The following is a 57,671-nucleotide window of genomic DNA, read 5'->3' as shown; positions in this document are numbered from 1 at the left end:
CGTCAGCAGAAGACCTCGGTCAGAAGCTTCTGCAAGGCGTCGCCGGGGTTGCCCGCCGTCGGCGCGCTGGTGGCGCTGAGCTCCAGGCGCTTCTTGGTGTCCGTCGTGGTCATCATCTCCGACGAGTAGCCGGGGATGCCGCCGCCATGGCCCAGGACCTTGGTGCCGCAGGGCAGGGTCCGCACCTGCAGGCCGAGGCCGTATTCGGGACTGACGGCGGTCGTCTTGCTCATTTCCTGCTGCTGCGCGGGCTTGAGCAGCTTGCCGTCGGCCAGCGCGTCGACGAACGTGTCGAGGTCGCGGGTCGTGGAGATCATCTCGCCGGCGGACCACGCCACCGACGGGTTGATGCGGGTGATGTCGGACGGTTTGCCGTTCACCGTGACGTAGCCGTGCGCGTGCGGGCCCCTGATGTTCGGGTTGTCGCCGGGCACCTCGGTGTCGTTGAGGTGCAACGGCTTCAGGATCCGCTGCTCGACGGCCCTCTCGTACGGCTTGCCGGTCAGCTTCTCCACCAGCAGGCCGACGACGATGTAGTTCGTGTTGGAGTAGTTCCACTTCGTGCCGGGCTCGAAGTCCAGCGGCTTGCTCGTCGAGATCGCGAGCAGCTCCTGCGGCGACCAGTGCTTGTAGCGGATCTGCTCGAACTCGTCGGGGTTGAGCGGAAGCGCGTCGGTGTAGTTGTACAGGCCGCTGGTGTGCTGCATGACCTGGCGGACGGTGATGCGCTGGTCGATCAGGCCGGGCAGGTAGCGGACGACCGGGGCGTCCAGGTCGACCTTGCCCTCGCCCGCGAGCTGCAGCATCACCGTCGACACGAACGTCTTGGTGATGCTGCCGACGCGGAACCTGCCGTTCTCGGGTACGGGCTGGTTGCTGTTCAGCTCGGCCTTGCCGGAACGGGCGGTGAAGCGCTGCCGCCCGTCCGTCACTCTGGCCTGCACGCCGAGCGCTGCCCCGCTCTGCGCGATCTGGTCCAACGCCTGCTGGACGACGGTGCGGTCGACGCTCCGCTCGTCGGCGAGAGCGGTTCCCGCGGTGGTCAGTGCCAGCAGGCTCGCTGCGGTAACTGTTGCTACCAATCGAATCCCCATGTCCCCACCTTGGCGAGAACGACGATTCGCCGCATCAGCCTTCAGTCTTACCCAGGGCCCTAGGGGTGTCCCTGAGGCCGGTCAGCAGAACACCTCGTTGAGGATCGCGTAGTAGCCGGTGGTCGGGTCGCCCGTGCCGAGGCCCGCGGTGGCGGACACCTCCGCGCGGCGCTTGAGGTCCGGGCTGTAGAAGGCGTAACTGCCGTAACCCGGCACACTGCCTGTGTGGCCGACAATCGTTGTGCCGCAAGGGGTTGACTGGATGAACAGGCCGAGGCCGTACTGCGGGCTGACCGGCGTGGTCTTCATCAGCTCGGCCTGCTGGGCGGGCTTGAGCAGCTTGCCGCTGATCAGCGCGGTGTAGAAGGTCTCGAGGTCGCGAGTGGTCGTGACGACGTCGCCCACCGCCCAGAACACGGATGGGTTGTAGCGGGTGGTGTCGGTCGCCTTGCCATTCACCAGGCCGTACGAGTGGGCGTGCGGGCCGCGGATGTCCGGGTCGTCGCCGGGGAACGTGGTGTCGCTGAGGTGCAACGGCCTGAGGACGCGTTGCTGGACCGTGCGCTCGTAAGGCTGCCTGGTGACCTTCTCGATGAGCTGGCCCAGGATCACGAAACCGGTGTTGTTGTACTCCCACTTGGTGCCCGGCTCGAACTGGAGCGGCCTGCTCGTCGAGATCGCGATGATCTCCTCGGGCGTCCAGTGCTTGTAGCGGATCGGCTCGAAGTCCTGCGGGCTGAATCCGATGGCGTTGGTGTAGTTGAAGAGGCCGCTGGTGTGCTGCAGCAGCTGGCGGACGGTGATGCGAGAGTCGACCAGGCCGGGCAGATAGCGGACGACCGGGGCGTCCAGGTCGACCTTGCCCTCGCCAGCGAGCTGGAGCACGACCGTCGAGGTGAAGGCCTTGGTGATGCTGCCCGCGCGGAACCGGCCGTTGACCGGCACTGGACGCTCACTCCCGAGCTCCGCGGTGCCGGAGCGGGCGGTGAAGCTGTGGCGGCCTTCCGCGACGCGCAGCTGGACGCCCTGGGCCGCGGTGCTGGTGATCTGGTCCAGCGCCTGCTGGATGACCTTTCGGTCGATCTGCTGGTCGTCGGCGACCGCGGTGCCGGTGAAGAGCAGGCTTGTTGCGGCGAGTGTTGCCAATAAGCGAATCCCCATGGCATCCAAGATGCCGTCAGTAGGGCTTGGGCGCCGCTTTCATGGCCGAAACGAGCATGGAACGCACTTTCGGCCAATGCGTGCCCTCCTGGCACGAGTACGGCGGGAAGAACCCGCCGCAGGCACCTGAGCTCGTGCCGATCTCCCACACGAAGCTCGGCACGCCCAGGTCCTCGTACACCCAGTCGTCAGTGGCGCCGGACGCGTTGTAGAGCACCTCACCGGGCTGGCCTGCCGTGAACCCCGACAGCGACGCCATGTCCTGCGCCATCTTGCGCAGCGCGGCGTCGTTGCCGGTCTTCTGCGTGCTCCAGCCCCACGGGAAGAGCACGTAGTTGCCGTAGCTGTGCATGGAGATGACGGCGCCGGTGGTGTCGGCGCTGGCCGCCGCGGTGTCGCCGGGCGCGCGGGTGTCGCGGTAGAGCTTGCGCCACAACGACTCCAGAGCCTGGGTCTCGACCTCGGAGTCGGCGCGAGGGCCGCGGTAGATCTCGCTGCACTTGCTCGCGGACGTGCCGACTTCACCCCAGTGCGAGCCGGCGTTGCGGTTCAGGTCGACGCCGCGCTGGCCGGACGAGCAGGTGCCGTTCGCGTTCTTGCGCTGCAGCACCGGGGAGTCGCCACCGGACTCGACGATCTCGACGCCGTCCGGGTTGGCGATCGGGACGACCCAGACCTCGACGCCGCCCAGCATCGCGGTGAGGTCGGAGCCGACCAGATCGTCGATAAAGCGCCACGCCATGTCGCCGGTGGTGATTTCCCGCGCGTGGAGCTGGCCCATCACGAACAGGCGCGGTTTCGGCGCGGTGGGCGTCAATGCGCAGTCACCTGGGCTTTTCCGCGTTATGCAGATGGCTTTCAGGTCATATCCGCCGGTGCCCTGCGTCTTGCGCCAGGAGTCGCCGTAGTCGACGACCGTGGCGAGATCGGGATGAGCTCGCGCGACCTCGTCGAGATGGGCGATTTGAGCAGTGACCGTTCGATAGCCGCCGTAGTAAGTCGTATCTCCGAGAGAGCGTGGCGCCCATTGGGACGGAGGCGTCACCGTCTCGACAGTGGACTGGAAACCATCCGATCGGAGTTCATCGGCGGTATGCGCGTCGCCGACGACGAACAGATCGGTCCCGTCGCGCTGCTCCAGGACGTCGTAGCCGCGGCCGAGCAGTCGTTGGGCCTCCGAACCCACAGGCGCGGGCACACGCAGCACGAACGTCGCTTGTGGACCTTCGGCCGGAGCCGGTGAAGGGCTGAGCAGAAGGCCGAGACAGGCGAGCAGGGCCAGGGCGGTGCGCATGATCGACGATCATGGTCTGTGCGGCTGAGTCACGCCAGTTCGTTCGACCGACCGGATGATTACCGTCCGGTGCTTGGGATCGGGAAACCGGACACTTGGCGCACCGTGACGGAAATCAATAGCATTTCACCCAGCATCGCAGCGGTTATTGTGCTGTAAGGCCGAAACCGACTCGACCAAGCGAGGTCCGCACAAAACCCTTGGGAAGTCGACAGGAGCGCGAACGATGGATCATCTCTACAACGACGGTGTCGCTGAGATCTCCTACGACTTCCCCTGGCGCGGTTCTCTCACGGACGACGACGAGGGGTTGGAGCCGACCATCGTCCGCAGCATGGATTGACCTATCGGGGGTTCGGAATGTCCGGCCTGTCCACAGTCGTCAAGGGCACCGGCCCTGCCCTGCTGCTCGTGCACGGCGCGGGCGGCAGCGTCCAAGCCAACTACGGCCCGATCCTGGGGACTCTGACCCAGTACTTCACCGTCATCGCACCGGATCTGCCCGGCTCTGGCAGCTCGCCGAGGGCCACGGGTGCGCTCGACCTGGAGAAGCTCGCCGACGACCTCGTCGACGTCGCGGTGAAGGCCGGGCACGAGTCGTTCTTCGTCTGCGGCTACTCGATGGGCTGTGCGGTCGCCGTCACGGCTGCCGTGCGGCATCCGGAGCGGGTGCGCGGGCTCGTGCTGAGCACGCCGTTCACCAAGATCGACGCCGCGACCAAGGCGAAGATCGACCACTGGAAGTCGTTGCTGGACGGGTCACGCGCGGTGCTGTCGCGGTTCATCCTGTCGGTCATGTGCAGCAGGGAGTACCTGGCCCGGCTCACGCCCGCGCAGGCGGAGGGCTTCGCCGAGCTGATCGGGGCGAGCGTGCCGACGGGGTCTCCCGCGCACGTCGACCTGATCCTGAAGATCGACCTCACCGAACTGCTGCCGCGGGTGTCGCAGCCGACGCTGGTGATCGGCGCGTCCGGGGACCAACTGCTGTCGCGCGACCTCGGCAAGGAGGTCTCGGACCTGATCCCGGGGTCGAAGTACACCGACCTCGCGTGCGGGCACGCGATCGCGTTGGAGTCCGCGATGCCGTGGGCGCGGCTGATCACCGACTATCTGACGTCGGTGTAGTTCTCAGGCGGTGGGCCAATGCCGTGTGGCGGCGGCCCGCCCCGACTGTTCGCACGGCCTGGCCGATGGCTTTCTTGCTGCCAACGAGAACCACGAGCTTCTTCGCGCGGGTGACCGCGGTGTAGAGCAGGTTGCGCTGCAGCATCATCCACGCGCTGGTCGTGACCGGGATGACCACGCACGGGTACTCGCTGCCCTGCGACCGGTGGATGGTCATGGCGTACGCGTGGCTGAGCTCGTCGAGTTCCGAGAACTCGTAGTCGACCTCTTCGTCCTCGTCGGTGCGGATGGTCAGCTTCTGCTCGACCGGGTCGAGCGCGATGACGTTGCCCAGGGTGCCGTTGAAGACACCGTTCTTGCCCTTGTCGTAGTTGTTGCGGATCTGGGTGACCTTGTCGCCGACCTTGAACACCCTGCCGCCGAAGCGTTTCTCGGGCAGGCCGTCACGTGACGGCGTGAGGGCTTCCTGGAGCACCGTGTTGAGGGCACCCGCGCCGGCCGGGCCGCGGTGCATCGGGGCGAGCACCTGGATGTCCTTGCGCGGGTCGAGCCGGAACTTGCGCGGGATGCGGTTCGCGACGACGTCGACGGTCATCGCGGCGGCCTCCTCGGCCTCGTCGGTGCTGAAGAGGAAGAAGTCCGGAAGTCCTTGCACCAACGGGTAGTCGCCGCTGTTGATGCGGTGGGCGTTCGTGACGACACCGGACTCCTGGGCCTGGCGGAAGATGTGCGTCAGCCGCACGTTCGGGATCGGGCTTCCCTGCGCCAGCACGTCTCTGAGCACCTCACCGGCGCCGACCGACGGCAGCTGGTCGACGTCGCCCACGAGCAGCAGGTGGGCGCCGGGCGGCACGGCTTTGACGAGTTTGTTGGCCAGCAACAGGTCCAGCATCGAGGCCTCGTCGACGACCACGAGGTCGGCGTCGAGCGGGTGATCGCGGTCGTACGCCGCGTCGCCGCCGGGCCTCAGCTCCAGCAGGCGGTGGACCGTGCGGGCCTCGTGGCCGGTCAGCTCGGTGAGGCGCTTGGCGGCACGGCCGGTGGGCGCGGCCAGGACGATCTTGGCCTTCTTGGCCTGCGCCAGGCGGACGATCGAGCGGACGGTGAAGCTCTTGCCGCAGCCCGGTCCGCCGGTGAGCACGGCGACCTTCTCGGTCAGGGCGAGCTTGACCGCTTCCGCCTGGTGCTGTTCGAGCTCGGTGCCGAGCCAGGCGAAAGCCTTGTCCCAGTCGACGCCCGCGAAACTGGGCATGCGGTCCGTGTCGCTGTGCAGCAGGCGTTTGAGCTGCGCGGCCATCGAGATCTCCGCGCGGTGGAACGGGACCAGGTAGACCGCGATCTCCTCGTCCGGGAACTCCTCGCGGACGACGCCTTCCTCCGCGACGAGCTCGGCGAGGCAGTCGATGACCAGGCCCGCGTCGACCTGGAGGATCTTGATGGCGTCCGCGATGAGGGACTGTTCGGGCAGGTAGCAGTTGCCGTCGGTGGTGGCCTCGGAGAGCGTGAACTGCAGGCCCGCCTTGACGCGCTGAGGGCTGTCGTGCGGGATTCCGACGGCCTTCGCGATGACGTCGGCGGTCTTGAAGCCGATGCCCCAGACGTCGTTCGCCAGGCGGTACGGCTCCTGCTTGACGATCTCGATGGACTTGTCCGTGTACTGCTTGTAGATCCGTACGGCGAGGCTCGTCGAGACTCCGACGCCCTGCAGGAAGATCATCACTTCCTTGATGGCCTTCTGCTCTTCCCAGGCCGCCGCGATGGCCTTGGTGCGCTTCGGGCCGAGCTTCGGGACCTCGATGAGGCGCTCCGGCTCGTTCTCGATGACGTCCAGCGCGCCAACGCCGAAATGCGTGACGATCTTGTCCGCGAGCACCGGGCCGATGCCCTTGATCAGGCCGGAGCCGAGGTAGCGGCGGATGCCCTGGATCGTCGCGGGCAGGATCGTCGTGTAGTCGTCGACGTGGAACTGCTTGCCGTACTGCGGATGTGAGCCCCAGTGGCCGCGCATCCGGATCGACTCGCCGGGCTGGGCGCCGAGCAGCGCGCCGACGACCGTGACCAGGTCGCCGCGGCCGGTGTCGACCTTGGCGACGGTGTAACCGTTGTCCTCGTTGGCATAGGTGATCCTTTCCAGGACCGCGTCGAGGACGTTCATGACTGGAACTTACAGAACGCCTCCACCAGGGCGCGGCGGGCGTCGCGCGGGTCGTTGAAGGAAGCGCAGGTCGTTTCGGCGATCATCGTGACGTGCGCGGGGCCCGTGACCAGGGTGATCCTGGGGACGACGCTCTCGGCGAACGCGTGCAGCAGCGCGCCGCCGTGGACCTCCCCGCCGGGCTGAGGTGAGCCGGCGATGGCGATGATCGGGATGCCGAACGCGTCGCACAGGCGCACGAACCGCGCACCCTGCTCCGCGGCGGTGGCGTCGAGCGGGCCGGACTCCTCCACAACGCCGACCGTGCGGCCGCCGAGCCTGCCCAGACTTGCCTTGAGGGAGTGGCTGTCGCCGAGCAGCAGCGGGGCGGCGTCGAGGAGCTGCGAGGTGAGCCCGTCCATGTTCGGAGCCTAATTAAATGGTTCGCTTTGTTAACAGTGCGCGCGTTCCTGGTTTCGGTAACTGAGCGGTAACTGATGGATCTCTGCACACGATCTTCACAACTTGTCCCGGCGTCCTCCACGACGTGCCCATAAAGTCGCCGTCATGACAGGTCAGCGCCGGGTGCTCGTCGTCGAGGACGACATCACGATCGCCGAGTCCGTGGCCGTGCGGCTGCGGGCCGAGGGGTTCGTGGTGGCGGTGGCGCACGACGGGCCGTCCGGGGTTGCTCAGGCGGCTGCGTTCGTGCCTGACCTGGTGGTTCTGGACGTGATGCTGCCGGGGTTCGACGGGCTCGAGGTGTGCCGGCGGATCCAGGCGTCGCGTTCGGTGCCGGTGCTGATGCTGACCGCGCGGGGGGACGAGACCGATCTGCTGGTCGGGCTCGCCGTGGGGGCGGACGACTACCTGACCAAGCCGTTCTCGATGCGTGAGCTGGCGGCGCGGGTGCACGTGCTGCTCCGGCGCGTGTCGCGGGCGGTCAGTTCCACGTCGCTGGAGCTCGGGGACCTGGTGATCGACCTGGCGGGGCGGCGGGTGCGCAGGGCCGGCGTGGAGGCTCACCTGACGCCCACCGAGTACGACCTGCTGCTGTTCCTGGCTGAGCGGCCTTCCGCCGTGCAGGCCAGGGAGCGGTTGCTCGCGGAGGCGTGCGGGTGGCACGAGGGGGCTTCGTCGCGGACGGTCGACAGTCACGTGAAGGCGCTGCGGCGCAAGCTCGGGGCCGACCTGATCCGGACCGTTCACGGGGTGGGGTACGCGCTGGAGGTGCCCCGATGAACTGGGTTTTGAGCTTGCTGGACAAGCTGCCGCGGCCGTTGGACTCGGTGCGGTCGATCAAGCTCAAGCTCGGGATCGTCATCGTGGTGTCGGGGTGCGTGGCGTTCGCCTACTTCCGGTACTCGACGGGGTGGTTGCCGCCGCGGACGACTCTCATCGCTCTGGTGCTGGGGTTGCTGACCTCGCAGTTGCTCGCGCACGGCATGACTTCTCCGTTGCGGGAGATGACTTCGGCGGCTCGGTCGATGGCTTCCGGGGACTACTCGCGGTCGGTGCGGGCGACGTCTTCGGATGAGGTCGGGCAGCTGGCGGAGGCGTTCACGGTGATGGCTTCGGATCTGGCCGCCGCCGACCAGCAGCGGCGGGAGCTGATCGCGAACGTGTCGCACGAGCTGCGGACTCCGATCTCGGCCCTGCAGGCCGTGCTGGAGAACGTGGTCGACGGGGTGGCGGTGGCCGACGCGGCGACCATGAAGACCGCTCTCGCGCAGACCGAACGGCTGGGACGGCTGGTCACCGAACTGCTGGACCTGTCGAAGATCGACGCCGGGGTGCTGTCCCTGAACCGCGAGGTCCTGTCGGTGTCGTCGTTGGTCGCGGATGTGGTGGCCGAGGCCGCCGTGGCCGCGCCCGCCGCGTCGTTCTCGATCGACGTGCCCGGTGATCTGACGGTGCTGGCCGACGGGGAACGGCTGCACCAGGTGCTGGTGAACCTGGTGGACAACGCTGCCCGGCACGGACCCACCGGGGGGTTGGTGTCCGTGTCGGGGTGTTCCTCCGGTTCTTCTGTGGTTCTGGAGGTCCGGGACGAGGGGCCGGGGATCGCTCCGGCCGACAGGTCCCGGATCTTCGAGAGGTTCACCCGAGGGGAGAGGGCGGGCGGTGGTGGGACCGGGCTCGGTCTCGCCATCGCCCGGTGGGTGGTGGACCTGCACGGCGGGACGATCGCCGTGGTGGATCCCGGGTCGTGCATCCGGGTGACCTTGCCTCGCTGACTTCTGGTTCTTGGTTCTTGCTCGCACCGCTGGGCGGTGTGACGGTGAAGCGCGCCCGTTTTCGGGCTTGGGAGAGAGACATGACTGATTCTGACGCTGACTCTGATTCGACTGGTTCGGCCGGCTCAGCTGGCCCGGCTGGTTCCGCTGGTTCGGCCAGCTCGTCTGGTTCGGCTGGTTCCGCTGGTTCGGAGGGCTCGGCTGGTTCGGAGGGCTCGGCTGGTTCCGCTGAGTCGTCTGGTGATCGGGCTGCTGCTCGGCGGCGGTATCGGAACTTCCGGAAGGTCGGGTATCGGCCGGTTTCCGAGGAGCCGGCGGGCGCTGGGGGCTCGCCGGAACTCGGCGAGGTCGAGGATGCCGAGGGTTTGAAGGCTGCCGAGGACGCTGGCGGCTTGAAAGCTGCTGCCGCCGAGGCCTCGAAGACCGCTGAGGTCGGTGAGGGCTCGAAAGCTGCCCAGGCCGCCAAGGCCACCGAGGGCGCTGAGGACGGCGTGGTCTCGAAGGCTGCTCAGGCCGCCAAGGGCTCGAAGGCTGCCGAGGCCGCTGACCAGGTCAAAGCCGGGGACGACGAGACCGCCAAGGCTGCCGCGGCAGGCTCGCGCAGGGGTACCCCCGAGCCGGGAACCCCTACATCTCAACGTACTCAGGGGGTCCGACAAGATCAGCCGGCTCAGGTTGCCGCCGCCACCCTGCCCCCGCCGTCGCCCTGGCAGGGCCCGCCTCGCTACCCCACCGTCGGGCCGGTCGTCGTCCCGGCTCCTGGCGTCCCGTTCATGCCGTGGTGGACGCCGCCCGCTAACCCCGCCCCGGCCAAGGTCATGGTCGTCGGCCTCGTCACGGGCCTGGCCGCAGCCTTCCTGGTTCCCGCGAACAACGGCATCGGCTGGTTCCTGGCCGGGTTGTTCGGCGTCGGCGCGGTTCTGTACTACGCCGGCAAGCCGTCGATCGAACGTGCGCTGTGGCTGGCCGGGGCGCTCGCGTTCCTGGCGATGGGCTTCCTGAGGGCCGCCGAGTGGATCTTCCCGTTGTGCGTCATGGCCTCGTTCCTGTGCGGTTCGATCGCCATGGCGGGCGGCAAGACCGTGCGCGGGCTCGTTTTCGGTGCGCTCGGGGTCGGGCTCGGCGGGCTGCGGTCGATTCCGTGGGTGGCCAAGGGGCTCAGCAGGCGCGGGCCGATCGGCATCCGGCCGTTCGTGTCGGTCGGTGTGGCGCTGGCGTTGCTGCTGGTCTTCGGGTCGCTGCTGGCCGGGGCGGACCAGGCGTTCGGCAAGTTCCTCGAGGGGCTGGTGCCCGACCTCGAGATCGGCGTGTACGTGCGGATGGGCTTCTTCGGGGTCGTCGCGGCGCTCGGGGCGTTGGGTGCGTGCTACCTCGTGGCGGCGCCCGCGCGCATCAACGAGGACGCCGCGAGCAAGCCGGGGTCGTTGCGGGTCAAGGACTACGCGCTGCCCGTCGGTGTGCTTGTGTTGCTGTTCGCCGGGTTCGTCGGCACGCAGCTCGCGGTTCTGTTCGGTGGCGAGAAGTACGTGATGGAGACGGCGGGCGTGACGTTCGCCGAGTACGCGCGGTCCGGGTTCTGGCAGCTGCTGTGGGTCGCGATCCTGACGCTGGCCGTCATCGCCGGCGTGGCGCACTTCGCGGCGAAGGAGACGGCGCGGGAGCAGTTGTGGCTGCGGGTGTTGCTCGGGTCACTTGCGGTGCTGACACTCGTGATCGTGGCCAGTGCGCTGAGCCGGATGTGGTTCTACCAGCAGGCTTACGGGTGGACGGTGTTGCGGCTTCTCGTTTCGTCGTGCGAGGTCTGGCTCGCCGTCGTGTACCTGATGGTGATCGCGGGCGGGATCTCGTTGCGCGCCAACTGGTTGCCCAAGGCCATCGTCGGGACCGGAACGGCGTTCTTGCTCGCGGTGATGGTGATGAACCCCGAACGGGTGGTTGCCGACTACAACGTGTCGCGGTTCGAGGCCACGCAGAAGATCGACACCGTCTACCTGGCCACGTTGTCGGAGGACGCGGTGCCGGCGCTCGTCAGGTTGCCTGAGCCGCAACGCTTCTGTTCGTTGCGGTGGTTGAGGAATCGCAACGTGGAGCAGGACTGGCGCGACTTCAACCTGGCGCGGCACAACGCGAAGACGTCACTCGAAAGTGTTGCGGTGACTGAGAGCACTTGTGAGTCGTCTTACTCGGGTGAGAGGTAGTTCGTTAACTCGCGGTAAAGTGGCTGGTCCACAAGTTTGCCGAGAGGGTGAGAAGTGACGCTGTCGTGACGATTGCGGCTGAACCCGTTGTTCTTCGATCGATGTTCACGGCAGGGGATGCGCCCTCACCGCGCACACTCCTGGACATCGTGCGCGCGAGTGCCGAACAGCACCCGAACGCGCTGGCCGTCGACGACGGCACCACCGCGCTGACGTACCGCGCGCTCATCTCGGAAGTGTTCGAACTCAAGGAAAAGCTCGCCGCCGAGGGTGTCGGGGTCGGCGACCGCGTCGGCATTCGCGTGCCGTCGGGAACGGTCGACCTCTACGTCTCGATCCTGGCCACCCTCGCGGCGGGCGCCGCGTACGTGCCGGTCGACTTCGAGGACCCGGACGAGCGAGCGGAGCTCGTGTTCGGCGAGGCACAGGTGAGTGCCGTGCTCGGCGAGGGCCGATCCCTCGTGCTGCACGGCACTACGCTCGGCGTTCCCGGCGAGCCCGGCCTCGACAACGACGCGTGGATCATCTTCACGTCCGGCTCCACCGGCAAGCCCAAGGGCGTTGCCGTGACGCACCGCAACGCCGCCGCTTTCGTCGACGCCGAGGCGCGGCTCTTCCTGCAGGACGAGCCGATCGGCCCGGAAGACCGCGTGCTGGCGGGACTTTCCGTCGCGTTCGACGCCTCCTGCGAGGAGATGTGGCTCGCGTGGCGCTACGGCGCCTGCCTCGTGCCCGCGCCGCGTTCGTTGGTGCGCACGGGAATGGACCTCGGCCCGTGGCTGGTCGAGCAGGAGATCACGGTCGTCTCCACGGTTCCGACGCTGGCCGCGCTGTGGCCGGTCGAGGCACTGGACGACATCCGGCTGCTGATCTTCGGCGGCGAGGCCTGCCCTCCGGAGCTGGCCGAGCGGCTCGCCGTGGAGGGCCGCGAGGTCTGGAACACTTACGGCCCAACCGAAGCGACCGTTGTCGCCACCGCCGCTCAGCTGACCGGTACCGGTCCTGTGCGCATCGGTCTGCCGTTGGACGGCTGGGAGCTCGCCGTGGTGGACGCGGCCGGCGAGGTCGTGCCGATGGGCGAGTCCGGCGAACTGGTGATCGGTGGCGTCGGTCTGGCGCGCTACCTGGATCCCGCGAAGGACGCCGAGAAGTACGCGCCGCTGCCCTCGATGGGCTGGGACCGCGCGTACCGCAGTGGTGACATGGTCCGCGCCGAGCCGGAGGGCCTGGTGTTCCTCGGTCGCGCGGACGAGCAGATCAAGCTGGGCGGCCGCCGCATCGAGCTGGGCGAGGTCGACGCGGCCCTGCAGGCGCTCGACGGCGTGGCCGGTGCCGCTGCCGCCGTGCGCACGACGCGGGGCGGCAACCAGATCCTCGTCGGCTACGTGGTGGTCGACGGCGAGTTCGACCAGGTCGCGGCCGTGGACACGCTGCGCTCCGAACTGCCTGCCGCTCTGGTTCCGTTGATCGCTGTCGTCGACACGATGCCGACGCGCACGTCCGGCAAGGTCGACCGCGCCGCGCTGCCGTGGCCGCTCGAGTCCATGGACACCGCCGGTGTGGTGTTCTCGGGTCTCGAGGGCTGGCTGGCCGAGCAGTGGGCGGCCGTGCTGGGTTCCGCTCCGGCCTCAGAGGACGCGGACTTCTTCTCGTCCGGCGGCAGTTCGCTGTCCGCGGCGCAGCTCGTCTCCCTGATCCGCACGCGCTACCCGAGCACGTCCGTTCAGGACGTCTACCAGAACACGACGCTGCACAAGCTCGCGCGGCGCCTGGAGTCGTACGGTCAGACGGCCGAGGTGCGCGAGGTCGTGCCCACGCCGCGCTGGACCGGTGTCCTGCAGACGCTGCTGATGATCCCGCTGCTGACCATCTCCGGTGCGCGCTGGGTCGTCGGGCTGACGGCACTGTCGAACGTGCTGGGCTGGACTTCCGTTTCCTGGTGGTGGGTCGTCGCGGGGTGGGCGGTGTTCATCTCCCCCGCCGGTCGCCTCGCGGTCTCGGCCGGTGGCGCACGGCTTCTGCTGCGCGGTGTGAAGCCCGGCGAGTACCCGCGCGGTGGTTCAGTCCACATGCGACTGTGGACCGCCGAGATACTGGCGCAGATGTCGCGCGCCATCGAGCTTTCCGGCTCGTGGGTGACGCACTACGCGCGTGCGCTGGGCGCGAAGATCGGCCCCGGTGTCGACCTGCACTCACTGCCGCCTGTCACCGGCATGCTGAAGGTGGGCCGCGGCGCCGCCGTCGAGCCCGAGGTGGACCTGTCCGGCTGGTGGCTGGACGGCGACCGCCTGATGCTGGGCCGCATCCGGATCGGCGCGGGCGCGACGATCGGTGCCCGCAGCACGCTGTTCCCCGGTGCCCGCGTCGGCAAGCGCGCCGAGGTGGCGCCCGGTTCGGGTGTCGTCGGTTCCGTTCCGACGGGCCAGCGCTGGGCCGGTGTGCCCGCGATCCGCGAGGGCAAGTCGGCGCGCTCGTTCCCGTCGCGTCGTCCTTCCCGGTCGTACTTCTGGAACCTCATGTACGGCGTGTCCTCGGGCCTGCTGGGCGCGCTGCCGTTGCTGGCGGCCGCTCCTGCCCTGCTTTACGTGCTGCGTCAGCCGGTGACGCTCGTGTCGACTTTGTGGGATGTTCCTGTCGCTTCCGCGATCTGGTTCGGCTCCTACGCGTTGCTGGTGCTGGTTTCCGTGCGGCTGCTCGGAATCGGCATGCGCGAGGGCTACTACCCCGTGCACAGCCGCGGCGCGTGGGCGGCGTGGACGACCGAGCGGTTGATGAACAACGCGCGCACGGCCCTGTTCCCGCTGTACGCCTCGCTGTTCACGCCGGTGTGGCTGCGCCTGCTCGGCATGAAGGTCGGCCGCCACGTCGAAGCGTCCACGGTGGTCGCGTTGCCGAAGATGACCCGAGTGGGCGACGGCGCGTTCCTGGCCGACGACACGATGGTCGCGACCTACGAGCTCGGCGGCGGCTGGCTCCGCATCGCCACGGCCCGCGTGGGCAAGCGCGCGTTCCTGGGCAACTCGGGCATGACCGCGCCGGGCCGCAACGTCCCCAAGGGCGGGCTCGTCGGCGTGCTGTCGGCGGCTCCGAAGCGCGCCAAGGCCGGTTCGTCCTACCTGGGCATGCCGCCGATGAAGCTGCCGCGTGCGGCCGAGGTGTCCGACCAGTCGCGCACCTTCAACCCGCCCAAGAGGCTGATGTGGGCGCGGGCGCTGGTCGAGCTCTGCCGGTTCGTCCCGGTGATGCTGAACGTCGCGTTGGTCGTGCTCGTGCTCTTCGCGCTGAAGGAGTTCGGGCTGTGGTGGTCCGGCGTCGTGCTGCTGGGCGCCGGTGTCGCCGCCTGCCTGGTGGCCGTGATCGCCAAGTGGGTGCTCGTGGGCCGCTTCAAGGTGCGTGAGTACCCGCTGTGGTCGGCGTTCGTGTGGCGCAACGAGCTGGCGGACACGTTCGTCGAGGTGCTCGCCGTGCCGTGGCTCGTCGGCTTCTCCGGTGGCACGCCTCTGATGAACCTGTGGCTGCGTTCGCTGGGCGCGTCCGTCGGCCGTGGCGTGTGGTGCGAGTCGTACTGGCTGCCCGAGGCCGACCTGGTGACGCTGGGCGCCGGCGCGTCGGTCAACCGCGGCTGCGTCGTCCAAACGCACCTGTTCCACGACCGGATCCTGCGCATGGACCGCGTGACTTTGGGCGCCGGCGCCACTTTGGGCCCGCACGGAATCGTCCTGCCGGGAGCGTCCATCGGCTCCGACACCACGATCGGACCCGCCTCGCTGGTCATGCGCGGAGAGGATGTACCGTCGGGAACCCGTTGGCTGGGCAACCCGATCTCCGCGTGGACATGAGCTTCTCCGTACACCATTACGCGTTAGAGCTTGACTACAAGCCGCACTCCGCACGTCTCTCTGGGCGTGCGGTGCTGCAGGCTTCCTGCACGTCGCTGTCGTCGTTCGCACTTTCTTTTGGACCCCTGCGGGTCTCGAAGGTGCTCGTGAACGGCAAGCCCGCGCGCTACTCCCACGCGGGCGGCGTCCTGAACATCCGCGCGGCCGTGCGCGGCGCGTTCTCGGTCGAGATCCGCTACTCGGGGATGCCGGTACCGGTGCACACGCCGGAGTGGGGCGACCTCGGCTGGGACCAGCTGACCGACGGCTCTCTGGTGGCCTCACAGCCCATCGGCGCCCCGTCGTGGTTCCCGTGCCTGGACGTGCCTTCCTCGAAAGCGTCGTACCACCTGGAGGTCACCGCGCCCTCGCCGTACACGGTGGTGTGCAACGGCGTGCTCGTGGACGGCAAGGTCTCCGGCAGCACCACGCGCTGGACGTACTCGATGGCCGCGCCGATGGCCACGTACCTCGCGACCGTCCAGATCGGCCAGTACGTCGAGGCTCTGCCCGGCATGTGGGCACCCGCGCGGCTGCGAAGGCTCGTGGCACACGACTTCGGCCGTCAGAACCAGATGATCTCGCTGTTCTCGTCGCTGTTCGGACCGTATCCGTTCGCCACGTACTCGGTCGTGGTGACCGACGACGAGCTGGACGTTCCCGTTGAGGCGCAGGGGTTGTCGACGTTCGGCTCCAATCATGTGGACGGACGGCGCGGCTCCGAGCGGCTGGTGGCGCATGAGCTGGCGCACCAGTGGTTCGGCAACTCCGTCGGGATCGCCGCCTGGGAGCACATCTGGCTCAACGAAGGCTTCGCCTGCTACTCGGAGTGGCTGTGGTCCGAGGCTTCCGGTGGTCGCACGGCGGATGCCTGCGCGGCTGGGGCCCGGGATCTGTTGCGGCGGTTGCCGCAGGACCTGGTGATCGGGCGGCCTGACCGGGCCGACTGGTTCGACGATCGGGTCTACAAGCGCGGGGCGTTGACGTTGCACGCGCTGCGTCGTGCGATGGGGGACGACTCGTTCTTCGCGCTGCTGCGGGAGTGGTGTGCGCGGAACCGGCACGGTGTGGTGACGACCGAGGACTTCCTGTCGCTGGCGGGGCACCGGGACCTGCTCACGCGGTGGCTGTTCGAGCCCGCGCTGCCCGTCTGACTAGCCGCTGCACGGGGTCCAGGACCTTCAGGACATCAATTCGCACTGCGCTCCTCAGGCGTAGTCGTCGAACTCGTAGTGGCCGAGGCGCGTCAGGCGTTCGGCGACCTCGGCCCAGGTCGCGCCCTCGACCCGCTCGATCGCCGACCTGACCGAGCCGAGGATCTCGCCGATCTTCGACGTGCCGACGATGACGAGCTGTTCGACCGAGATCCCCGTGCGGGGAGCGTCCCATTTCGACGGTGCGAATGCGCGGACTTTCTGGCGGTTCCTGACCTGCGATCCCGCCGTGGAGAACGCTAGAACCCGCTTGAGCTGCCCGGACCCTTGTCCAGAATGGGCGACGGCGACCCGTGGTGCACATCGCGTGAACGGAACCTGCTCGCACCGGCCGGCAAGCGGTTGCCGGACTGAGCATCGAGTCACAAACACGTGTTCCTCACGCCGGACGCCGGGTACCCGGCCTCGATACGGGAGGAGGAAACGTGCTGTTCGTGGTACTCGGCTGCTCAGTGGCCTTCGCGTTGTTGGTAGTAGAGGTGGTTCATCGGCTGGTGCGCCGCTTCACCCACAGCGGCAAGATGTACCGGCCCGGCCAGGTGTTCGGCGCTCTGCTGGCCGCGCAGATAAGCCTGAGCGTGTACCCGGTCACAGCGCCGATCACGCTGCACCTGCTGGGGATCGCGCTGATCCTGGCCGGCGCGTGGCTGCTGTCGGCGTTCATCAGCACGATGGTGGACATCTCGCTGTCCCGGATCCGCACCGATGTCACGGACAACCGGCATGCGCGGCGGGTGCACACGCAGGTCACGCTGGTGAGGCGCCTGGCGTTGGTGGTCATCGGGGTGTTGGCGGTCGGTGCGATTCTGATGACGTTCCCCGGAGCGAGGGCTGTGGGGTCGACGGTGCTGGCGAGTGCGGCCGTCATCGGTGCGGTGGCGGCGTTGGCGGCGCAGTCGTTGCTGGGCAACGTGATCTCCGGGATGCAGATCGCGTTCAGCGACGCCATCAGGCTGGATGACGTTGTTGTCGTTGAAGGTGAGTGGGGGCGGGTCGAGGACATCACACTGACGTACGTGGTGCTGCACCTGTGGGACGACCGGCGGCTGGTGCTGCCGACGTCCTACTTCCTCAAGACTCCCTTCGAGAACTGGACTCGCACGCAGTCGGCGTTGCTGGGGACCGTGGAGCTGGATCTCGACTGGACGGTGCCGGTGGAGGCAATGCGCCAGGAGATGCGGTCCATGCTGGAGGGCAGCGACCTGTGGGACGGGCGGGTGTCCGTGTTGCAGGTGACGGCCGCTACCCAGGGGTTCGTGCGGCTGCGGGCGTTGGTCAGCGCGGCGGACGCGGGCAAGTTGTGGGACCTCAGGTGCCTGGTTCGCGAGCACCTGGTGGACTGGCTGCAGCGGCACCACAACGGTGCGTTGCCGCAGGTCAGGACGCGGGCGGTCACCGGAACCAAGAAGCTGCAACCGGCGAGCGACCAGCACACCGATGCGCGGGTCTTCGGCGAGAGCGTGGACGGGGCGCAGCGGGAGCAAGCGTTTGCGGGACCCAAGTAGAACGCTCCCGTACGGTCGAGGGCATGAACGTGATCGTGCACGACGGGCAGAACGTCGCGGCCGACTGGGACCAGGTCAAGGCCCTGCTGGAACCCGCCGAAGTACCGGAAAGGCGCGGCCGCAACGGGGTGCCACTGCCTGACGACTACAGCCTGCGCACCGAGATCGACGACCTGCACGCGGTCCTCGACCGGCACGAGCGGCCGGCCCTCATCGGACACAGCTACGGCGGCCTCATCGCGCTGCTGACGGCACAGGAGCGCGACGACCTCACCGCGCTCGTGCTGTACGACCCTCCGCTGCGCCTGGACAGCGCCGCCATCGCCAGCGTCGGGCAGGCCCTGACCAGCGGTGACCGCGACCTCGCGCTGGAGATCGTGGTCACCGGGATCGCGGGCGGGCACTCGTTTCGCGACACCGATCCGGCGCGGTGGCTCAAGGCGCAGGAGATGCTCGACACGACGTACGAGGAGCTGAAGGAGATCGACCGCTACCGCTACCGGCCACCGGAGTTGCGGGTGCCGGTGACGGTCATCGTGGGTGAGCGGACCGACCACATCTTCGGGCCGGCCGCGCGAGAACTCGCGAAGGACACCGGCGGTTCCTTCGTCACGCTGCCGAACGAGGGACATGTGGCGCACCGGACGAACCCCGCGCTCTTGGCCGCGACGATCTGCGGAGGATCCACCACACTGGGCGGATGAGAACCGGGGACCAGGTCGTTCAGAGCCTGCCGTGGCGGTGGCGCGCGCAAGGCACGATCTTCATCATCGGCGGGCTCGGGTTCCTGTTCGACGCGTGGGATGTCACGCTCAACGCGTTCCTGATCCCGCTGGTCAGCGCCGAGTGGGGGCTGAGCCTCGGCGAACGCGGGTGGGTCGGCACGGCGAACCTGATCGGGATGGCCGTGGGGGCGTTCGCGTGGGGTTCGGTGGCGGACACCATCGGGCGCAAGAAGGCGTTCAGCCTCACGATCCTGATGTTCTCGATCTTCACGGTGCTGGGGGCGGCGAGCCCGGACTTCGTGACGTTCTGCGTGTTCCGGTTCCTGGCCGGCATGGGGCTCGGCGGGTGCATCCCGGTCGACTTCGCGCTGGTCGGCGAGTTCACGCCGGCCAAGGTCAGAGGCAGGGTGCTGGCGGCGATGGACGGGTTCTGGCCGCTGGGCGCCACGCTGTGCGGGCTCACCGCGGCCTTCCTCTCCGGTCTGGGCAGCTGGCGGCTGCTGATGCTCACGATGGTGCTGCCGGCGCTGTTGCTGTTCTGGATCCGCCGCGGCGTCCCCGAGTCGCCGATGTTCCTCATCACCAAGGGCAGGCCGGCCGAGGCCAAGAAGGTCATCGACGACCTGGTCGCCAGGACCGGAGCGCCGCGGGAAGAGTGGCAGCTCCCCGAACCCCAGCAAGCCCAGAGCCTCTCCCCCAGGGCGATGTTCGCGCAGCTCAAGGACATCTGGCGGTTCGACCCGCGGCGCACGGGAGCGATGTGGCTGATGTTCCTCGCCGTGTTCCTGCTCTACTACGGCGCCATCACGTGGTTGCCGAGCATCCTCAAGGCGCAGGGATACGGGACGTACGCGGCGTTCATGGTCACGACGGGGACAGTGGCGGTGGGCATCGTGGCCGCGCTGATCAGCGCGTGGCTGGTGGACGTGTTCGGGCGCAAGTGGGTGATCGCGGTGACGGCGCCGCTCGCGTCGGTGGCCCTGGTCCTGTTCGCGGTGCAGATCAACGTCGACACGGCCGCGAAGGTGTGGATCACGCTCTACGGGATGCTGATCCAGATCGCGATCCCCGCGCTGTACGCGTTCGCGCCCGAGCTGTACCCGACGCACCTGCGGGCCAGCGGGTTCGGGTGGGCGTCGACGATCAGCCGGATCGGCGCCGGGTTCGTGCCGGTGCTGCTCGGGTCGATCCTCTGGCCACGTCTGGGGCTGCCGCTCACGTTCGGGGTTATCGGTGTCGTGGTGGTGGGCGGGGTGATCGTGATGATGCTCGTGGTGCCGGAAACGAAGATGCAACCTCTCGCCGAGGCCGTTCCGTCCTAGGCGCATGAGAAGACCGCTCGCCGTCGCGTTTTGCGCGCTGGCTCTCGGAAGCTGTGGTACGAACGGGACAAATGCCCTGCCGTATGCGGAGGTCCCGACCGTGTCTTCAGCCAAACCGGACAAACTCCGGATCGAGCAGGCGATTCGCGACGGCCACCTCACCGTGCCACTGATGATCTCCGTGCAGCCGGGACGCGACGAGGAGGTCGAGCAGGCACTGACGAAGCTGGGCGCGACCGTCGAGTCGCGGGATCCCAGAATCGGTTACCTGCGGGCCGAGATGCCGGTCGACAAGGTGGAAGACGCGTATCTCATCGCCGGCGTGTCCAAAGTGGACGTGGACGAGCCGCTGAACAACAAGTTGCCAGAACCGTAGAAAGCCCCAGGATCTCGTGAATCCTGGGGCTTTCCGCGTTCGAACGACTAGCTGACGGACTCGATGATCACGGCACCGCGGCCGACGACGTTCTCGTCCGCCGTGCGCACCTCGAGGTCACCGCGCAGCACGCGGCCGGCACCGGGCGCGCTCAGCGGCGTGATGACACCCGCGACGTTCCACGCCGTACCAGCGGCGTGGTCGGCGTTGGCGTCGGACACGGTCAGCGTGCCGAAGCTGGCTGCCGTGTAGACGTCGAAGTAGTCGAACAGCGTGGTGCCCGCGGGCACCGCGTAGCCGTCCAGCACGACGCGCCAGTTGCCGGCGGCCGGGTTGTTGATCGTCACCGATTCCTCGGAGTCACCGTCCGCGGACTGACCCGCCTGCACGCAGGGGCCTGCCGCGCAGTTGTACACGGTCAGGTCGAGGTCAGCCCCCGGGTCGGACGGGTTGCCGATGGTGACGGTCAGCTTGGACGCGCCCGCCGGCACCACGAGGTTGACCGTCTGGCTCTCCCCGTTGGCGATCGTCGGACGACTCGTCGCCGCGCTGCCGACCGCACCCGCCACGAGCCGGCCGTTGAACGCGGCCTGCGTGTTCGTGACGGTGTAGTTGCGGTTCACCGGCACGCCCAGCGTCGCGGACGCGATGGTGTCCGGGTTCGGGCTGATCGTCGTGCCGAGCACGGACGCGGTCACCGAGTACGGCGCCTCGTCGGCGTCGGAGGTGCGACGTGCCTCGACCACGATCTCCCACACACCGGCCATCGGGTTGGTCATCGTGCGGCTGGTGGGCGAACCCGCGTCACAACCGGCGCCCGCGTTCGGGTTGTAGCAGTTGGTCGAAGCGTTGGACTCGGCACCGACGCCCTGCGGGGTGAAGCGCAGGAAGCGGACCTGGCCCTTGCCGGCCTCGCCGCCACCGGTCAGGTCGACCTTCAGCGCGGTCGTGCCCTTGGGCACGTTCACGAAGATGCTGGTCGTCTGGTTGCGAGCGATCGTGCCGGACTTCGTGACCGAGAACTTGTTGGCGGCGTTGAAGCTCTGCGCCGCGAACACGGTGTTCAGGGTCTGCGAGTCGACGCCGGGCGTCTCCGGGTTGTCGATCTGCAGGATGGCGCTGTGCGCGCCGGCGGTCTTGGCCTTGACCTTGACCTCGAACTGCACCGGGGTGTTCAGCGGCAGGTTGACGGTCCGGTCCGAGTGGAACGTGCCGTCGTTGCCCTTCCACGTCACGTTGTGCGTGTCGTGGTCGTCGCCCGTGGTGCGGGTCAGCGTGTAGGTGCGGGTGTACTCCTGGCCCGCGGCAACACCTTCGCGGTCGTGGATGCCGACACCGACGTTCGGGGTGGCCAGCAGTCCACTGAGGACGGTGTTGACCTGGACCGACGTCGTGATCTGGTTGGGCTCGGAGTGCTTGTCCAGCAACGACCACGCGGCGTTGGTGTTGAAGAGACCGGCACCCTGCTCGTACGCGCCCAGGCCGCTGACGAAGTTGGCGCTGCGCTGGATCGCGTAACGCAGCTCGGCACTGGTGGGCTTGCGGCCGTTGTGCTCGGCCTTGAACGCGCTCACGAGCAGCGCGGCGGCACCGGTCGCCTGCGGGGCGGCCATCGAGGTGCCGTTGAACATCGAGTAGCCGGGCGGGAGGGCGTAGGTGCCCGCCACCGGGCCGCCCGCCTGCCAGCGCGGCGTGGTGGAGATGGCCGAACCCGGCGCGACGATGTTCGGCTTGAAGCCGCCGTCCTCACGCGGGCCGCGCGACGAGAAGCCGTGCAGGCTCTGCTTCTGCGCGGTCTTCGAGCCGTAGTTCGACAGCCAGGTCTGGCTGGTGATGTACGAGCCGACGCTGACGGCGTCCGTGGCGACCGACGGGTCACCGACGGTGTTGGCGCCCGCACCCGAGTTGCCCGCCGAGATGAACAGCTGGACGTTGTACTCGTTGATCGTGCGGTTGTAGAGCTCCGCACGGGCGTTGTTGCCGTCGTTGAGCGCCGGGAGGCCACCGATGGAGATGTTCACGACGTCGGCGCCGTTGCGCGCGGCGTAGAGGACACCGTCGATGAGACCGGAGCTGGTGCAGGACGGCGTGGAGAGGCAGGCCTTGACGGCCATCAGCTTCGCGCCCGGCGCGGCACCGGCCATCTTGCCGTCGAACAGCTTGTTGCCGGAGGTGATGCCGGCGACGTGGGTGCCGTGCGCGGCGCCCGCGATGCCCAGGTTCACGTACGGCGTGCCCTGGTTGTCGTAGATCGAGCGGTCGGTCTGCACGACGAAGGCCATGCGGTCGGTGACCGCGGTCGCTGGGTTGTCGGTGCCGAAGAAACCGACGTCCTGCTTGACCTTGTAGTCGATCATCCGCTTGTTGTTGGTGAAGTTCGCGTCGCCGTCGGTGTCGACGAAGACTTCCTTCGTGGTGATGTCCTGGATGACACCGAACGAGTCGAGCTTGTCGCCGTCGCGGTTGATGTCACCGCCGGTCTCACTGGCCGCCGTGCCGAGGTCGCCCGCGGTCTCGCGGAAGAGGCCGAACGAGTAGGGGCCGCCGGTGGCGGGCGCCGTCCACTCCTTGCCTCCGTTGGTGAACTTGCCGACCACACCGGTCTTGGTCATGGTGACCCAGGTGCCGTCCCCGGAGTTCGTGGCGTTCGCGTTGTACCAGTCGATGATCTTGCGCTCACCGGTGCTGGTCGTCTGCAGGGCCGGGGTGTCCAGGTCGATGCCGGAGTCGATCACGGCGATCGTGGTGCCGCGGCCGTCCCACTTCGGGTGCGCGGTGGCGAACTGCGCCGCCTGCGTGTCCTGCGTCGGCATGTACGGGTTGGTGCGCGGCGTCGCCGAGCTCGGCGGCGTCTGCGGGGCCGGCTGCTCCATGCCGTCCGTGCGCGGGTCGTCGAGCGCGATGAGGCCGTCGACGTCCACGGTGCTGACGGACTTCAGCTTGGCCGCCTTCTCCGCGTTCTCCCGCGGGATGGTGACCTTGACGTAGTCGACGTCCTTCTCGGTCTTCTGGACCGTGGCGCCGAGCGCCTTCAGCTCGCTGACCGCGGCGTCGGTCTTGCCGTTCTCCGCGGCGACCAGCAGATCGACGGTCGGCTTGCCCTCACGGGCGGCCTGGTCGACGAGCTCGCGGTCCTTCTTGTCCAGCTGCTTGTCGGCGGCCGGCTTGTCCTGCGCTGCGTTCTGCGCGATAACGGGGGTGGCGGCGAAGCCGAGCCCGGCAGTGCCCAACACCGCGGTCAGCAAGACCGTTCCGGTGCGGCGTCTCCAGTTCTTCACGGCGCATGTGCCCTTCGTGGGGTAGAGAGTGCTCCGAAGCACATCTCTTCGCCTCGCGAGGGGCAATAGTCTTCCCGGACCATTCTTTGGATCCACATTGGACTGTTCAGCGTCTTGTCCGGGCACACTTTTAGTGCTGCGCGTTTCTTTTTCGTTTTAGAACGAGCAGTCGCCCTCCAGTCAAGAGCTGATGGAGGGGAATGTCAAGCCGCTGTCAACGGTGAACGTCGTTGCCGTGTAACAGGATCTCGTCAACGAGCGATGGACTGATCGCTATTTCCGCCCATTAGCGACTTCAATCTCGACCGCACGCGGGCAACGAAGCCCTGGCCGGTCGCGAGCGGTTTCGGCTGCGCTCCGCACCTCGGACAGTGATTGCGATGCCGGGCCAGCGCCCGCTGGAGTTCGGCCACCTGACTCGCGGTCCGTTCGGGCACCGAGTCCTTTTTGACCGAGAGCAGACTCAGCTCCGTGAGCGTCTTCTTACCCGTATGGAGACGAACAGTCGGCGCGATCGTGTGGAAAAAGATCATGTTGCGCCGCCGCGCGGGTTCGATTGTCCGGACATCGCACCACTGAATGGCGGTCCGGCGGTCGAGGCTGTTCGACGCAATGCCATCCGCCGTGAGCTTCGTGCCCATGGTGAAACTGCGCCACGCGACAGTGCCGCCCATCAGGGACCACAGGCCGCCGAAGACGTAGCCGTACCAGGGGCCGTCGACCATCGCGATCGGGCCGCTGACGGCAACCGCGCCGCCGAGGCCGAGCAGGACCCATCTCCACCTGGTGTGCATGTCCCCATCCTGTTTACCCGATTCGGGCGCTCCACCTCTCAACGCGGGCGGGCCTCGGCTTGTTGAGCGCAGCAGCACGGACGCCACCAGCGCGGTGTGCTGAAGCGCGAGGTTCACACCCGGTCTCATCGACCGAGAATGCGCCCGCGCAGGTCACAGGCACATCGGTAGGACCACTCGTGCGCGCGTTCCGCAGGACTGGGGCCTGATCAAGCGCTACCTTGCGCCCATGGACCTCAAGCCGGTCGCCGACGAGCTCTACGGGCTGCCCCCGAAGGAGTTCACCGCGGCTCGCAACGCCGCGGCCAAGCAGGCGGACGACAAGGACCTCGCGAAGGCCATCGCCGACCTGCGCAGGCCGACCGTGGGCGCCTGGGCGGTCAACAGGCTGGTCCGGGACGCGCCGGCGGGGCTGGAGGAGGCGCTGGGGCTGTCCACGGCGCAGCTGACCATGCGGGAGCTGGGACGCAAGCGCAAGGAGCTGCTGGAGGCCCTGGTCTACCGCACGCTGGAGCTGACCGGGCCCCTCGCGGACGATGCCGTCACGCAGGTGCGCAACACGCTCACGGCCGCGATGTCCGATCCGGAGTGCGCCGAGCAGGTGCGCAACGGGCACCTCACGAAGGGGCTGGAGTACTCCGGGTTCGGGTTCGCCGTGCCGGTCGCGGAGCCCGCCCCGGACGACGGTGAGGACGCGCTGGCCCGCAAGCGGCGTGAGCGGCAGGAGCGCAAGCGGGCCGAGGCGCAGCAGGCGCTGGACGAGGCCGAGCAGGCACTCGGCGAGGCGCAGGCGGACCAGCTGGCGGCGCAGCGGGCGTTCGACCGGGCCGCGGAACGGCTCGAGGACGCCAAGCGCGTCACGAGTGCGGCGGAGAAGGCCCGCAAGGCCGCGGAACGCAAGCTCAACGATCTGAGCTAGACCGGTCCAAAGGGCCCCACTCCGACGACTGCTGGGCGTCGACCAGGTCGACGCACTCGTCCAAGGCCGAATCGGCCACCCACGCCAGCGGCTCGAGGCAGCGGACCAGGGGCTCGTTGTCCGGCCCCCGGCCCACCTCCGCGCCGCGCAGCACCCACGCGCGAACTTCCGGGCCGCGCAGTTCGCGCAGGTGCCGGTAGTCGAAGAGGCGGCGCGCCACCCACAGTTCGTGGGAGCGCTCGCCCCACCACGGTTCGATGCGCAGCGGGTTCGCGGACAGGCCTGGCAGCTCCACGCCGGTCAACGAGTCGCGCGACGTCGAGGCGGCGTCCGCGGTAGGCCCCTTCGACCAGCGGACGTAGACGTCGTCACCCAGAAGGCCGACCAGTTCGGCGAGATCTGTGATCGTGGGCAGCTCTTCGGTCACACCAGGTGACGTACCCAGGCCGAAGCTGAAGGGAACCTGAAGGATTTGAGCCCGGTCACAGTGAAAGCCGACCGGAACACCACGCTCCGGTTGTACGTTCAACAATGTGGTTGGCCGCGGGCGCTCGAGCTGCTCGCCAGGACGATCCGGCACCCCCAGGCTGGAAAAGTCCTTCCGCAGGCGTTGCGTGCTCGCGCCGCGGTCAACCCGCCGTCGGCCGGCACGCCAGAACCCCCCTCCTGGTTGTGGCGGTCGGCGGCACCCTCAGCCGGGCAGGTTGTACTGGTCGTGGCGGGCGTAGAAGGCCTCCAGCGCCTCCGGGTCGAGGCCCTTCGCCGCCCCGACCTCCAGGAAGAAGTTCTCCCGGGCGATGCCGGGTGAGAACAGGATCAGCATCCGCACCGGAGCGTCGCTGTCGTTGCGGAACGCGTGCGGCCGGTTCGGCGGCACGTACAGGAAGTCGCCCTCCCCGCCCTTGATCCACTCGTCGCCGTCGTACAGCGAGATCTCTCCTTCGAGCACGTAGAACGACTCGGAGAAGGTCTTGTGGAAGTGCGGACGCGCGCCGGACTGGTGGGCGTCCATCCGCCACTCGAACAGGCCGAACTCGCCGTTCGTCACCGATCCGGGCGCGACGAAACGGGTGGTCCTGGTGCTGAAGCCCACCTCAGCAGCCGGTCGAAAGCTCATCAGTATCAACTCCCCAGATATGAAAATAGCTCAGGTCTCGTACATGACCTGCGGTGGATCTATGCTCGGCCGATGGCACATGACGCGGATGTCATCGTCGTCGGCGCGGGCCTCGCAGGTCTCGTCGCGACCGCAGAGCTCGCGGACGCGGGCCGCAAGGTCATCCTCCTGGATCAGGAGCCGGAGGCGACGCTCGGCGGCCAGGCCTGGTGGTCGTTCGGCGGGTTGTTCCTGGTGGACACCCCCGAGCAGCGCAGGCTCCGGGTCAAGGACTCGCACGACCTGGCCCTGCAGGACTGGATGGGCTCGGCGCAGTTCGACCGCGAGAGCGACCACTGGCCCCGGCTGTGGGCACAGGCCTATGTGGACTTCGCGAGCGGCGAGAAGCGCTCGTGGCTGCACAACATGGGGATGCGCTGGTTCCCGTTCGTGCAGTGGGCCGAGCGCGGCGGCTACCTCTCGAACGGCCACGGCAACTCGGTGCCGCGCTTCCACGTCACCTGGGGCACCGGTCCCGGTGTGGTCGAGCCGTTCGAGCGCCGGGTGCGCGACGGCGTGGCCAAGGGACTCGTCACGCTGAAGTTCCGCCACCGGGTCACCGGCCTCAACGTCACCAACGGCGTGTGCGACGGCGTCTCCGGCGACGTGCTGGAGCCGTCGGCGGTCGGCCGCGCCGAGCCTTCGTCGCGCACGGTCGCCGGCGACTTCTCGCTGTCCGCGCAGGCCGTGATCGTCACGTCCGGCGGCATCGGCGGAAACCACGACCTGGTGCGCAAGAACTGGCCGGAGCGGATGGGCACGCCGCCGAAGTTCATGCTGTCCGGTGTCCCGGACTTCGTGGACGGGCACATGATGGAGGTCGCGCAGAAGGCGGGCGCGTCGATCATCAACGCCGACCGCATGTGGCACTACCCCGAGGGCATCGCGAACTACGCACCCGTGTGGGGCAAGCACGGCATCCGCATCCTGCCCGGCCCGTCGCCGCTGTGGCTCGACGCGGACGGCAACCGGCTGCCGATCCCGCTGTTCCCCGGCTTCGACGCGCTGGGGTCGTTGCAGCACATCACCACGCACGGCCACGAGCACTCGTGGTTCGTGCTGAACAAGAGGATCATCGGCAAGGAGTTCGCGCTGTCGGGCTCCGAGCAGAACCCGGACCTGACGGGCAAGGACACGCGTGCGGTGCTCAAGCGCGCGCTGCCGGGTGCGGTGGCGCCGGTCGAGGCGTTCGCGCAGAAGTCCAAGGAGTTCATCCAGGCCGGGACGGTCGCGGACCTGGCGCGCGGCATGAACGCGCTGACCGGCGACTCGCGGATCGACGCCGCCGCGCTGGAGAAGATCATCGTCGAGCGCGACCGGCAGGTGAGTTCAGGCCTGGGCAAGGACATGCAGGTCAACGCGATCCGCGCGTCGCGGCACTTCCTGACGGACAAGCTGATCCGCGTCGTCGAGCCGCACCGGTTGCTCGACCCCAAGGCCGGTCCGCTGATCGCCGTCCGGTTGTCGGTGATCACGCGGAAGACGTTGGGAGGCCTGCACACCGACCTGTCGTCGCGCGTGCTCGACGGTTCCGGTCAGGTGCTGCCTGGGCTCTACGCAGCCGGTGAGGCCGCGGGCTTCGGCGGTGGTGGCGTGCACGGATACCGTGCGCTGGAAGGAACTTTCCTCGGCGGCTGCCTGTTCTCGGGCCGCGTGGCGGGACGTTCGGCGGCCGACGCCGTTTCCTAAGTTACAGAGCCGAACTGAGACGAAACATCCGCCGTTCCTTGCCGCGTACTGAAGTTCCCCCGCGGAAGGAACGGCGAATGCTTTTACGAGGTGGAATCGCGACCGCTCTGCTCGTGCTCGCGATGGCGGGCACGGCGATCGCGGATCCGTCCGTCCAGGTCGTAGGCGGCACGCGAGCGTCTATTAAGGACAATCCGTTCGCGGTGTACCTGGCTCCCCCTGCCGACACGCGCGATCCCCGCTGCACGGGCGTGATCGTCGCACCGAACAAGATCCTCACGGCCGCGCACTGCGTGGACGAGGGCGTGACGGGGCCGAAGCCGATCCCGTTGACCAAGCGCGTGGTCGTGGCGGGACGGGAGAACGTCCACAGCACCGACCAGGGTGTCGTCGCGAAGCTCACCAAGATCGTGATCAACCCCAAGTACGACGGCATCTCCTTCGACTCGGCCGTGCTCACGCTCGACCGCTCGCTGAAGCAGAAGCCGATCAAGATGGCCGGAGCGGCCGACCGGCACCTGTACGCGCCGGGCAAGTCCGCCACCGTGATGGGCTGGGGTGCGGTCAAGGAGGGCGGCAGCACCAACGGTTACCTCATGAAGGCCTCGATCCCGATCCTCGAGGACGAGACCTGCCGCGTCTACTGGGGCAAGGACGACGAGGGCAACGACTTCTACGAGAACAAGAGCATGATGTGCGGTGGTCACCAGGAGGGCGGGATCGACGCCTGCAACGGTGACTCGGGCGGCCCGTTCGTCGCGGGCGGCAAGCTGATCGGCCTGGTGTCGAAGGGCGACGGCTGCGCGCGGCCGAACACCCCGGCGATCTACGCGCGGGTCGATGCTGTCAACCCCTGGGTTGCCAAGGAGATCTTGTCCTGATCTCGCGGGTTGGACGCGGGTTGACGGTCCCGCCGGTTGCGGCTGTGCTGAACGCATGACGCAGATCGGTGTTCTGGTCGGCAACCCGCGGCCCGCCTCGCGCACGCTGCAGGCGGCCCTGGCTCTGCGCGAGGCACTGGCCTCGGCGCTCGGCGTGCCCGTCGAAGGCCCGGTCGTGGAGGCGGCAACGCTCGCACCGGCCGTTTTCACGGAACCGGACACGATCAAAGCCGCGTTGGACACCCTCGGGCAGGCCGACGTCCTGGTGATCGCCACGCCGACGTTCAAGGCCGCCTACACCGGGCTGCTGAAGGCCGTGCTGGACCAGGCGCCGTCGGGGTGGTTGCGGGGCAAGGTCGTCGTACCGCTGCAGATCGCCGCGTCGGACAAGCACGCGCTGGCCGTCGAGGTGCATCTGCGTCCGGTGCTGTCCGAACTGGGGGCTGTGGTGCCGCAGGCCCTGTTCCTCAACGAGGCTTCGCTGCCCGCCGACGTGACGAGCTTCGACCTGGACGCGCTGAAGGTCCTGCGATGAAGGAACAACTGCGCAACGCGTTGAGGCACCACGCTCAGGCCGTCACGATCGTGACGGCGCACGGGACGGACGGGCCGGTGGGCACGACTGTTTCGTCCTTCACCTCAGCCAGCTTCGAACCGCCTCTCGTCGTCGTGTGGATCGGCGAAGGTGCTTCGGTGTGGCCGGTCCTGCGAACCGCGCCCTTGTTCGCCGTGCACCTGCTGGACGCCGCGCAGACCGGGCTCGCCGACCTGTTCGCGACCAAGAACGTCGACCGGTTCGGCGCCGAGACCCGCTGGCGGCCTGACGACGACGGCGTGCCGTGGCTGCTGGACGCGTCGGTGCGGCTGCGGTGCCGGACCGCGCGCAGGATCGCGGTGGGCGACCACATCGCGCTCGTCGGCGAACCTCTGGACATCACGTACTCCGACATCGCCACGCCCCTGGTGCGGCACCAGGGGCGTTACACCTCAGTCGCCTAACGTCCGCAGGATCGCCCGCGCGAGGGTGTCGTTCTGCCTGAACGCCGGCGCGTTCGTGTTCGGCCGGGCGAACGCGGCGAACGCTTTCCCCGTGGTGTAGGGCCCGACGGCGAACCGGGCCGGGTCCTCCTCGCCGCGCTCGTTGACCAGACGCCCTTCCGCGGACACCCGCACCAGCCCGGCGTCGTCCTCCGAGACGTCACCGACCGCGCGCAACGACCGCAGCACCGGGTCGGCCGTGCGGGACAGGGAATGCGTCGGGAGCCGTGCCTCGATCAGGCCGTTGGCGCGCACCACGTCGGGTGTGGTCGGGCTGCCCGCCAGGAACGCGCCGTCCACCGCCTCCACCCACATGTCGGCGCCGACGAACCGCACGATTCCCGCGCGGGACAACGCCAGCAGCTCTTCCAGGCGGTCCGGCGGCGGCCCGGAGGCCAGGTAGCTGAAGTAGCCGTGCCACCAGCCGTCGTGCGGCATCACCTGTGCCATCTGGCCGTACACCGACAGCAGAGCCAGGAAGGCGCCCAGATCCGCGCTGTACCGGGGATCGGAGCGGCGGGCCACGTCGGCCTCGACGTACGCGCGCAGGTGGTCCTGGAACTCCTCGCCGGAGGAGAAGGTCAGGCCGCTCAACGGACGGTCCAGGCGTTCGAAGTCGATGCGGTTGGCCGGGTCCGGCACCGCGAGCAGCTCCAGCTCCCGCATCTCGTCGCTGTACCAGGGCAAAGCGGCGAACGACGTGGCGAACTCGACGAACCGCATCCGCACCAGACCGGGATGACCCGTGAAGAGCTCGTGGTAGTGGCCCCACGCGATCTCCTTGGCCATCAACGGCCAGACGTCCGCGCGAAAGTCCAGACGACGGCCCTTCAACGCTTCCGCGACGAAGAAGTGAGGGAACACGGGCCGAGTTCCCTGCAGCCGGTAATCGGTCTTGGAGTGATACGGCACTCCTCGACGCGAGCCCACGAACAGCCGTGGCTCCAAACCCGAAGGCAGGTAACGCAAAACGCCGTCAGACCGCTCGTACCTGCCACCACGCCCCTCGGTCAGCAGCACCATCAGGTCGATGAACGCGAGCCCGAACCCGCGCAGCACGACATCTCCCGCCACCTCGGACAGATCAGCGTCGGCGGAGTACAGCGGCGGAACGTAGACCAGCCCGTGCTCGGAAGCGTGCTCGGCCAGCTTGCGGTGCTCGGGCTCAGGTTCGGCGTCGAGGTGACCGAGGGCGAGCACGAGCACGTCGGCCCGCAGCGACTCCCCGCTGTCGAGCCACACCCAGTTGCCGACGACCTTCAGTGCACGCGCCTGATGCACGGTCACAGAGATGTTCGGAGGCAGAGATTTCCTTACGTGGTCGAAGAACCACGAAAGGTACCTGCTCTGCACCTGACGCGACGGGAACGACGTCGGGTCGACGTCACCCCACTCCGACAACGACGGACCGGGACGAACCGGACCAAGGCCGTCAAAGCTCGAGTCGGTGAAGACCGTCACGTCCTCCGCCATGGAGTTCATGCGCAGCAACGGGGACTGCGCGTGCCGCCACACCCGCCCCGCACCCGGCGGATGGGGGTCGATGACGTGCACGGTCAGTTCGAGCGACGGCGACTGGGCGGCGATGCGTTCGAGCAGGCCGGCGGCACGAGGACCGCCGCCGATGACGACGAGTGAGCGCATGCGCGTCTTTCCGTTGGAGGGCAACGAGAAAAGAGCCGCGCCCCTCAACGCGAACACCCCTAGAGTACCCCGCGTGTGCAAGCAAATCCCGCTCTGTGGACGTCGTTGCGAACGGAGCCGGGACGGTGCTGGAGTGGCATGGCGTCTCCCTCAACGCAACCCCTAAGTCTCACTACCAGCACTGGGGAATCGGCCATGCCAGTTGAGTTTCTCGGGATCGCCGCCACGAACGACGGGTCGGAAACGACACCGCGCTCAGGTGGCGCGTTCGACAAGGACTACACGCTCAGGCTCGCTCGGGCGCACGAGGAGCACGGGTGGGACCGCGTGCTGTTCGCGTACGGGTCGGGTGCGCCGGAACCCGCTTCGGCAGCGGCGTACCTGGTGACGAAGCTGGACAAGCTGCAGATCCTGCTGGCACACCGGCCGAACGTCTCGTACCCGACGTTCGCGGCCAAGACGTTCGCGACGCTGGACCAGATCAGCGATGGCAGACTGACGGTGCACTTCATCACCGGCGGCACGGATCACGAACAGCAGCGCGAAGGCGACTACCTCAGCAAGGACCAGCGCTACAGCCGCACGCGCGAGTACATCCAGATCGTCAAGAAGGCCTGGATCAGCCGGTCCGCCTTCGACCACGACGGTGAGCACTACAAGTTCGCGGACTTCGTGAGCGACGTGTTCCCCGTGCAGCAGCCACGTCCGAACGTGTCGTTCGGCGGCTCCTCCCCTGCCGCGTACGCCGCAGGTGGTGCGGAAGCGGACATCTTCTGCCTCTGGGGCGAACCACTCGCGGAAACCGCCCAGCAGATCGAGTCGGTCAAGCAGGCGGCGAAGGAAGCCGGCCGGACGGACGTGCCGAGGATCCAGGTCGCGTTCCGGCCGATCATCGCGCCGACCGAGGAACTGGCCTGGGAGAAGGCCTACCGGACGGTGGAGCGGATCGAGGCGCGGAAAGCGAACGGCCCGTTGAGCCGCCGCCATTCGCTGACGAATCCGGAGAACACCGGCTCACAACGACTTCTGGCCGTCGCGGAACGCGGTGAGCGATTTGACCGTGCATTGTGGACACCCACCGCGAAGGCAACGGGCGGCGCGGGCAACTCCAACGCGTTGGTCGGCACCCCGGAGACCGTCGCGCAGGCGTTGCTCGACTACTACGACCTCGGCGTGGACATCCTGTCGGCGCGCGGATACGACCTGCTGGACGACGCGATCGACTTCGGCCGGTACGTGATTCCGCTGGTGCGCGAAGAGGTCGCGAAGCGGGATCGGGCCAAGGCCGCATGACCACCCTCGAAGTGCGCCGCGTCCGGCAGTCGGATCCGGACGCGGCGCAGCTGGTCGCTGAGCTGACCTACGAGTACACGACCCGTTACGGGCCAAGAGGCGCGGAGGAGATGCAACGGCCGGCGGACGTGTTCGAGCCGCCACACGGACAGTTCCTGCTGCTCATGGAGGCCGGCGAGGCGGTCGCGGGCGGAGCGTTCAAGCGCCTCGACGACGAGACGGCTGAGCTGAAGCGGATCTGGACGCACTCGCGTCACCGCCGGCGCGGGCTGGCGCGCCGGGTCGTGGAAGAGCTGGAGAAGGAGGCACGGGCCTTCGGCTACCGCCGACTCTACCTCACGACGGGGCCGCGTCAGCCCGAAGCGAAAGCGCTGTACCTGGCGACCGGCTACACGCCCTTGTTCGACGTTGAGACAGACCCACTCACAATAGGTCCGCTGGCGTTCGACAAGGCGATTCATTAGTTCAAACGAGTGAATTCGTGACCGATCCCGGGATTCGCGCCCGGGAATCGGGGTTCGGTTGGACAGGCCAGTCGTGATCAGTAAGCTGTTTCGCTGGACCCACACCCGGTGGTGGTACCGCGCGGGATGTCACCCGTTCGACCGAATCTGGCGGAAGTGGGTTGCGCAGGCGTATCGATTGGCGTCCGACGATCGATCAGCGGATCACCCGGTCCCCACGAATGGCCACCTGAGCTGAATGAACATGGTCGACAGCCGAGAGCCCGCCGTTCGCTGGGCGGCGGCGATCTCCAACACCGTCCTCGCGAACCTCACACGCGAGAAGCTCGAGCAACTGCTCGGCGGCTTCGTCGAGCAGTTGCTCGGTGGTGGCGTGGGCGAGGCTCGGCAGGTCGGCCGGTCGATGGTCGAGAACGACTTCATCTCCTCCGCCACGCTGGAGGAGTCGCTCGCCTACCTCGGTGAGCACACGCCGGTCACGCCGGCCCAGCTGGCCGCACTCGCCGCCGGGTACGCCGAGGGGCTGCGCGACCGCACGCTCGACCAGCAGGAGATCAGCCGCACGGCCGCGATCAACACGATGCGCCGGGCGGAAAGCGCTGTCCGGGTGAGCGAGGCGAAGTTCCGGGCGATCTTCCACAGCGCGGCGTTCGGCATCGTCGTCAGCAGCCTCAAGGGCGACATCATCGACATCAACGAGGCGTTGCTGGCGATGCTCGACTACAGCCACGACGACCTGCGCACGATGAGCGGCCGCGACCTGGTGCACCCCGACGACCGCGCGGGGCTGCGGGAACTGGCCCAGCAGCTGATCGCGTCCGACCACGACAACATCCGGGTCGAGAAGCGGATGATCCGCAGCGACGGCGAGACGATCCAGACGCACATGGCGATCTCGTTGGTGCGTGAACAGGAAGACGCGCCGCCGTACTTCGTCACGATGATCGAGAACATGAACGAGATGCGCGCACTGCAGACGCAGCTCGTGCGTCAGAGCCTCAACGACATGCAGACCGGCCTGCCGAACCGGGCGCAGTTCCTCGGCTGGCTGGAGGGCGCCGTCGGCACCAAGGGCCCGGAGACGCTGGCGCTGGTGCAGGTCGACATCGACGGGTTCCGCGGCGTGAACGACGCGTTCGGGCACAACACCGGCAACAGGGTGCTGATGCAGGTCGCGACGCACCTGCGGGCGGTGTTCTCCGAGGACGTCGGCAAGGTCGCGCGCATCGGCGAGGACGAGTTCTGCGTCCTGATCAAGGACCCCCGCGACGTCCGCGGCGTGATCGCCCTGGTCGAGGAGTTCACCGCCCGGCTGGAGGAGCCGATCTGGGTCGGTCCTCACGGCATCGGCGTGACCACGTCCGTGGGAATCGTGGCTCGCGCGGCCCGTGGCGGCGACCCGGTGGACCTGCTGCGGGCGGCGGACGTCACGGTCGGCTGGGCGAAGCGTGACGGCAAGGCCCAGTGGGCGCTGTACGACCGCGACCGCGACCTGCGCGACAAGGAGAGATACGCGCTCGCCGCGTCGATCCCCGGTGCGCTGGAGGAGGGCCAGTTCCGGATCGACTACCTCCCCGTCCACTCGTTCACCGACGGGTCGGTGCTCGCCCTCGAGGCGAAGATCGTCTGGAACCACCCGGAGCACGGGGTGCTGTGCCCGAACATGTTCACCGACCAGTCCTCCGACAACGGCATGATCGTCAGGCTCGTGCACTGGGCGCTCGCGGAGGCCTGCTCGCACGCCGCGGCGTGGCATCAGGCGTTGGGCTCCAGGACGCCGGTGCTGTCGATCGACCTGCCGCCGCGGCTGTGCCAGGAACCCGAGCTCGTCGCCGAGGTGGCGCGGGTGCTGGACCGGACCGGGCTGCCCGCGTCCCTGTTGCGCTTCGAGCTGCACGAGCACCTGCCGGCGTTGCTGAACGACGAGCAGCTGGAAGAGCTGACGATCCTGGCCGAGCGCGGCATCGGCCTCGTGCTGGACCAGATGAACGGCGGCAACGTCGGTGTCGACCGGCTGCGGCTGATTCCGTTGAGCGGCGTGAAGTTCACCGGCACCGTCGTGCACGGGCTGGACGAGGGTGCGAACCGGGTGGAGGAGAGCGCCTCGGTCGCCCTGCTGCAGTGGGCGTCGGTCCTGCGGCTGCCGCTGTACGCCGAGGACGTGCGCACCGACGCCGAGGCGGCACGGCTCGCCGCGCTGGGCGTGACGGGTGGGCAGGGGCCGCACTTCGGGCCGCCGCTGTCGTCCGCGGACGTCGCCAGGCTGCTTCTCAGCTAGTTCTTATCAGGGTTTTCTCGGCTTCTCCCACAGGTTGCTCACATGATGGCGGTCCATCGTGGAGTCATGACCGAGCAGAGCTTCCCCGCCATGAGCGGGTCACTGGTGGAACCGCAGCCCGCCGTTACCCCGGCGCCGAAGTTCTGGCGCCGCACGGCTCCGATGCTCACCGCGGCGGCGCTCGTCGCCGGGTTGTTCGGAGGTGTGACGGGCGCGGTCATCGCGTCACCGGACTCGCCGTCTTCGGCGTCCTCGTCCGTGTCGGCGCAGACGATCTCCAACACGTCCACTTTGGACTGGTCGGCCGTGGCGTCGACCGTGCTGCCCTCCGTGGTGCAGGTGAACGTCGGCAACGGCCTCGGCTCCGGCGTGATCCTGTCGGCGGACGGCAAGATCCTCACCAACAACCACGTCGTCGCCTCCGCCGGCGGCCAGGTCTCGGTGACGTTGAACGACGGCCGCAAGGTCGCGGCCACCGTGGTCTCCACGGATCCGACCTCGGACCTCGCCGTGCTGCAGGCATCCGGTGTGTCCGGGCTGACGCCGATCAAGTGGGCGGACTCGGGTTCGGTGAAGGTCGGCGACGCGGTGATGGCGATCGGTTCGCCGTCGGGCCTGCAGGGCACCGTGACGACCGGCATCGTCTCCGCACTGGACCGCAAGGTGACGGTGCCCGGTGAGACGCGCCGCTCGCAACCCGTTACGTACCAGGCGATCCAGACCGACGCGTCGATCAACCCCGGCAACTCCGGCGGCGCGCTGGTGAACGCGGCCGGTGAGCTGATCGGGATCAACTCGGCGATCTACTCGCCGGCGTCGAGCAGCGGTGAGGCCGGAAGCGTGGGGATCGGGTTCGCGATCCCGTCGAACCAGGCCAAGCAGATCGTGGACCAGCTCAGCTGACCCTTGTGCGGGAGCGCGCCCCAGGTCTAGACCGGGGTGATGCCCAGTCGACGACAGTTCATGACCGCGGCGGCGATGAGCCCCGCGGTCGTGGCCGTTACCCCTGCCAACGCGTCTCCGGCTGCTTGGCCCACCGGACCGGGACGTCCGACCACCCCTCAGCAGCCCGATCGTGAGCTGCGACGCCTCCTGACCGAGATCGACCAGCGGCGGATCGAGGCGACCGTCCGCAAGCTCGTGTCGTTCGGCACCCGCCACACGCTGTCCAGTCAGACTGATCCGGTGCGCGGCATCGGGGCCGCGCGGGACTGGATCTTCCGCGAGCTGCGTTCGTACGGCGGCCAGCTCGAGATCGAGCTGCAGTCGTTCGTGCAGCCGCCGTCGCCGCGCGTGCCGGTGGCGACGACCATCACCAACGTCCTCGCCACGCTGCGCGGCTCCAAGGACCCGTCCCGGATCTACGTCGTTTCCGGCCACTACGACTCGCGCGCTTCCGACCCGTTGGACGCCGTCAGCGACGCACCGGGCGCCGACGACGACGCGTCCGGGGTGGCCGCGGTCATGGAGATCGCGCGGGTCGTGGCCGGCAGGGTCGTGGACGCGACGATCGTCTTCGCGGCGGTCGCCGGCGAGGAGCAGGGCCTGTACGGCGCGGCGCACCTGGCATCGACGCTGACCGGCGTGCAGGGCATGTTCACCAACGACATCGTCGGAGCCGCGCCTGCCTCGGCGGCCGGCGTCGTCCGGTTGTTCGCGGAGGGCGTGCCCACCTCGGAGACGCCCGAGCAGGCGGCGGTCCGGCGTTCGGTCGGCGGCGAGAACGACTCGCCGTCACGCCAGCTGGCCCGGTTCGTCACCGACCTCGCGGGCACCGGCATGACCGTCGAGGTGATCTACCGGCGCGACCGGTATCTGCGCGGCGGCGACCACATCCCGTTCCTGGAACGAGGATTCCCTGCCGCACGGTTCACCGAGCCGCACGAGGACTACGCGCACCAGCACCAGAACGTCCGGGTGGAGAACGGCGTGCAGTACGGCGACCTGCCCGAGTTCTGCGACTTCGGCTACATGACGCGGGTCGCGCGGGTGAACGCCGCCGTGCTGTGGTCGCTCGCCACGGCACCGGGGACGCCTCGCAACGTCCGCATCCGGACCAACCGGCTCACGAACGAGACGGACCTGGTGTGGGACGTGGATGCCGCCGCGGCCGGGTACGAGGTGGTGTGGCGGCCCACCGACGCGGCGGACTGGACGCACCGGATTCCGCTCGGGGCGGTCGGGGCGCACACCGTCGACCTGTCGAAGGACAACGTGTTCTTCGGGGTGCGGGCGATCGGGGCCAACGGGCGGCGCAGCCCGGCGGCGTTCCCGGTGCCGGCTCCGTGAGTGCGTGGCGGGCGGCGAAGAGCCGCCCGCCACCGGTCAGGAAAGCCAGTCCGGGCGCAACGGCATGTGCGACTTCGTCCCGTCCAGCTTCACCCCGAGCACCTGGTGCAACTGGATGTTGTTGCGGTCGAACCCGAGCCGTGACGCAGCCAGGTACAGCCGCCACACCCGAGCCCGAGCCTCCCCGACCTCCTCGACCGCCTCTTCCCAGTGCGCGTCCAGGTTGCGGCTCCACGCCGCGAGAGTCAGCGAGTAGTGCTCGCGGATGTTCTCCTCGTGCCGCACCTCGAACCCGGTGTCGTGCATCAACGACACGATGTGGCCGGGCCCGACCAGCTCGCCGTCCGGGAACACGTACCGGTTGATGAACGGCCCGGACAACGCTTTCTCCTTGTTGTTCGGCCTGGTGATGCAGTGGTTCAGCATCCGTCCACCGGGCTTGAGCTTCCCGTACAACGACGAGAAGTACCCCGGCAACTTGGCCTTGCCGATGTGTTCGGTCAGACCGATCGACGACACCGCGTCGAACCCGGACTCCCGGACGTCGCGGTAGTCGAGGTGCCGGACCTCCGCCAGGTCCGACAACCCGGCCTCGACGATGGCCTTCTGCGCCCATTCGGCCTGGTTGCGAGAAAGCGTCACGCCGATCGCCCGCACCCCGTACTCACGGGCCGCGTGCATGACCATGCCGCCCCAGCCGCAGCCGACGTCCAGCAGTTTCATGCCGGGCTGCAGACCGAGCTTGCGCGCGACCAGGTCGTGCTTGGCGAACTGGGCTTCCTCCAAAGTGGACTCCAGCGACGGGTACACCGCGCAGGTGTAGGCCATCGACGGGCCGAGGATCCACTCGTAGAACTGGTTGGAGACGTCGTAGTGGTGGGCGATGGCGGCCTGGTCACGTGCCTTGGAGTGACGCAGGCCGCGCAGCCTGGTCTCCTGCGGCGGTGGGGCCACCTTGTGCGACAGGCGAACCCGGCCCAGGAACCGCAGCAGCTCGACGCGTTGCAGCCACGGGAGCTCGCGCAGGGACAACTCGGACAGCTGGGAGAGCCCGGCGTGCACGTCGCCGAGGATCTCCAGGTGACCGGTCACGTAGGCACGGGCCAGGCCGAGCTCACCCGGTGCGGAAGCCAGGTAGGACAAGGCTTCCGGTGTCTTGATGTCGATGGACACCGAGGCCGCTTCCGGCCCGGCGGTACTGCCGTCGTAGGCCTGGAAGCGAACGTCGCTGCCACCTGTGATGCGCTGAAAAATGGAGGCCAACCGCATTCATCGTCCCCTGACACACTTGGCGTACAGATCAGGCAAGCGGTTCGTCTGGTCGTACCGGCTCTTCACGGACCGGTAGTGCGAACCGTTGTAATGCCGCCAGAAATCGTCCTCCTCGTAGTAGGAGTCCGAGTACAGCGACTTGTGACCGCCCAGCCGCGCCACCTCGCGCTCGATCAACCGGTTTCGGTCACCCATCTTCTCCCCCGGCCGCACCGGGACCTCCGACCAGAACCCGACGTTGACGTACAACGTGTCCTTGTCCATCGGGTACAGCGGCCATCCCGTGGTGTCACGCAGGCGAACCGGGCACAGCCACACCGGCGCGATGCCGATCTCGCGGTCGAAGAAGTCGAGGAAGTCGGCCAACGCACCGACCGGGATCTCCACGTCCTGGATCACCGGTTCCACGTCGACCCGCGGCCTCAACTGCCGGTGCTTGGCCACGAGCTTGCGGTACACGTCCGAACGCAGGTAGCGCTTGGGCCACAGCCTTCGCACCACCGGGTTCTGCGCACCGAACGCGCGGGAGCACCAGAACCAGTCGGTGTCCCAGCGCCACAGGTAGTCGTGGATGGTCAGGTGGTCCGTGCGGCGTTTCTGGATGGACTTGTAGTAGATCTGGTTTCCGGTGTAGTCGGACGTGTACGGCGCGATGTCGGCGTAATGCCCCAACGTCAGGTACATCTCGCCGCGCGAGAACACCGTGCCGTCGACGAAGTCCGCCGAACCGTCCGAACACACCTCCTCGATGACGGCCGCGCATTCGGCGAAAGAGCCGAAAGGCACGTGCCGCAACCGGACGTACTGCCGCACCGGTTCCAGCTCGATCTCCAGCCGCAGCGCGTAACCCAGCGTCCCGTAGGAGTTGGGGAACGCGCGGAACAGGTCGTCGTCCGGTTTGGCGATCACGACCTCGCCGTCACCGGTGAGGATCTCCAACTCCCGCACGGACTCGTGCGGAAGGCCGTTGCGGAAGGACGTGGACTCGATGCCCAGTCCCGCCACCGCGCCGCCGATCGTGATCGTCTTGAGCTGCGGCACCACCAGCGGCATCAGGCCGTGGCGCAGCGTTGCGGCGACGAGGTTCTCGTAGGTGGTCATGCCCTGCACCTGCGCGGTGCGTCCGACCGGGTCCACCGCCAGCACCCGGTCGAACCTGCCGACGTCCAGCCCGCCCGACTGCTCGGCGCGGAACCGGAACAGGTTCGACGTCTTCTTCGCGAGCCGCACCGGCGCACCTTCGCGCATCGCGGCGTACTGCGCGGTCAACGCAGCAACGGCCGTGCTGTGCCCATGGTCACTCACCAGAACGACGTTATTCCTCGTCAGCGCCGTTGGCACGCCCAAAAGCCCGAATGGGCCAGCGATCTTTCGTCGCACCCTGCCGAAAGTTACTTACCGGTAGTAGCGTGCGAGGCATGGCTACGCACGAGGTGACCAACCAGGTTCCGCCGCTGAGCGGTCACGACGTCGCGGACGATCCTGCCCTGCTCAGCTGGGTCGACGACGCCGAACTGCACTCGGTGGGCACGCTCGCGGGCAGCGCCGAGTGGCAGGAGCGCGGACGCCTCGCGAACACGTATCCGCCGGTCCTGCACACGCACGACCGGTACGGGAACCGGATCGACGAGGTCGAGTTCCACCCTGCGTGGCACGAACTGATGGACGTCGCCGTCTCGCACGGATTGCACGCATATGTCGATGGCGAGCATCTCGAGAGGGCCGCCAAGTTCTACGTGTGGTCTCAGGTCGAGGCAGGCCACGGATGCCCGATTTCGATGACTTATGCATCGGTGCCCGCTTTGCGCGTCGCACCGGAACTGGCTGAAATCTACGAACCGCTTCTCACCATTCGGAACTACGACTTCGGTCTCAAGGCTCCTCTCACCAAGCGCGGCCTCATCGCCGGCATGTCGATGACGGAGAAACAGGGCGGATCGGACGTCCGCGCGAACACCACGGTCGCGAAGCCGGTCGACGACGGCTATGTGTTGACCGGGCACAAATGGTTCACGTCGGCACCGATGTCCGATGTGTTCCTCACCTTGGCGCAGGCGCCAGGAGGGCTGACCTGCTTCCTGGTGCCGCGGGTGCTGCCGGACGGCACGCGCAACCGGTTCTTCCTGCAGCGGCTGAAGGACAAGCTGGGCAACAAGTCCAACGCGTCCGCCGAGATCGAGTACGACGAGGCGTTCGCCCACCGAGTCGGTGATGAGGGTCGCGGCGTGCGGACGATCATCGAGATGGTCAACATGACCCGCCTCGACTGCGTTCTCGGCTCAGCGGCAGGCATGCGGGCCGGCCTGAGGCAGGCTGCGCACCACGCCGCGCACCGCAAGGCGTTCGGGAGCTACCTGATCGACCAGCCGGCGATGCGCAACGTGCTGGCGGACTTGGCTGTGGAGTCCGAGGCGGCCACGACGGCGGCGATGTGGCTTGCGCAGCACCGGCCGCGGCTCGGCCTCGCGGTCACCAAGTACTGGGTGTGCAAGCGCGGTCCGGTGCACGCGGCCGAGGCTCTGGAGTGTTTGGGCGGCAACGGTTACATCGAGGACAGCGGGATGCCTCGGCTGTTCCGGGAGTCGCCGTTGATGTCGATCTGGGAGGGCTCCGGCAACGTCGCCGCTCTGGACGTGCTGCGGGCGATGAAGAAGGAACCCGAGTCGGTGCAGGAGTTCCTCAGCGTCGTCTCCGGCGTCGATCAACGCATCGACAAGGCGTTGAACGAGCTGGGCACCGCTCTGTCCGATGTGGACGAGTCGCAGGCACGCCGGGTCGTGGAGAAGATGGCGCTGATCCTGCAGGGTGCCCTGCTGGTCAAGCACGGACACCCTGCAGTCGCGGACGCGTTCCTGGGCTCGCGGCTCGGCGGTGACTGGGGAGTCGCATTCGGCACGCTCCCCAAGAACACCGACTTCAGCGCGATCATCGACCGCGCTGTGCCCAAGATCTAAAGGCCGAGCTCGCGGGCGATCAGCATCTTCTGCACCTCGGAGGTGCCCTCGCCGATCTCCAGGATCTTGGCGTCGCGGTAGAAGCGGCCGACCGGGTACTCGTTCATGAAGCCGTACCCGCCGAAGATCTGCGTGGCGTCCCTGGCGTTGTCCATCGCCGCCTCGGACGACACGAGCTTCGCGATGGCCGCCTGCTTCTTGAACGGCTCGCCGCGCAACATCCGCGACGCCGCCTCGTAGTAGGCCAGGCGCGCGGTGTGCACGCGGGCCTCCATCTCGGCGATCTTGAACTGGATCGCCTGGTACGTCCCGATCTTCGCGCCGAACGTCTCGCGCTCATGGGCGTAGCGCACCGACTCGTCCACGCAACCCTGCGCCAGGCCGACGGACAGCGCGGCGATGGCGACACGGCCCTCGTCCAGCGTCCGCAGGAACTGGGCGAAGCCGCGGCCGCGCGTACCGAGCAGGTTCGCGGCGGGCACCCGGCAGTCCTGGAAGGACAGCTCACGGGTGTCCGAGGCGCACCAGCCGACCTTGGAGTACTTCTTCGACACCGTGAAGCCCGGCGTGCCGGACGGGACGATGATCGACGAGATCTCCTTGCGGCCGTCGGGCTGGGTTCCCGTGACCGCCGCGACGGTCACCAGGCCGGTGATGTCCGTGCCGGAGTTCGTGATGAACGCCTTGGTGCCGTTGATGACCCACTCGTCACCGTCGAGGCGGGCCGTGGTCGCGAGAGCGCCCGCGTCCGAACCGCTGCCCGGCTCGGTCAGGCCGAACGCGCCGAGCTTCTCGCCGGACGTGAGCGAAGGCAGCCACTCGGCCTTCTGCTCGTCGGTGCCGAAGCGGTAGATCGGCATGGCACCGAGCGAGGTCGCGGCCTCGACGGTGATCGCGACGGACGAGTCGACGCGGGCGAGCTCCTCCAGCGTCAGGCACAGCGCGAAGTAGTCACCGCCCATGCCGCCGTGCTCTTCGGGGAACGGCAGGCCGAGCAGGCCCATCTGCCCCATCTTCGCCACGATCGGGTACGGGAACTCGCAGCGCTCGTAGTAGTCGCCGATGACCGGGGCGACCTCGTCGCGGGCGAACTCCTCGACGGTCTTGCGCAGGTCCTCGTACTCGCTCGGGAGTCTGAAGTCCAACATCGGTGTCACTCCTCGTGAGAGACGACGAGGGCCAGCACCTGGTCGAGTTTGACCTGCTGGCCTGCTTGCACGTTCACTTCGGCGAGCACGCCGTCGACCGGTGCGGTCACGGTGTGCTCCATCTTCATGGCCTCGACCACGAACAACGCTTGACCGGCGGTCACCTCGTCGCCCTGCTGGGCGCGGACCACCAGCACGGTGCCGGGCATCGGCGACTTCACCGGACCACCGGAGGCAGCGGCACCACCGGAGGCACCGACCAGGAACTCGGCCTCGGTCAACGCCCAGGAGGCGCCGTCGTGACCGAGCCACAGCACGTCGCCGTCCCGCGCGATGGCGTACCGGCGCGACCCGACGAGCAGGTCCGCGCCTTCCCTCCGCGCACGGGCCTTGACCGGTTCTCCAGCGCCCACAACGACTTCGTCACCGCGAACCCGCACGTCGACGTCGTTGATCCGCCACGTCGTCCACGCGTGCTCGCCGAGGCGCCACCCGGAGAGCTCGTCCCACGGGTCGTCGCCGCGCGGTTCGATCGACCGCTCCAGACCCGCCGCCACGTACACCTCGTCGGGAATCTCGGCCGAGGTCAACGAGTCGAGCTTCCGCTCCACGAGACCGGTGTCGAGCGCGCCGGAGCGAACGTCCTCGTCACGCAGCAAAGCCCGCAGGAACGGGATGTTCGTCGTGACACCGAGCAGCACCATCTCGCCCAGCGCGTGGTCCAGGCGCCGCAACGCTTCCTCGCGGGTGCGGCCGTGCGCGATCACCTTGGCGAGCATCGGGTCGTAGTCAGAACCGACGACGAGTCCCTCGTACAGCCCCGAATCAACGCGGACCGACGTGGGCTCGCGCAGTGCCAGCACCCGTCCACCGGTCGGCAGGAAGCCGCGCGCCGGGTCCTCGGCGTAGACGCGTGCCTCGACCGAGTGCCCGGTCAGCTCGTACGAAAGCTCGAGCACCTGGCCGGCGGCGACGCGGAGCTGCCACTCGACCAGGTCGACGCCCGTGACCATCTCGGTCACCGGGTGCTCGACCTGCAGCCGGGTGTTCATCTCCATGAAGAAGTAATCGCCGGTCGAACCGTCCACGATGAACTCGACGGTGCCCGCGCCGACGTAGCCGCAGGACTTGGCCGCGTCGACCGCCGCGGAGCCCATCGCCTCGCGGACCTCAGGCGTCAGGAACGGCGACGGCGCCTCCTCGATGATCTTCTGGTGCCGTCGCTGCAGACTGCACTCGCGCTCACCGAGGTGGATCACGTTGCCGTGCGAGTCCGCCAGCACCTGGATCTCGATGTGCCGCGGGTTCGTGATGAACCGCTCGATCAGCAGCGTGTCGTCACCGAACGACCCGCGCGCCTCACGCCGTGCCGACTCGATGGCCTCACGCAACGAGGACTCTTCGTGCACCAGTCGCATGCCCTTGCCACCGCCACCGGCGGAAGGCTTGAGCAGCACGGGAAACCCGATCTCGGCGGCGGCCTCGACGAGCTCGTCGTCGGACATGCCCGCACGAGTCCGGCCCGGCACGACGGGAACACCCGCGGCCGACACCGTCAGCTTCGCGCGGATCTTGTCGCCCATCGCGTCGATCGCCGACGCGGGCGGGCCGACGAACACCACGCCGGCAGCGTCACAAGCCTTCGCGAACGCGGTGTTCTCGGCCAGGAAGCCGTAGCCGGGGTGAATCGCCTGCGCACCCGTGGACACGGCGGCCGCAACGATCTTCTCGATGGACAGGTACGAGTCACGAGCCGCCGCGGGCCCGATCCGCACGGCCTCGTCGGCCAGCCGGACGTGCAACGCATCGGCGTCCGCGTCGGAGTACACGGCGACGGAACGGATCCCGAGCGACCGCAGTGCGCGGATCACCCGAACCGCGATCTCCCCGCGGTTCGCCACCAGAACGCTGTCGAACATGATCACATCCGGAAGACGCCGTAGGAAACATCGTCGATGGGGGCGTTCGCCGCGGCGGACAACGCCAGCCCGAGCACCATGCGGGTGTCGCGCGGGTCGATCACGCCGTCGTCCCAGAGCCGCGCCGTCGAGTAGTACGGGTTGCCCTGGTCCTCGTACTGCTGACGGATCGGCGCCTTGAACGCCTCCTCGTCCTCCGCCGACCACTCGTCGCCGAGCTGGTCGCGCCGCACGGTCGCGAGAACCGACGCCGCCTGCTCACCACCCATCACGGAGATGCGCGCGTTCGGCCACATCCACAGGAAGCGCGGCGAGTACGCCCGTCCGCACATCGAGTAGTTGCCGGCGCCGAAGCTGCCACCGATGATCACGGTGAACTTCGGGACGCGCGCGCAGGCCACCGCGGTGACCATCTTGGCGCCGTGCTTGGCGATGCCGCCCGCCTCGTACTCGCGGCCGACCATGAACCCGGTGATGTTCTGCAGGAACACCAGCGGGATGGACCTCTTGTCGCACAGCTGGATGAAGTGCGCGCCCTTCACCGCCGACTCGCCGAACAGGATGCCGTTGTTGGCGACGATCCCGACCGGATGCCCGTGGATGCGCGCGAACCCCGTCACCAGGGTCGTGCCGTACTCCTTCTTGAACTCCTGGAACTTCGAGCCGTCCACGACCCGCGCGATGACCTCGCGCACGTCGTAGGGCGTCCGGGAATCCGTCGGCACCACACCGAAAAGATCGTCCGTGACCGCCGGAGCCTCGACCGGCGCGACGTCCCACGGGCGCTGCACGCGCGGTCCGAGCGTCGAGATGATCGAGCGGACCATCCTCAACGCGTGCGCGTCGTTCTCGGCGAGGTGGTCGGTGACACCGGACGTGCGCGAGTGCAGGTCTCCGCCACCAAGATCCTCAGCGCTGACAACCTCGCCGGTCGCGGCCTTCACCAGCGGCGGGCCGCCGAGGAAGATCGTCCCTTGGTTCCGCACGATGATCGCCTCGTCACTCATCGCGGGCACGTACGCGCCACCCGCGGTGCACGACCCGAGCACGGCGGCGATCTGCGGGATGCCTCGAGCTGACATCGTGGCCTGGTTGTAGAAGATCCGGCCGAAGTGCTCGCGGTCCGGGAACACGTCGTCCTGCTTGGGCAGGAACGCACCGCCGGAGTCGACCAGGTAGACGCACGGCAAGTTGTTCTGCAGCGCCACTTCCTGCGCGCGCAGGTGCTTCTTGACCGTGATCGGGTAGTAGGTGCCGCCCTTGACCGTGGCGTCGTTCGCGACGATCACGCACTCACGGCCGGAGACCCGTCCGACGCCGGTGATGATGCCCGCGGCCGGCGCCTCGTCGCCGTACATGCCGTTGGCGGCCAGCGGCGACAGCTCCAGGAACGGCGAACCGGGGTCGACCAGCGTGTCGACGCGGTCGCGGGGCAGCAGCTTGCCGCGGTCGACGTGCCGCTGACGGGTCTTCTCGGGACCGCCCAGTGCGGCGGTGGCGAGCTTGCCGCGCAGCTCGTCGACGAGTGCGGCGTGCTCCTTGGCGTAGCGGTCCGACGGCTCGGCGGCGCTGCGCAGGGCGGGTGCGTCCATGCTCCCCAGACCTCAGGTTAGCGGGCGTTAACTTCCTCATGTTAGCGCCCGCTAACCTACCGGTCCACCGGAACGCCTTGAGAGCCGCCACACCGCAGGTCAAGTGGCAAATCAGGCACTCCCACGTTCCGGAATAACCTAGCCGATGACCGACTGGAGCGCAGGCAGATAACCGCTGCGGTGCCCGTTCTGGTTCGGGTGGTACGACTCCTCGACAGGCCAGCTGAGGCTGTTCAGCCACCAGCTCGACGAGCAGATCTCGTGCCCGGTGAACGCCCCGCGCACGTCGGCGTAGCTGAACCCGGCCGCCGCCGCCCGCGCGCTGATGCCCGCGTGCAGTGCGTCAGCGCCGGAGTTGATCGCGGACCTCTTGGTGTCGCTCAGCCCGACGTTGCACGACCCCGGCACCTTGTAGAGACGCGGGTAGCCGAGGACCACGACCTTGGCGGACGGCGACTTCGACCTGACCGTGCCGTAGACGTTGTCGAGGAGTCCGGGAAGCGTGTTCGCGATGAAGGCCTTCGACTGATTCACCCGGTTGACGCAGTCTTGGTCTGAACCAAAAGTACAAGTCGTGACCACGTCGGTGAAGCCGGCGTCGTTGCCGCCGACCTGCAGGGTCACCAGCGTGGTCGAGGCCGCGAGCGACGAGACCTGGCTGTTCAGGACGTCGGATGTTCGTGCACCGGAACAGGCCACGGACTTGAAGGACGCCGGTGCGTGCGAGGCCGCCCACAGCGCCGGATAGGCGAGCGGGCCGCGCTTGCAGCTGCCACTGGAACCGTCGTACGAGCCCGTACCCAGGCCCGATGCGTACGAGTCGCCCAGCGCGACGTAGTTGACGGCGGCCGCACTGGCGGGGTTGGCCAGTGCGATGACGGCCGCGGCGGCGGTGACCACCGCGGCGAGGAAGTGAGCAGGACGCATCGAAGACTCCCGAAGGGGCCGCAGGGTGTGATGCATTGCAGGCCAATGGTTACCCACGAGTAAGACCTGTGTGAAGTATTCGTGAAGAGTCAACATTTGGGGCTTGTACCTGCGGAGATTCCACCCATCGGACGACTAGGTAAACGGCTGCTAACCTCCCCTGGTGGCCGAGAAACCCTCACGTCGGGACCAGATCCTCACCGCCGCGGCCGAGCTCTTCGCGCGGCACGGCTTCCACGGCGTGGGCATCGACGACATCGGCGCCGCCGTCGGCATCTCCGGTCCCGCGCTCTACCGCCACTTCCGCAGCAAGGACGCGATGCTCGGCGAGATGCTGACGTCGATCTCCGAACGGCTGCTCGACGGCGGCCAGGCCCGTGTGGACGCGGCGTCGACCGGCGAGGAAGCGTTGCGGGCGCTGGTCGGCTGGCACGTCGACTTCGCGCTGGACGACCCGGCGCTCATCACGGTGCAGATGCGGAACCTCGCGAACCTCACCGACCCGGACCGCCGGCGCGTGCGGGCGTTGCAGCGACGTTACGTCGAGGTGTGGGTCGAGACGATCAGGCGCACCGTGCCCGACTTCGACGAACCGACCGCGCGGGCGGCAGCGCACGCGGTGTTCGGGTTGATCAACTCAACGCCTCACAGCGCGCACCTCGACCGTGACCAGATGGCCGCGCTGTTGTCGCGCATGGCACTCGCGTCACTCACTCCGGTCGTCGTGACCTCGTGAATTGGCGATCACACGAGACCGTTCCGTAACCTTGCCCGACAATGGGCGCGCGCAAACTCCTCTTCCGACTCCCGGCCTGGTTCCGGTTCACGGTCATCACGCTCGCGGTGTTCGTGTGCGGGGTCATCGCCTCGCGCCCCGCGACCGGCGACGACGGGATGCCGCCCAGCGGTGACGTGGTGGCCGCGATCAACGCCGTCAACGCGTTCGTCGCGCCGTCCGCGACCCACGATCCGCAGGTCAACCTGCCGTCGGACTTCGACCGGCAGATGGGCCGCGATCCCAAGACGGTGACGGCGCCGGACGGGACGTTGCGGCTGGTCGACGCCTCCGGTGGCTGTTCCGGGCCCGCCGGCGACACCGAGTGGGACTTCAGCACCGGGTGCCGCGCGCACGACCTCGGTTACGACCTGTTGCGCTACGCCGAGGCGAAGGGGCATCCACTCGGGCAGGACGCGCGCAAGGCGCTGGACGACCGGCTCACGACCGACCTGCACACCCAGTGCCGGATGAACCCGCGCGGCTCGGAGTCGAGCTGTCACGCGGTCGCCGAGACCTACGCGCTGGGACTGAAGTTCAACTCGTGGCGCCAGCGCTGGGGACCGCCGGGGCACGAGCCCGTGGTGGCGTGGGCGTTCGGCAGTGCGATCGTCGTGTTCCTCCTGCTGGCGCGCCTGCACGGTCGTCGCCGCGAGGAGCTGCCCGCGGGCCCGCACGCCGCCACAGCGAACTCACTGCCGCTCGAGCGGGCGCACGCCAGGCAGGACCGGTACGCCACCTTCCTGCGGCTGTTCAGCCTCGTCCTCCTCGTTCTCGGCGAGACCGTGGCGACGCTCGCCCACCTGCGCGGTGCCGGCACGCCGTGGCTGTGGGCGTTGCAGGCGGTGCCGTTGTTCTTCTTCGCGGGCGGGCACGCGAACCTGCGGTCGTGGCAGGCGCACGAGGGCGGCTTCGGCTGCTGGGTGTCGTCGCGAACGTCGTGGCTGCTGCGGCCGGTGCTCGCGTTCGTGTTGCTGTGGGTGGTGTTGTTCGCGGCGTTGAACCTGCTCGACGTGCGGGTCGACGCGTACAGCCGCCTGATCACGCATCCGTTGTGGTTCCTCGGGGTCTACCTGCTCGCGGTGGCCGCGACGCCCGCCGCCGCGTGGCTGCACCAGCGCTTCCGCCGCACCGCGCCGTTCGTGCTGATGCTGGTGACGCTGGGCGTCGAGATCGCGCGCACGTCCACCGACTGGAAGACCGGCGGGTACGTGAACCTGATCGTCGGCGCGTTGCTGATGCAGCAGATCGGGTTCTTCTACGCCGACGGGACGTTGCAGAAGATCTCCCGCCGGACGCTGGCGGCGGTGGGCGCGGTCACGTTGCCGGCGCTGGTGTTCTTCAGCGACTACCCGCGTTCGATGATGGTGCTCGGGGTGGCGCAGGTGTGCGTGGCGCTGCTCGCTCGCGGCCGGGTCAGCGCATGGCTCGAGGGCCGTTCGTGGCACGTCGTGAACTTCGCGCGCCGGGCCCCGATGACGGTCTACCTGGCTTACCTGGCCGGTGTCGGGGCCGTGGTCGGGTTGCTCGGCGTCTCGCAGGCACCGATCTGGCTGGTGTTCCTGCTCGTGCCGCTCGTCCTGGTGTTCCACCGGTTCGAGGCTCGCATGATCGGGTTTTCGAAACTCGCGCACGAGTCGCACCGGACCAGGCTCGCGACCGCGATGGGCGTGGTGTTCGGGACGCTCGGCGTGCTCGGGTTCGTGGTGAGCGGGTTCCTCGGCGACGGGACGCTCGTACTGCTGCCGGTCGACCCGCTGCAGAACCTCATCCACCTGCTGCTGGGCTGGTACCTGATCCACACCGCGCGCACCGGCAGCTGCGACACCCGGTTGCCGTGGCTGCTCATGGCGCTGGCGTGCGTTCCGCCGATGCTGGCACTGGAACCGACTCCTCCCGTGGTGGTGCTGCACGCCGCGGCGCTCGGGCTCGCAGTGCTAGCAGCCATCCCCAGGTCACTGCCGCGCACACCGGCAGCCACAGCAGTCGTTGCCACACCCATCCCGGATGATCTGGTGGCAGCCGGAGCCACGGCAGCGCCAGCACCACGGTGATCAGCGCGCTCTGGTGGGCGAGGAAGATTCCCAGCGCGCGTTTGTTCAGCCACTGCACGGGTTTCTTCGTGCCGAGCCTGGTGAGCGCCGGTGCGATCGTGAGCACCAGACCGATCTGGGCGAACGCGAGGGCGAGCGTGGCGTAGTTCGGCGGGTTCAGGTTCGAGACCGCCGCGCCAGGGATGCCCACCGCTGCCGTCGGGTAGCCGCCGAAATGCGTCAGCATCGCGTACCCGATGACGCCCAGCACGAGCAGTGGCGGGCCTGGGATCTTCTTGCGCGCCAACGAGTAACCGAGCTGCCAGGCCGCCCACCACACCGCGTACGGCAGGACCAGGACCAGCAAGACCGGGACGAGCACACCCCACGAGTACTCGTCCAGCTTGCGCACCAACGGTTTCATCGCCAGCAACACCAGGTAGACGCCCAGGAACCACAGCGGCGTCGTGACCAGGAAGCCGATGTTGTAGGCAGTGCCCTGGTCCACGCCGCGCATCGACAGTCCGAAGAGGACGGCCGCCCACGCGCCCAGCATCAGCAGCGTGGGCACCGCGAGCTGCTTCAGCCGGGTGAGGAACGGGGTCTTCGAGTGGGCCGCCGCAAAGCCGCCGACGAAGAAGAACAGTCCGAGTGTCTGCAGCACCCAGCTCAGCGGCGTGAGCTGGGTCAGGTGCTTGAGCGGGCTGTCGATGTACATGCCGGTGGGCGTGTCGACCAGCGCGGTCACGAGCCAGTGCCCGAGCACGACGGTCACCACGGCGATCGCTCGCACGGCGTCGACGAACGGATTCCTCACAGCTTCTCCCCTGAAGCGATCTGCACGAGCGCGGCCAGCGTCTCGCTGCCCGGTTCGTAGTACGTGTCGTGCTTCCCACCTTCGAACCGCAGCACCGTTGCGCCGAAGTCGTCACTCGTCGGATCGGTGCCGTGCCCCAGGTCGAACAGCCGGACGTTAGGCACGAACCGCATCCAGTCCCCGCTCGAGCGGATGGCCCAGACGTGAGCCGCGGTTCCCAGGTCCGACACCGATTTCGCCCGCACACCGGGACTTCCGGTGAACACGATGTCGTCGACCTCCAGCTCGTGCGCGGCCAACGCCACCACCACCGAGCCGTAGCTGTGCCCGAACACGTGGACGCGAGCGTTGGTGTGCAAGGCGTTCACGAACTCCACGAGCGCGCCGGCGCCCTGACGTGCCAGCCCACCGGTGGCCGCGTCCACCCCGAGCCCTTGCGGCGTCCGGTATCCGAGCCACGCGATCACCGCGAGGTCGTCGCGGTGAGCCTGCTCGTACAGGTTGGTGGCCATCTTCCCGACGGTCCGGTCGAACCGGTCGACGTCCACGTCGGAACCCGGCACGACGACCACGACGTCACGCGCGGTGGCGAGATCACCGACGATCGCGACCCGGCGGGCGACGTCGGCACGCCACTCGGCGATCGACGGCGCGACGGACGGAACGGCGATCAGCAGGAGGAACAGGACGGCTCGGCGCATGAACCGAAACTAGGAAGACCACGTCCTCGCAATCGTCCCTCTGACGTGCTGTTTTCCCGCTGCTACCCCGGTACTACGAGCCCGCTCTCATACGCCGCGATGACCGCCTGGGCGCGGTCGCGCAGGCCGAGTTTGGTGAGCACGCGGCTCACGTGCGTCTTGACCGTCTGCTCGGCGAGCACCAGGTGCGCGGCGATCTCGGAGTTCGACAGACCCTGCGCGACCAGCACGAGGATCTCGGTCTCGCGTTCGGTCAACGCCTTGAGCTGCGCGGGCCGGACGCGTTCGGTGCGACGGGACTTCACGAAGTCCTCGATGAGGCGCTTCGTGATCGACGGCGCCAGCAGCGCGTCTCCCGCCGCCACAACGCGAACGGCGTTCAGCAACTCGCGGGCGGGCGCGTGCTTGAGCAGGAACCCGCTCGCACCGGCCTGCAACGCCTCGTAGACGTAGTCGTCGAGGTCGAAGGTGGTCAGCACGAGGACCTTGGTCTGCAGAGATCCGTCGAGCAGCAGACGAGTCGCGGTGAGGCCGTCCATTTCGGGCATGCGGACGTCCATCAGCACGACGTCCGGTTTGACGTTGCGCGCGAGTGCGACACCCTCCACGCCGTTGCCCGCCGCCCCGACGACCTCGATGTCCTCCTGGGCGCCCAGCAACGCGGAGAACCCCTCGCGCACCATCTCCTGGTCGTCCACCACGACCACCCTGATCACTTGTCCCCCAACGGAATCCGCGCCCTGACCATGAACCCGCCGTCTTCGGTCGACTTCACGGTGAGCGTGCCACCGTGGACCGACACGCGTTCACGCATGCCTACGAGCCCCTGCCCGCTGCCACCGCCCATGGACGGCCCACCGGCGGTGTTGATCACGATCACGTCGAGCTGACCCTCGTTCTTGTGCACGTGGACGGACGCCTTCGAGCCGGGCGCGTGCCTGGTGGCGTTCGTGAGCGCCTCCTGCACGATCCGGTACGCGGTCAGGCCGACCGCCTCCGGGACGTCGTCCACGTCGACCTCAGCCTCGTCTCCGGGCCTCGTCAGCTCGGGGATGCGGCTGATCCCGGGCTGCGGCTCGCGTTCGGGCTCCGCACCGTTCGTCCTGAGCACACCGAGCAGGCGTTGCATGTCGGTGATGGCTTCCCGTGCCGCTTCGCCGACTTCCGCGAACTCCTTCTGCGCTTCCTCGGTGAGGCCGGGCAGGCGGTAGGGCGCGGTCTCGCACCTGACGACGACCATCGACATGTGGTGCGCCACCACGTCGTGCATCTCACGCGCGATGCGGGCACGTTCCTCAAGAGCGGCCTTGGAGTTGCGTTCCTCCTCGAGCTCTCGTTCCGCACGTCCACGCGCGCCGAACAGGTAGACGACCGCCGTGATCGCGGGCACGGCGAAGGCCCACGACCCGTCGTACCGTTCGACGAACGGAACCAGCACCGTGCTGATCAACGTGGCGGTGGCGACGATCGGTCCCGAGTAGAACGCCGCCACGGCGACGAGCAGCGGCACCCCGGTCCAGTACTGGAAGGGCGCGGCTCCGTCCCCGCCCATCAGCAGGCCGACGAAGTAGTACCCGGCCGCCGCCAGCCGCCAGGCGTAGAGCGGAGACCAGATCAGCAGCACGTACGGCGCGAACGTGAGGACGAAGATGGCGACCCACCAGCCGTCGGAATCCGCCTGACGCACGTAGGCGACGCTGCCGACGACCGCCCAGACGAACGCGTAGATGATCAGGGCGGCGTGCACGGGAACGCGCAGACGCCCGAGCACCTTGGCAAGCACTCGGGTGCGATCGGGTCCGAGGATCGTTCGGTACAGCGTGCGAAACACCACCCGATGCTAGGTGGATCCGCTGATTCCCACATTGACCTGCGGAGTGACATACCCCGGTAGCACTCTGATCAAGATGGGGCATTGCGAACGCGTCACACCGCGCGGTAGGCAGTACCTGTGAGACCACCACAGGATCCAGATCGCTGGTCACGGCTGACCGCCGTGGCCGGTGAGGCGCTGGCTGCCGCCAGGGCCGGTGAGGACGCTGTGGCGGTGGACCTCGTGACCGGCTACCTCAGCGGGTCGCCCGAGGGCAACGAGGAGATCCGCGAGCTGGTGCTGCTGCTGTTCGCCGAGTGCAGCAGCATGGTCAGCGCGCTCGGCTCCGGCGGTGCCACGCCGGTGAAGATGCAGGTCTTCGACGAGGACGGCCGCGAGGTCCAGATCGACGACGCGGACCCGCCCGTGCGCACCGCGATCCGCGCACTTCTGGCCGAGGTGCACGGCGACCAGGACGCCGCGTCCGAGCAGATCGAGATCGCCCTCGCCAACGGCCAGCCGCAGGAGCTCGCGACCGTGGTCCTGCAAGCCCTGCGGTGGACCCTGAAGCTGGCGATCGAGTGCGAGACGCGCGACCTGCCCGTCGCGTCGTGGATCACCGCGTCACTGGACGACCAACCCTGACGTGCAGCAGGGCGTCCACGCCGGCCAGCAGGTGCTGGTCGAGCGGGAAGTAGTGCCACATCGCGTCCTGCCTGGCCGGCCCCTGCGGCTTGTCCTTCGTCATGCCCCAGGTGGTGAAACGGCTCTGCAGCTGGCCTTCGAGGGTTGCTTTGTCCGGTTCGCCCAGCCCGAAGCTGTCGTTGCGCCCGAGGGTGCCCGCGATGACCGTGTACTGGTCACCCAGCACGGGCGCCACGAGCGCGCCGGCCGAGAACCACTCGATCCGCTCGCCCGCCATCTCCATGCTGCTGTTGGTGCGCTGCAGGTGGGCGTTGTGGGCGTGCACGAACGTCCGCCCCCTGCCCGCCTCGGCCCTCCTGATCTCCAGCAGGTTCCGCGCCATCACACCGTCGCGCATCTGACACAGCCGGTTCAGCCGCACGCCCAACGGGTTCGGCTCCGCACACTCCCGGTGGTACTGAAGGAGGCTCAGCCCAGCCGTCAGCTGCGTTTCCGCGCGACTCCAGGCGTCGTCGACGGTCCTGCGCCGATGCAGCTGCCTGAGGAGCTCGGTGCCGATCTCGCGCAGCCTGATGGCCTCTTCGGACTTGCCGGGCGACTGGGTGAGGTCGAGAACGGCCTCGTCCCGGCTCCACTTCTCGTCGTCCGTGCTGAGATCGACCTCGACGCCCAGGTAGTCGCGGGCGTGCTCGAGGTAGGGCCGCGGGCTGGGCGCGCTGGTCGTCTCGGTCTGGAAGTCGAAGCCGTAGAACGAGAGTCGCTCGGCTTCCCCCTTGCCCGCGTTGTACTCGCGCATCCACGCGACCAGCTCGCGGTTGGCGGGCCAGTTCTCGCCGAAGCCGTGCGAGAACCCTTCCTTCATGACCGTGTCGAGATCACCCGGCCCGCCGTGCACGTAGTCGTTGACGAGCATTCCGCGGACGCGGCAGCTCTCCAGCGCGATCGACCGGTAGCCCAGCCCGGCCAGCTGCTCGAACAGCTCGTTGCGGATCCACGTGTGGGCGTGCTCGAGGTGCGTCGGCTCGCCGAACGCCAAGAGCTCGGTGAAGGGGCTGATGAACTCGCGAATGTCCTGGCTCATGTGGTTCAACCGTAACATTGAAAGCTCCGTTGAGACTTTTACGCAGTCCTTGCTTTTCCGTGCGTCTAAAGTCTCAACCGTGCGCCCCTCCGATCTAGCCCGCGAACACGGCCTCTCGACCCAGGCCGTCCGCAACTACGAGAAGTCCGGCTTCCTCCCGCCCGCCGAGCGCACCCCGTCCGGCTACCGCGTCTACACCCCGGTCCACGCCTCGGCCCTGCGCGCGTTCCTAGCCCTGATCCCCGCTTTCGGCCACGCGCGCGCCGGCCAGATCATGAACTCGATCCACTCGGGTTCGCTGGACGAGGTGCTGCTGGCCATCGACCGCGGCCACGAACAACTCCTCCGCGACCGCGAAACCCTGAACTCGGTCAGCCGCGCCGTCGAGGACCTGACCGACTTCGAGCCGGTCCTGGAACCACGCTCGATCGGCGAACTGGCCCGCCGCCTGGACGTCACTCCCGCCACTTTGAGGGCGTGGGAGGAGGCAGGAATCCTCGTCCCGTCCCGCGAACGGACCGGCTACCGCACGTTCACCGCCGAAGACGTCCGCGACGCCGAACTGGCCCACCTACTGCGTCGCGGCGGCTATCCGTTGGCGCGCATAGCTTTGGTGGTCTCCCAGATCCGCACCGCAGGCGGCACCGACACTCTGGCCACCGCCCTCTCCGACTGGCGCCACCGCCTGACCACCCGAGGCCTGGCCATGCTCACCGCCTCAGCCCGCCTCAACGAGTACCTGACCGCACGCGACGCTTAGTCTGACCACATGCGCACAGCTCTGGTCGGCTACGGACTAGGTGGGGCGGCTTTCCACGCCCCGTTCATCGCGGCGACCGACGGCCTGACCCTCTCCGCCGTCGTCACCGCAAACCCGGCCCGCCAAGCCGAGGTGCGCTCACGTTACCCGGACACCGCCCTTCTGTCCTCTCTGGACGAAGTCTGGTCCGGCAACTTCGACCTGGTGGTCATCACCACCCCGAACCGCTTCCACGCCACCCACGCCCGCCAAGTCCTCGAACACGGCCTGAACGTGGTGGTCGACAAGCCTTTCGCAGGCTCAGCCGCAGAAGCCCGAGCCCTGGCCTCGATCGCCTACTCCCGAGGCCTGATGCTCGTCCCGTTCCACAACCGCCGCTGGGACGGCGACTTCCTGACCGTCCAAAAGCTTCTGTCCACCAACGCCCTGGGCACCGTCCACAAGTTCGAGTCGCGCTTCGAACGCTACCGCCCGGAAATCAAGTCCTCCTGGAAGGAATCCGGCGACCCGGCAGACCTCGGCAGCATCCTCTTCGACCTCGGCACCCACCTGGTGGACCAATCCGTAGCCCTCTTCGGCCGCCCTTCATCCGTACACGCCGAAATCGCCACCGTCCGCCCAGGCGCCCGAGCCGACGACGACGTCTTCCTCTCCCTGACCCACGAGGGCGGCGTCCGCTCCCACCTGTGGATGAGCGCCCTGGCAGCCGACCTGGGCCCACGCTTCCGCGTACTGGGCCACGACGCCGCCTACGTCAAATACGGCATGGACCCGCAGGAAGACCGCCTCAAAGCAGGCGAAACACCGGCCGGCCCGGGTTGGGGCGAAGAGCCCGAATCAGCCTGGGGCACGCTGGGCGGCAAACCTCACCGCACGGAGCCGGGCGCCTACCAGAACTTCTACGCCTCCGTAGCCGCCGGCACGCCCCCGGTGTCCCCGCAGGACGCCGTGACGGGCCTGGAAGTGATCGAGGCCGCCAAACAGTCAGCCGCCACAGGCGACTCGGTCACTCTCTGACCTATACGGCGCGTCGAGAGATCACCTCAGGCGCCACAGCCGTGCAGCGGCGAGGCCGAAGGCGAGCAGTACCGATGGCGACGCCGAGGCAATGGCGACGCCGAAGGCGAGCTGCTTGTCCCGTGCGCTTCGGGTGGGGTCCCGTCACGAGTCGTGCCTCAGCTCTTGCCGCGCCAGGGCAGGGGTGGGGGCGCGGGACCCAATTTGAGCCGATGAAACCCCAAGCCACGG

General features: G+C 68.2%; 47 protein-coding genes and 1 pseudogene. 26 read left to right on the top strand and 22 right to left on the bottom strand.

All coding sequences use genetic code 11. The features are described from left to right. Positions 1-2 precede the first annotated feature (2 nt). The 3 genes from ABZ345_RS25125 to ABZ345_RS25115 form a co-directional block, all read right to left on the bottom strand. The gene (locus ABZ345_RS25125; RefSeq protein WP_359853285.1) at positions 3-1,094 is read right to left on the bottom strand and encodes a serine hydrolase domain-containing protein; all 1,092 of its coding nucleotides are present in this window, start codon (positions 1,092-1,094) and stop codon (positions 3-5) included. A gap of 81 nt (positions 1,095-1,175) precedes the next feature. Continuing rightward, complete coding sequence (locus tag ABZ345_RS25120) at positions 1,176-2,255, bottom strand: serine hydrolase domain-containing protein (protein ID WP_359853282.1); 1,080 nt, start codon at positions 2,253-2,255, stop codon at positions 1,176-1,178. Positions 2,256-2,271: 16 nt separating this feature from the next. Next, a complete protein-coding gene (locus tag ABZ345_RS25115; protein WP_359853279.1) occupies positions 2,272-3,549 on the bottom strand; it encodes a M14 family zinc carboxypeptidase in 1,278 nt (425 codons plus the stop codon). 360 nt (positions 3,550-3,909) lie between these two features. On the opposite strand from ABZ345_RS25115, the gene ABZ345_RS25110 reads away from it, so the two are divergent. Next, complete coding sequence (locus ABZ345_RS25110) at positions 3,910-4,674, top strand: alpha/beta hydrolase (protein ID WP_359853276.1); 765 nt, start codon at positions 3,910-3,912, stop codon at positions 4,672-4,674. Here ABZ345_RS25110 and ABZ345_RS25105 read toward each other — a convergent pair. Together ABZ345_RS25105 and ABZ345_RS25100 are read right to left on the bottom strand one after the other, a co-directional pair. Next, positions 4,649-6,829 (bottom strand): ATP-dependent RecD-like DNA helicase, encoded by a 2,181-nt coding sequence (locus ABZ345_RS25105; RefSeq protein WP_359853274.1) that lies wholly within the window; start codon positions 6,827-6,829, stop codon positions 4,649-4,651. The two genes, ABZ345_RS25110 and ABZ345_RS25105, sit on opposite strands and share 26 nt — an antisense overlap. After that, positions 6,826-7,230 carry a carboxyl transferase domain-containing protein gene (locus tag ABZ345_RS25100; RefSeq protein WP_359853271.1) on the bottom strand — a complete coding sequence of 135 codons (405 nt, stop codon included), beginning with the start codon at positions 7,228-7,230 and terminating at the stop codon, positions 6,826-6,828. The genes ABZ345_RS25105 and ABZ345_RS25100 overlap by 4 nt, the downstream gene beginning before the upstream one ends. Positions 7,231-7,375: 145 nt before the next feature. Here ABZ345_RS25100 and ABZ345_RS25095 point away from each other — a divergent pair, with 145 nt between their 5' ends. From ABZ345_RS25095 to ABZ345_RS25075, 5 genes are all read left to right on the top strand, one after another. Continuing rightward, the gene (locus ABZ345_RS25095) at positions 7,376-8,050 is read left to right on the top strand and encodes a response regulator transcription factor (RefSeq protein ID WP_359853268.1); all 675 of its coding nucleotides are present in this window, start codon (positions 7,376-7,378) and stop codon (positions 8,048-8,050) included. Continuing rightward, entirely contained in the window at positions 8,047-9,045 is a 999-nt protein-coding gene (locus ABZ345_RS25090) for an ATP-binding protein (protein ID WP_359853265.1), read from the top strand. Before ABZ345_RS25095 ends, ABZ345_RS25090 begins: the two co-directional genes overlap by 4 nt. A 392-nt stretch (positions 9,046-9,437) precedes the next feature. Then, a complete protein-coding gene (locus ABZ345_RS25085) occupies positions 9,438-11,243 on the top strand; it encodes a DUF4173 domain-containing protein (protein WP_359853262.1) in 1,806 nt (601 codons plus the stop codon). A 101-nt stretch (positions 11,244-11,344) separates the two neighbouring features. Continuing rightward, positions 11,345-15,082 carry a Pls/PosA family non-ribosomal peptide synthetase gene (locus ABZ345_RS25080; RefSeq protein WP_359853260.1) on the top strand — a complete coding sequence of 1,246 codons (3,738 nt, stop codon included), beginning with the start codon at positions 11,345-11,347 and terminating at the stop codon, positions 15,080-15,082. Continuing rightward, positions 15,079-16,275 (top strand): M1 family metallopeptidase, encoded by a 1,197-nt coding sequence (locus ABZ345_RS25075; RefSeq protein WP_359853257.1) that lies wholly within the window; start codon positions 15,079-15,081, stop codon positions 16,273-16,275. The genes ABZ345_RS25080 and ABZ345_RS25075 overlap by 4 nt, the downstream gene beginning before the upstream one ends. Positions 16,276-16,329: 54 nt before the next feature. Here ABZ345_RS25075 and ABZ345_RS25070 read toward each other — a convergent pair whose 3' ends face one another. After that, entirely contained in the window at positions 16,330-16,701 is a 372-nt protein-coding gene (locus ABZ345_RS25070) for an Imm8 family immunity protein (protein ID WP_359853254.1), read from the bottom strand. A 59-nt stretch (positions 16,702-16,760) separates the two neighbouring features. On the opposite strand from ABZ345_RS25070, the gene ABZ345_RS25065 reads away from it, so the two are divergent. From ABZ345_RS25065 to ABZ345_RS25050, 4 genes are all read left to right on the top strand, one after another. After that, on the top strand, positions 16,761-17,840 hold the full coding sequence (locus ABZ345_RS25065; protein ID WP_359853251.1) for a mechanosensitive ion channel domain-containing protein: 1,080 nt from the start codon (positions 16,761-16,763) through the stop codon (positions 17,838-17,840). A 23-nt stretch (positions 17,841-17,863) separates the two neighbouring features. Beyond that, positions 17,864-18,544 carry an alpha/beta hydrolase gene (locus ABZ345_RS25060; RefSeq protein WP_359853249.1) on the top strand — a complete coding sequence of 227 codons (681 nt, stop codon included), beginning with the start codon at positions 17,864-17,866 and terminating at the stop codon, positions 18,542-18,544. Beyond that, entirely contained in the window at positions 18,541-19,887 is a 1,347-nt protein-coding gene (locus ABZ345_RS25055) for an MFS transporter (RefSeq protein WP_359853246.1), read from the top strand. Before ABZ345_RS25060 ends, ABZ345_RS25055 begins: the two co-directional genes overlap by 4 nt. A 100-nt stretch (positions 19,888-19,987) precedes the next feature. Beyond that, positions 19,988-20,263 (top strand): hypothetical protein, encoded by a 276-nt coding sequence (locus ABZ345_RS25050; RefSeq protein ID WP_359853244.1) that lies wholly within the window; start codon positions 19,988-19,990, stop codon positions 20,261-20,263. 47 nt (positions 20,264-20,310) lie between these two features. Here ABZ345_RS25050 and ABZ345_RS25045 read toward each other — a convergent pair whose 3' ends face one another. Continuing rightward, complete coding sequence (locus tag ABZ345_RS25045; RefSeq protein WP_359853241.1) at positions 20,311-23,541, bottom strand: S8 family serine peptidase; 3,231 nt, start codon at positions 23,539-23,541, stop codon at positions 20,311-20,313. 251 nt (positions 23,542-23,792) lie between these two features. Further along, positions 23,793-24,452: a hypothetical protein gene (locus ABZ345_RS25040; protein ID WP_359853239.1), complete on the bottom strand. Its 660-nt coding sequence runs from the start codon at positions 24,450-24,452 to the stop codon at positions 23,793-23,795. A gap of 112 nt (positions 24,453-24,564) precedes the next feature. Between ABZ345_RS25040 and ABZ345_RS25035 the strand changes: the two genes are divergently transcribed. Further along, positions 24,565-25,254 carry a hypothetical protein gene (locus tag ABZ345_RS25035; protein WP_359853236.1) on the top strand — a complete coding sequence of 230 codons (690 nt, stop codon included), beginning with the start codon at positions 24,565-24,567 and terminating at the stop codon, positions 25,252-25,254. On the opposite strand, the gene ABZ345_RS25030 is transcribed toward ABZ345_RS25035, so the two are convergent. Further along, complete coding sequence (locus ABZ345_RS25030; protein ID WP_359853234.1) at positions 25,238-25,681, bottom strand: DUF6098 family protein; 444 nt, start codon at positions 25,679-25,681, stop codon at positions 25,238-25,240. The genes ABZ345_RS25035 and ABZ345_RS25030 overlap by 17 nt on opposite strands. Positions 25,682-25,945: 264 nt before the next feature. Further along, positions 25,946-26,371 carry a cupin domain-containing protein gene (locus ABZ345_RS25025; RefSeq protein WP_359853231.1) on the bottom strand — a complete coding sequence of 142 codons (426 nt, stop codon included), beginning with the start codon at positions 26,369-26,371 and terminating at the stop codon, positions 25,946-25,948. 72 nt (positions 26,372-26,443) lie between these two features. Between ABZ345_RS25025 and ABZ345_RS25020 the strand changes: the two genes are divergently transcribed. The 4 genes from ABZ345_RS25020 to ABZ345_RS25005 all read left to right on the top strand — a co-directional run bounded on the left by ABZ345_RS25020 (position 26,444) and on the right by ABZ345_RS25005 (position 29,979). Next, complete coding sequence (locus tag ABZ345_RS25020) at positions 26,444-28,099, top strand: FAD-binding dehydrogenase (protein WP_359853228.1); 1,656 nt, start codon at positions 26,444-26,446, stop codon at positions 28,097-28,099. A 77-nt stretch (positions 28,100-28,176) separates the two neighbouring features. Next, positions 28,177-28,980 (top strand): serine protease, encoded by an 804-nt coding sequence (locus ABZ345_RS25015; protein ID WP_359853225.1) that lies wholly within the window; start codon positions 28,177-28,179, stop codon positions 28,978-28,980. 55 nt (positions 28,981-29,035) lie between these two features. Beyond that, on the top strand, positions 29,036-29,515 hold the full coding sequence (locus tag ABZ345_RS25010; protein WP_359853222.1) for an NADPH-dependent FMN reductase: 480 nt from the start codon (positions 29,036-29,038) through the stop codon (positions 29,513-29,515). Further along, a complete protein-coding gene (locus ABZ345_RS25005) occupies positions 29,512-29,979 on the top strand; it encodes a flavin reductase family protein (protein ID WP_359853220.1) in 468 nt (155 codons plus the stop codon). The genes ABZ345_RS25010 and ABZ345_RS25005 overlap by 4 nt, the downstream gene beginning before the upstream one ends. On the opposite strand, the gene ABZ345_RS25000 is transcribed toward ABZ345_RS25005, so the two are convergent. Then, the gene (locus tag ABZ345_RS25000) at positions 29,968-31,662 is read right to left on the bottom strand and encodes an FAD/NAD(P)-binding protein (protein WP_359853217.1); all 1,695 of its coding nucleotides are present in this window, start codon (positions 31,660-31,662) and stop codon (positions 29,968-29,970) included. The two genes, ABZ345_RS25005 and ABZ345_RS25000, sit on opposite strands and share 12 nt — an antisense overlap. 195 nt (positions 31,663-31,857) lie before the next feature. Between ABZ345_RS25000 and ABZ345_RS24995 the strand changes: the two genes are divergently transcribed. From ABZ345_RS24995 to ABZ345_RS24975, 5 genes are all read left to right on the top strand, one after another. Next, positions 31,858-32,955, top strand: a complete 1,098-nt coding sequence (locus tag ABZ345_RS24995; RefSeq protein ID WP_359853214.1) for an LLM class flavin-dependent oxidoreductase — start codon at positions 31,858-31,860, stop codon at positions 32,953-32,955. Then, a complete protein-coding gene (locus tag ABZ345_RS24990) occupies positions 32,952-33,419 on the top strand; it encodes a GNAT family N-acetyltransferase (RefSeq protein WP_359853211.1) in 468 nt (155 codons plus the stop codon). The genes ABZ345_RS24995 and ABZ345_RS24990 overlap by 4 nt, the downstream gene beginning before the upstream one ends. 244 nt (positions 33,420-33,663) lie before the next feature. Beyond that, positions 33,664-35,697 (top strand): EAL domain-containing protein, encoded by a 2,034-nt coding sequence (locus tag ABZ345_RS24985; RefSeq protein WP_359853208.1) that lies wholly within the window; start codon positions 33,664-33,666, stop codon positions 35,695-35,697. A 66-nt stretch (positions 35,698-35,763) separates the two neighbouring features. Further along, complete coding sequence (locus ABZ345_RS24980; protein ID WP_359853206.1) at positions 35,764-36,600, top strand: trypsin-like peptidase domain-containing protein; 837 nt, start codon at positions 35,764-35,766, stop codon at positions 36,598-36,600. A 39-nt stretch (positions 36,601-36,639) separates the two neighbouring features. Continuing rightward, positions 36,640-37,986 carry a M20/M25/M40 family metallo-hydrolase gene (locus tag ABZ345_RS24975; RefSeq protein ID WP_359853203.1) on the top strand — a complete coding sequence of 449 codons (1,347 nt, stop codon included), beginning with the start codon at positions 36,640-36,642 and terminating at the stop codon, positions 37,984-37,986. A 36-nt stretch (positions 37,987-38,022) separates the two neighbouring features. Here the strand turns inward: ABZ345_RS24975 and ABZ345_RS24970 are convergent, their stop codons facing one another. Together ABZ345_RS24970 and ABZ345_RS24965 are read right to left on the bottom strand one after the other, a co-directional pair. Continuing rightward, positions 38,023-39,255 (bottom strand): cyclopropane-fatty-acyl-phospholipid synthase family protein, encoded by a 1,233-nt coding sequence (locus tag ABZ345_RS24970; protein WP_359853200.1) that lies wholly within the window; start codon positions 39,253-39,255, stop codon positions 38,023-38,025. Next, positions 39,256-40,506 (bottom strand): FAD-binding oxidoreductase, encoded by a 1,251-nt coding sequence (locus ABZ345_RS24965; RefSeq protein WP_359853642.1) that lies wholly within the window; start codon positions 40,504-40,506, stop codon positions 39,256-39,258. It abuts the gene before it with no gap. A gap of 170 nt (positions 40,507-40,676) precedes the next feature. Between ABZ345_RS24965 and ABZ345_RS24960 the strand changes: the two genes are divergently transcribed. After that, complete coding sequence (locus tag ABZ345_RS24960) at positions 40,677-42,212, top strand: acyl-CoA dehydrogenase family protein (protein WP_359853198.1); 1,536 nt, start codon at positions 40,677-40,679, stop codon at positions 42,210-42,212. Here ABZ345_RS24960 and ABZ345_RS24955 read toward each other — a convergent pair. From ABZ345_RS24955 to ABZ345_RS24940, 4 genes are all read right to left on the bottom strand, one after another. Continuing rightward, a complete protein-coding gene (locus ABZ345_RS24955) occupies positions 42,209-43,360 on the bottom strand; it encodes an acyl-CoA dehydrogenase family protein (RefSeq protein ID WP_359853196.1) in 1,152 nt (383 codons plus the stop codon). The two genes, ABZ345_RS24960 and ABZ345_RS24955, sit on opposite strands and share 4 nt — an antisense overlap. 5 nt (positions 43,361-43,365) lie before the next feature. After that, positions 43,366-45,279, bottom strand: coding sequence for an acetyl/propionyl/methylcrotonyl-CoA carboxylase subunit alpha (locus ABZ345_RS24950; protein WP_359853194.1), 1,914 nt, complete (start codon positions 45,277-45,279; stop codon positions 43,366-43,368). Positions 45,280-45,281: 2 nt separating this feature from the next. Then, positions 45,282-46,871, bottom strand: a complete 1,590-nt coding sequence (locus ABZ345_RS24945) for a carboxyl transferase domain-containing protein (RefSeq protein WP_359853192.1) — start codon at positions 46,869-46,871, stop codon at positions 45,282-45,284. A 138-nt stretch (positions 46,872-47,009) separates the two neighbouring features. Next, positions 47,010-47,798 carry an SGNH/GDSL hydrolase family protein gene (locus tag ABZ345_RS24940; RefSeq protein ID WP_359853190.1) on the bottom strand — a complete coding sequence of 263 codons (789 nt, stop codon included), beginning with the start codon at positions 47,796-47,798 and terminating at the stop codon, positions 47,010-47,012. A 163-nt stretch (positions 47,799-47,961) separates the two neighbouring features. On the opposite strand from ABZ345_RS24940, the gene ABZ345_RS24935 reads away from it, so the two are divergent. Both ABZ345_RS24935 and ABZ345_RS24930 read left to right on the top strand, forming a co-directional pair. After that, positions 47,962-48,534, top strand: a complete 573-nt coding sequence (locus ABZ345_RS24935; RefSeq protein WP_359853187.1) for a TetR/AcrR family transcriptional regulator — start codon at positions 47,962-47,964, stop codon at positions 48,532-48,534. 41 nt (positions 48,535-48,575) lie between these two features. Then, positions 48,576-49,085: pseudogene (locus tag ABZ345_RS24930) on the top strand (phospholipase A2); the annotation flags it as partial. A gap of 1,333 nt (positions 49,086-50,418) precedes the next feature. On the opposite strand, the gene ABZ345_RS24925 reads toward ABZ345_RS24930, so the two are convergent. The 4 genes from ABZ345_RS24925 to ABZ345_RS24910 all read right to left on the bottom strand — a co-directional run bounded on the left by ABZ345_RS24925 (position 50,419) and on the right by ABZ345_RS24910 (position 53,955). After that, entirely contained in the window at positions 50,419-51,423 is a 1,005-nt protein-coding gene (locus tag ABZ345_RS24925) for an acyltransferase (RefSeq protein WP_359853184.1), read from the bottom strand. Beyond that, positions 51,420-52,124 (bottom strand): alpha/beta hydrolase, encoded by a 705-nt coding sequence (locus ABZ345_RS24920; protein ID WP_359853181.1) that lies wholly within the window; start codon positions 52,122-52,124, stop codon positions 51,420-51,422. The genes ABZ345_RS24925 and ABZ345_RS24920 overlap by 4 nt, the downstream gene beginning before the upstream one ends. Before the next feature lie 62 nt (positions 52,125-52,186). Then, positions 52,187-52,840 (bottom strand): response regulator transcription factor, encoded by a 654-nt coding sequence (locus tag ABZ345_RS24915; protein ID WP_359853179.1) that lies wholly within the window; start codon positions 52,838-52,840, stop codon positions 52,187-52,189. Then, a complete protein-coding gene (locus ABZ345_RS24910) occupies positions 52,837-53,955 on the bottom strand; it encodes a histidine kinase (RefSeq protein ID WP_359853177.1) in 1,119 nt (372 codons plus the stop codon). The genes ABZ345_RS24915 and ABZ345_RS24910 overlap by 4 nt, the downstream gene beginning before the upstream one ends. A gap of 120 nt (positions 53,956-54,075) precedes the next feature. Here ABZ345_RS24910 and ABZ345_RS24905 point away from each other — a divergent pair, with 120 nt between their 5' ends. Further along, entirely contained in the window at positions 54,076-54,582 is a 507-nt protein-coding gene (locus ABZ345_RS24905; protein WP_359853174.1) for a hypothetical protein, read from the top strand. Here ABZ345_RS24905 and ABZ345_RS24900 read toward each other — a convergent pair. After that, positions 54,554-55,663: an erythromycin esterase family protein gene (locus tag ABZ345_RS24900; protein WP_359853172.1), complete on the bottom strand. Its 1,110-nt coding sequence runs from the start codon at positions 55,661-55,663 to the stop codon at positions 54,554-54,556. The genes ABZ345_RS24905 and ABZ345_RS24900 overlap by 29 nt on opposite strands. 79 nt (positions 55,664-55,742) lie before the next feature. On the opposite strand from ABZ345_RS24900, the gene ABZ345_RS24895 reads away from it, so the two are divergent. Continuing rightward, positions 55,743-56,423, top strand: a complete 681-nt coding sequence (locus ABZ345_RS24895; protein WP_359853169.1) for a TioE family transcriptional regulator — start codon at positions 55,743-55,745, stop codon at positions 56,421-56,423. A 9-nt stretch (positions 56,424-56,432) separates the two neighbouring features. Further along, positions 56,433-57,440, top strand: a complete 1,008-nt coding sequence (locus ABZ345_RS24890) for a Gfo/Idh/MocA family oxidoreductase (protein WP_359853166.1) — start codon at positions 56,433-56,435, stop codon at positions 57,438-57,440. Positions 57,441-57,671: the final 231 nt, after the last annotated feature.

The sequence above is a fragment of the Lentzea sp. NPDC005914 genome (genome assembly GCF_040629405.1).
Taxonomy (GTDB): Bacteria; Actinomycetota; Actinomycetes; order Mycobacteriales; family Pseudonocardiaceae; genus Lentzea.
The sequence above is the reverse complement of the archived record's forward strand: the minus strand, read 5'-3'. Positions and strand labels throughout refer to the sequence as shown.

Excerpts from the sequence above, each read along its gene's own strand:
- ABZ345_RS25125 (WP_359853285.1), bottom strand. The coding sequence starts at position 1,094 with ATGGGGATTCGATTGGTAGCAACAGTTACCGCAGCGAGCCTGCTGGCA.
- ABZ345_RS25120 (WP_359853282.1), bottom strand. The coding sequence starts at position 2,255 with ATGGGGATTCGCTTATTGGCAACACTCGCCGCAACAAGCCTGCTCTTC.
- ABZ345_RS25115 (WP_359853279.1), bottom strand. The coding sequence starts at position 3,549 with ATGCGCACCGCCCTGGCCCTGCTCGCCTGTCTCGGCCTTCTGCTCAGC.
- ABZ345_RS25110 (WP_359853276.1), top strand. The coding sequence starts at position 3,910 with ATGTCCGGCCTGTCCACAGTCGTCAAGGGCACCGGCCCTGCCCTGCTG.
- ABZ345_RS25105 (WP_359853274.1), bottom strand. The coding sequence starts at position 6,829 with ATGAACGTCCTCGACGCGGTCCTGGAAAGGATCACCTATGCCAACGAG.
- ABZ345_RS25100 (WP_359853271.1), bottom strand. The coding sequence starts at position 7,230 with ATGGACGGGCTCACCTCGCAGCTCCTCGACGCCGCCCCGCTGCTGCTC.
- ABZ345_RS25095 (WP_359853268.1), top strand. The coding sequence starts at position 7,376 with ATGACAGGTCAGCGCCGGGTGCTCGTCGTCGAGGACGACATCACGATC.
- ABZ345_RS25090 (WP_359853265.1), top strand. The coding sequence starts at position 8,047 with ATGAACTGGGTTTTGAGCTTGCTGGACAAGCTGCCGCGGCCGTTGGAC.
- ABZ345_RS25080 (WP_359853260.1), top strand. The coding sequence starts at position 11,345 with ATGTTCACGGCAGGGGATGCGCCCTCACCGCGCACACTCCTGGACATC.
- ABZ345_RS25075 (WP_359853257.1), top strand. The coding sequence starts at position 15,079 with ATGAGCTTCTCCGTACACCATTACGCGTTAGAGCTTGACTACAAGCCG.
- ABZ345_RS25060 (WP_359853249.1), top strand. The coding sequence starts at position 17,864 with ATGAACGTGATCGTGCACGACGGGCAGAACGTCGCGGCCGACTGGGAC.
- ABZ345_RS25055 (WP_359853246.1), top strand. The coding sequence starts at position 18,541 with ATGAGAACCGGGGACCAGGTCGTTCAGAGCCTGCCGTGGCGGTGGCGC.
- ABZ345_RS25035 (WP_359853236.1), top strand. The coding sequence starts at position 24,565 with ATGGACCTCAAGCCGGTCGCCGACGAGCTCTACGGGCTGCCCCCGAAG.
- ABZ345_RS25025 (WP_359853231.1), bottom strand. The coding sequence starts at position 26,371 with ATGAGCTTTCGACCGGCTGCTGAGGTGGGCTTCAGCACCAGGACCACC.
- ABZ345_RS25020 (WP_359853228.1), top strand. The coding sequence starts at position 26,444 with ATGGCACATGACGCGGATGTCATCGTCGTCGGCGCGGGCCTCGCAGGT.
- ABZ345_RS25015 (WP_359853225.1), top strand. The coding sequence starts at position 28,177 with ATGCTTTTACGAGGTGGAATCGCGACCGCTCTGCTCGTGCTCGCGATG.
- ABZ345_RS25010 (WP_359853222.1), top strand. The coding sequence starts at position 29,036 with ATGACGCAGATCGGTGTTCTGGTCGGCAACCCGCGGCCCGCCTCGCGC.
- ABZ345_RS25005 (WP_359853220.1), top strand. The coding sequence starts at position 29,512 with ATGAAGGAACAACTGCGCAACGCGTTGAGGCACCACGCTCAGGCCGTC.
- ABZ345_RS25000 (WP_359853217.1), bottom strand. The coding sequence starts at position 31,662 with ATGCGCTCACTCGTCGTCATCGGCGGCGGTCCTCGTGCCGCCGGCCTG.
- ABZ345_RS24995 (WP_359853214.1), top strand. The coding sequence starts at position 31,858 with ATGCCAGTTGAGTTTCTCGGGATCGCCGCCACGAACGACGGGTCGGAA.
- ABZ345_RS24990 (WP_359853211.1), top strand. The coding sequence starts at position 32,952 with ATGACCACCCTCGAAGTGCGCCGCGTCCGGCAGTCGGATCCGGACGCG.
- ABZ345_RS24985 (WP_359853208.1), top strand. The coding sequence starts at position 33,664 with ATGGTCGACAGCCGAGAGCCCGCCGTTCGCTGGGCGGCGGCGATCTCC.
- ABZ345_RS24980 (WP_359853206.1), top strand. The coding sequence starts at position 35,764 with ATGACCGAGCAGAGCTTCCCCGCCATGAGCGGGTCACTGGTGGAACCG.
- ABZ345_RS24975 (WP_359853203.1), top strand. The coding sequence starts at position 36,640 with ATGCCCAGTCGACGACAGTTCATGACCGCGGCGGCGATGAGCCCCGCG.
- ABZ345_RS24970 (WP_359853200.1), bottom strand. The coding sequence starts at position 39,255 with ATGCGGTTGGCCTCCATTTTTCAGCGCATCACAGGTGGCAGCGACGTT.
- ABZ345_RS24965 (WP_359853642.1), bottom strand. The coding sequence starts at position 40,506 with ATGCGCGAAGGTGCGCCGGTGCGGCTCGCGAAGAAGACGTCGAACCTG.
- ABZ345_RS24960 (WP_359853198.1), top strand. The coding sequence starts at position 40,677 with ATGGCTACGCACGAGGTGACCAACCAGGTTCCGCCGCTGAGCGGTCAC.
- ABZ345_RS24955 (WP_359853196.1), bottom strand. The coding sequence starts at position 43,360 with ATGTTGGACTTCAGACTCCCGAGCGAGTACGAGGACCTGCGCAAGACC.
- ABZ345_RS24950 (WP_359853194.1), bottom strand. The coding sequence starts at position 45,279 with ATGTTCGACAGCGTTCTGGTGGCGAACCGCGGGGAGATCGCGGTTCGG.
- ABZ345_RS24945 (WP_359853192.1), bottom strand. The coding sequence starts at position 46,871 with ATGGACGCACCCGCCCTGCGCAGCGCCGCCGAGCCGTCGGACCGCTAC.
- ABZ345_RS24940 (WP_359853190.1), bottom strand. The coding sequence starts at position 47,798 with ATGCGTCCTGCTCACTTCCTCGCCGCGGTGGTCACCGCCGCCGCGGCC.
- ABZ345_RS24920 (WP_359853181.1), bottom strand. The coding sequence starts at position 52,124 with ATGCGCCGAGCCGTCCTGTTCCTCCTGCTGATCGCCGTTCCGTCCGTC.
- ABZ345_RS24900 (WP_359853172.1), bottom strand. The coding sequence starts at position 55,663 with ATGAGCCAGGACATTCGCGAGTTCATCAGCCCCTTCACCGAGCTCTTG.
- ABZ345_RS24890 (WP_359853166.1), top strand. The coding sequence starts at position 56,433 with ATGCGCACAGCTCTGGTCGGCTACGGACTAGGTGGGGCGGCTTTCCAC.